Origin of the sequence: Tabrizicola sp. (assembly GCF_016792905.1) — a bacterium.
Classification (GTDB): Bacteria; Pseudomonadota; Alphaproteobacteria; order Rhodobacterales; family Rhodobacteraceae; genus Tabrizicola.
The window spans coordinates 1-41,833 of sequence record NZ_JAEULP010000018.1 but is presented as its reverse complement, the minus strand read 5'-3'; the positions used below and the strand labels follow the sequence as shown (position 1 = coordinate 41,833).

The following is a 41,833-nucleotide window of genomic DNA, read 5'->3' as shown; positions in this document are numbered from 1 at the left end:
CGCGGCTCGCCGGGATTCTCGGGGGCTGACCTGATGAACCTTGTCAACGAGGCGGCGCTGATGGCGGCGCGGGCGGGGCGGCGGTTCGTGACCATGATCGACTTCGAGTCCGCCAAGGACAAGGTGATGATGGGGGCGGAGCGGCGGTCGATGGTGCTGACGCAGGACCAGAAGGAGATGACCGCCTATCACGAAAGCGGCCATGCCATCGTCGGGATGGCGCTGCCGAAATGCGACCCGGTCTACAAGGCGACGATCATCCCGCGCGGCGGCGCGCTCGGCATGGTGATGAGCCTGCCGGAGATGGACCGGCTGAACTGGCACAAGGACCAGTGCGAGCAGCGCATTGCGATGACCATGGCCGGGAAGGCCGCGGAAGTCCTGAAATGGGGCGAGAACGCGGTGTCGAACGGGCCGTCGGGCGATATCCAGCAGGCGTCTGCGCTGGCCCGCGCGATGGTACTGCGCTGGGGCATGTCGGATGTGGTCGGCAACATCGACTATGCCGAGGCGGCGGACGGCTATTCCGGGAACACCGGGGGCTTCTCGGTTTCGGCGGAGACCAAGCGCCTGATCGAGCAGGAAGTGAAGCGCCTGATCGACGAGGGCTATGAGACGGCGCGGCGCATCCTGATCGAGAAGAACGAGGAATGGGAGAGGCTGGCCAAGGGCCTTCTGGAATACGAGACGCTGACCGGCGACGAGATCCGCAAGGTTATCGCCGGGGAACCCCTGGGCGGCGATGACAGTGCCGATGCGCCGCCGTCGGGCGGGGGCTCGGCTTCGGTCACGGCGATCCCGAAGACCAAGGGGCGGGCGAAGAAGCCCGGACCCGAGCCGGAACCGGCGCCGCTTTGAGCATCGAGAGGCCCCGCATCGCCGGGGCCTTTTGCTTTTCCGCCCCCGCCGCTAACCTGCCCGGACGGCGGCTTGGAGGCGGCAGATGATCACGGCATTCGCGACGCGGGCCGAGCGGCTGGAACGGCTGGACCTGTCCGACCGCCATTTGGGCGAGGCGACCTGGATCGACCTGAGCTGCCCGACCGAAGCCGAGGAAGACGCGGTCGAGGCGGCGCTGGGCATCGACATCCCGACCCGCGAGGACATGCAGGAGATCGAGGTTTCCTCGCGCATCTACCGCGAAAAGGGCGCGCTGTTCCTGACCGCTCAGGTCGTGGCCAGCCATGAGGCGCGCGACACGGAGATCGGGCCTGTCACCTTCGTGGTGCTGCCGAAGCGGCTGGTGACGGTGCACTATCATCATCCGGGGTCGATGAAGTATTTCGCCGACTGGGCCGCCCGGCATGACACGCCGCTCGCCTCGGGGCTGGCCATCCTGCTGGCGATGCTGGAGGCGGTGGTGGACCGGCTGGCCGATATCCTGGAGGGCGAGGCGCGGCGGCATGACGTGCTGTCGACGGCGATCTTCGCGGCGCATCGGCCCAGCGGCAAGGCCGAGACGCTGCCGGTGGTGTTGCAGCGGATCGGACGGGCGGAAGACCTGAACGGCAAGGTGAACGAGAGCCTGGGCACGCTCTTGCGGCTGGTGGGCTATCTGGTAGCGGCAAGCGATCCGTCGGGCAGCCCGGTTCTGGCGGCTGCGGAAAAGGCCACGGCGCATGTGCTGCTGGAAGACATCCGCAGCTTGCGCGAAGTTGCGGTTGTGCAGGCCGACAAGGTGCGGTTCCTGCTGGACGCGACGCTGGGGGTCATCAACATCCGGCAGTCGGACGTGATCAAGATCTTCTCGGTGGTGGCCTTCGTCTTCCTGCCGCCGACGCTGATCGCCAGCATCTACGGGATGAACTTCGTCCATATGCCGGAATTGCAGTGGGTTTGGGGCTATCCGCTGGCGCTTTTGGCGATGGTCGTCTCGGCAGTGGTGCCCTATCTCCTGTTCAAGTGGAAGAAATGGCTGTGAGTCCGCCGTCCCCGACGGACTGGGATCCTGCGCGCTATGGCGCTTTCCGCGACCTGCGGCTGCGTCCGGCGCTGGATTTGCTGGCGCAGGTGGGGGAGTTGCCCAAGGGCGACGTGATCGACCTTGGCTGTGGCGACGGGGCAGTGGGGCCTGCGCTGGCAGCGCGGTTCAGGCCGAAGCATGACCTGATCGGCGTCGATGCCTCGTCCGCGATGCTGGAGCAGGCGGCCGGGCGGATGACGCAATGGGAGAACCCGCTTTACGGCGGGCTGATCCAGGCCGACATCGCGCAATGGTCGCCGCCCGCTCCACCCGCGCTGATCTTCTCCAACGCCGCGCTGAACTGGTTGCAAGACCATGCGGCGCTGATGCCCCGGCTGGCGCGGATGCTGGCGGCAGGCGGGGTGCTGGCGGTGCAGATGCCGCGGCAGGAGGCGGCGCCGTCTCACCGGCTTCTGCGCGAGGTGGCGGAGCGGCTGTTTCCGGGGCGTTTCCCGGTTGCTCCGTCGCCGGTCTTGCAGGCGGGGGACTATGCCGAGATGCTGCTGCCTTTGGGCGAAGTGCGGGCCTGGACGACGGACTACATCCAGATGCTTGACCCCGTGGCGCAGGGGCATCCGGTCCGCGCCTTCACCGAAAGTACGGCGATGCGGCGCTTTGTGCAGGGTATGACCGGGGAGGAAGTGGCAGCCTATGTTGCCGCCTATGACTTGGCCTTGGCGCAGGCCTATCCCGCCCTGCCCGATGGCCGGGTGCTGTTTCCCTTCACCCGCGTGTTCTTCACCCTGGAGCGAGCCTGAATGCCGACCCTGATCCCGTCGTCCTACACCGCCCGCGTCACCTGGCTTGGCTACCAGCCGGTGCCGGTGGAAAAGCTGGTCATCACCTCGGCCCCCGTGAAGGAGATGCCACTGAGCTTTGCGGGCTTTGCGGGAGAGGTGCATGCGGGGGTGACGCGGCCCTCGTGCAGCCGGGTGACGATGCTGTACAAGCGCGACACGGAAATCCGCAATGTCCGCCAGTTGTGCGTGGTCAGCGCCGAGGAAATGGCTGAGGTCGCGGCGACCATGGGGCTCCCGGCGATGGACTATGCCTGGGTTGGGGCCTCGCTGGTGCTGGAAGGCATCCCCGACCTGACGCATCTGCCGCCCTCCAGCCGGTTGCAGGGGCCGGACGGGGTGACGCTGGTCGTCGATATGGAGAACCTGCCCTGCCAGGAGCCCGCGGTGACGATCGAGAAGGCGCGGCCGGGGCAGGGCAAGGGGTTCAAGCCTGCGGCGATGGGCAAGCGCGGCGTGACCGCCTGGGTGGAACGCGAGGGAGTGTTGCGGCTGGGCGACGAGGTGAAGCTGTTCGTCCCGGCGCAGCGGCCATGGGCGGCGGTGCGGGACAAGTTTATGGAATGAACGTTCCATATGGTGCGGATTTCGTATAAACGTTCCGCAGTTTCGTATCGGAAACGTCGCAGGGCGAATTTCGCGACTTTCAGGTCGGAAACCGCCTTCGATATGCGCGTCTGGCCCGGTATCACGTCGCAAACAGCACGAGTTTGCCCCCGGGAGACGCAAATGGCCTTCAAGACCGACATCGAGATTGCGCGCGAAGCGAAGAAGAAGCCGATCATGGAGATCGGCGCCAAGCTGGGCATCCCCTCGGAGCACCTGCTGCCCTACGGCCATGACAAGGCCAAGGTGGGCCAGGAGTTCATCAAGTCGCTGGCGGGCAAGCCCGACGGCAAGCTGGTGCTGGTGACGGCAATCAACCCGACGCCTGCGGGCGAGGGCAAGACCACGACGACCGTGGGCCTGGGCGACGGGCTGAACCGGATCGGCAAGAAGGCGGTGATCTGCATCCGCGAGGCCAGCCTTGGCCCGAACTTCGGGATGAAGGGCGGGGCGGCCGGCGGTGGCATGGCGCAGGTCGTGCCGATGGAGGAGATGAACCTTCACTTTACCGGCGACTTCCACGCGATCACCTCCGCCCACAACCTCCTGTCGGCGATGATCGACAACCACATCTACTGGGGCAACGAGCTGAAGATCGACGAGCGCCGGGTGGTGTGGCGCCGGGTCATGGACATGAACGACCGGGCGCTGCGCGACATCGTCGTCTCGCTGGGCGGCGTGTCGAACGGCTTCCCGCGGCAGACCGGGTTTGACATCACCGTGGCGTCCGAAGTCATGGCGATCCTGTGTCTCTCGAATGACCTGGAAGACTTGCAGAAGCGGCTGGGCGACATTGTGGTGGCCTATACCCGCGACAAGAAGGCGATCTACTGCCGCGACATCAAGGCCGACGGCGCGATGACGGTGCTCCTCAAGGACGCGATGCAGCCGAACCTGGTGCAGACGCTGGAGAACAACCCGGCCTTCGTGCATGGCGGCCCGTTCGCCAACATCGCCCATGGCTGCAACTCGGTCATCGCGACCAAGACCGCGCTGAAGCTGGGTGAATATGTGGTGACGGAAGCCGGTTTCGGGGCCGACCTCGGCGCCGAGAAGTTTTTCGACATCAAGTGCCGCAAGGCCGGGCTGAAGCCTGCCGCCGCCGTGATCGTCGCCACCGTGCGCGCGATGAAGATGAACGGCGGGGTGGCGAAGGCTGATCTGGGCGCCGAGAACGTGGAAGCGGTGAAGAAGGGCTGCCCGAACCTTGGCCGCCATATCGCCAACGTGAAGTCCTTCGGGGTGCCGGTGGTGGTGGCGATCAACCACTTCTATTCCGACACCGATGCCGAAGTGGCCGCCGTGAAAGCCTATGTCGCCGAACAGGGCGCCGAGGCGATCCTGTGCAAGCATTGGGCGAACGGCTCGGCCGGGATCGAGGATCTGGCGAAGAAGGTTGTCGCCCTGGCGGAAGGCGGCAGCGCCAATTTCGCACCGCTCTACCCCGATGAGATGCCGCTGTTCCAGAAGCTGCAGACCATCGCCAAGCGCATCTACCATGCCGATGACGTGATCGCCGACAAGGCGATCCGCGACCAGTTGAAGGCTTGGGAAGCGGCTGGCTACGGCAACCTGCCGATCTGCGTGGCGAAGACGCAGTACAGCTTCACCACCGACCCGACGGTGCGCGGTGCGCCGACGGGGCACACCGTTCCGGTGCGCGAAGTGCGGCTCAGCGCCGGTGCAGGCTTCATCGTCGCGATCTGCGGCGAGATCATGACCATGCCGGGCCTGCCCAAGGTGCCGAGCGCGGAAGTGATCCGTCTGAATGACGCGGGCCAGGTCGAAGGGCTGTTCTAAGCGGTCGCATTGCCCTTTCCGGGCTGTCCCCTTATCTCGGGGGCAGCCTGAAAGGGAGAGTTTCGATGCTGAAGCCCGCCGATTGCACGACGATGACCGAGATCCGGGCCGAGATTGACCGGCTGGACGAAGACCTTGTCCGCCTCTTCGCGGAACGGGCGGGGTTCATCGACCGGGCGGCCGAGATCAAGGCGGAGGTCGACCTGCCTGCAAGGATCGGGAGCCGCGTCGAGGAAGTGGTGACAAACGTCCGCCGCCATGCCGTGACCCACGGGCTGCCGCCCGATCTGGTGGAAAAGCTTTGGCGGCGGCTGATCGACTGGTCCATCGCGCGCGAGGAAAGCCGCCTGGGCCCTGACAGTTTGCGGAAGGGATGATCCGATGACGGCCAAGGTGATCGACGGCAAGGCCTTTGCGGCCAAGGTGCGGGCAGAGGTGGCAGAGCATGTGGCGCGGCTGCGCGAGGAGAACGGGTTGCAGCCGGGCCTCGCGGTCGTGCTGGTGGGCGAGGACCCGGCCTCCAAGGTCTATGTGAAGAACAAGCATGCCTCGACCGTCGAGGTCGGAATGGCCTCTTTCGAACATCGGTGGGATGCAACCATCAGCGAGGCGGACCTTCTGGCGCTGATCGACCAGCTGAACGCGGACCCGAAAGTCCACGGGATTCTCGTGCAACTTCCGCTGCCCGGCCATCTGAACTCGGAACTGGTCATCAACCGGATCGACCCGGCCAAGGACGTCGACGGATTTCACATTTCGAACGTCGGCTTGCTGGGCACGGGGCAGAAGTCGATGGTGCCCTGCACGCCCTTGGGGTGCCTGATGATGCTGCGGGATCACCATGGCAAGCTGGCGGGGTTGAACGCGGTTGTGGTGGGGCGGTCGAATATCGTCGGCAAGCCGATGGCGCAACTGCTGCTAGGCGACAGCTGCACGGTGACGATCGCGCATAGCCGCACGAAGGACCTGGCCGAGGTTTGCAAGCGGGCGGATATTCTGGTGGCGGCGGTAGGCCGCCCGGAGATGATCACCGGCGACATGGTGCGGCCGGGGGCGACGGTGATCGACGTCGGCATCAACCGGATCGAGCGCGACGGCAAGGCGAAGCTGGTCGGCGACGTGCATTACGAGAGCGCGGCGGCAGTGGCAGGCGCGATCACCCCGGTGCCGGGCGGGGTCGGGCCGATGACCATCGCCTGCCTGCTGGCGAACACGCTGACCGCCTGCTGCCGGGCGAACGGGCTGGCGGAGCCGGAGGGGCTGACGGCCTGAGGTGCGCTGTAGCGCACCCTACCGGGGCATGGGAATGGCAAGGACGCGCGGGCCGGTGAGAATGGCCAGCGCGTCCTTTGCCATCAGGGTGGTGAGCGTGGTGTCATGGCTGCGCAAGCCTCCGGTGTAGAGGCCGTAGGCGGGCAGGATCAGGCGCGCGGCATCGGCGAGGAAGCAGGGTTTCGACTGGCCCGCAAGGCTGGCTTTCGGGTGATAATGGCCTGAAATCTCGGCCCTGTCCTGCGGCTCGGCGATGTGGCGGAAGGTGAAGGGCCGGAGCTTCAACTCTGCCCGATGGGAGCCGCCGATTTCTATGGGACCGGGGTCGTGGTTGCCGGTGATCCAGGTCCAGTCCTTTCCGGCCATCAGACGGATCAGCCAGAGGCGGGCGGCTTCCTCGATCCCCTCGGCGGCGGCGAGGTCGTCGAAACTGTCGCCGAGGCAGATGACGGTTTCCGCGCCGGTGTGGTCCAGGTCTCGGTCGAGTTTTTCAAGGGTGGCCTGCGTCTCGTAGGGGGGGAGCAGCGTGCCGCCCCGGCGGGCGAGACGTTCGGATTTGCCGAGATGCAGGTCGGAGACGGCGAGGGTTTTCCGGGCGGGCCAGAAGAGGGCGCCGGAGGGCAGCAGGTGGAGCGTTTCGCCGTGGAAGAAGAGCGCGTGGTGCATGGGGTTCTCTGTGCCTGACGGCTGGACCGCTGGCAAGCGGTGGAGCCTCCGGCGGGGATATTTGGGCCAGTATGAAAGGGCTTAGGCGAGGCCGGCGGCTTCCATCAGGGCCTGGGCCTGCGTCGCGGCGAGGCGATCGCGGCCGGCGCCTTCGACGGGGATGCGGCCGGGTTCGAAGAAGAGGGGCGCGGCAAGGGGGGTGACGCGGTCGAGGCGGATGAGGTCGATGTTCGGGCCGACGCGGGCGAGGAGCTGTTCGATGCGGGAGAAGTCGATCAGGCCGCGCAGGGCTTCCTCGCGGGTGATCTTGAGGAGCAGATGGTCGGGGTCGTAGCGGCGGAGCGTGTCGTAGAGGATGTCGGAGGAGAAGGTGGCCTGCCGCCCGGTCTTGCGGCGGCCCTGGTGGCTGCGCTCGATGAGGCCGGAGATGATCGCGGTGTTGCGGAAGGTGCGCTTCATGACGGCGTTGCCGGAGAGCCAGGTTTCGAGCCCGTCGCGGAGGGTGGCGAGGTCGAAGAGGGGGGCGGGGTCGGTCACGGGGTCGAGGCCCCAGATCAGGGTGGCATAGTCGGTGGCGACGAAGCCGAGGGGGGCAAGGCCCTGGGATTCCATCTGTTTCGTGAGGAGGAGGCCGAGGGTCTGCTGGGCGTTCCGGCCTGCGAAGCCGTAGACGACAAGGTGTTCGCGGCCGTCGTGGGGGAAGGATTCGAGGAGGAGCGAGGCGGGGTCGGGGAGGCGGGAGACCTCGCGCTGTTTCGCGAGCCACCAGGCGGTGTGGGCGGGGAGGTCGGGCCAACGGTCCTGCTGGAAGATCTGCAGGATGCGGTCGGTGAGGAGGGTGGAGGTGGAGAACTTGGTGCCGGAGAAGACGGCGACCTTGGGGTCGCGGCCGGGGGTGCGGGAGACCTCGACGGTGAGTTCCCGCAGGGCTTCGTAGCGGACAACCTGACCGCCGATCAGGAAAGTGTCGCCGGGGGTGAGGGAGGCGGCGAAGTCTTCCTCGACCTCGCCGAGGGGGGCGCCCTGGTTGCGCAGGCGGACCTTCAGGAGATCGGTGTCGATGATCGTGCCGAGGTTCTGGCGGATGAGGGCGGCGGCGCGGGGGTCGCGGAGGTGCCATGTGCCGTTGGTGTGTTTCAGGCGCTGCCAGCGGTCGTAGGCTTTCAGCGCGTAGCCGCCGGTGGCGACGAAGTCGAGGCAGGCGTCGAATTCCTGTTTGGTGAGAAGGGCATAGGGTCCGGCTGTGGTGACTTCGGCGTAGAGCTGATCGGCGTCGAACGGCCCAGCGCAGGCGGTGGCGAGGAGGTGCTGGCAGAGGACATCCTTTGGCCCGGGGCCACGGGGTTCGCCGTCGAGGGTGTGGGCGCGGACGGCGTCGAGGGCGGCCTGGCATTCCACCACCTCGAAGCGGTTCGCGGGGACGAGAAGCGCCTTGGAGGGCGCGTTGTAGCGGTGGTTGGCGCGGCCGATGCGCTGGACGAGGCGTTTCACGTTCTTGGGCGCGCCGACCTGGATGACGAGATCGACATCGCCCCAGTCGATGCCGAGGTCGAGCGAGCCGGTGCAGACGACGGCGCGGAGGGCTCCGGCGGTCATCGCCTGCTCGACGCGCTCGCGTTGTTCGCGCGAGAGGGAGCCGTGGTGGATGCCGATGGGGAGGTCCCCGGTGTTGGCAAGCCAGAGGTCGTGGAAGAAGATTTCGCACTGGGCGCGGGTGTTGTGGAAGATGAGGGTGGTTTTGTGACGGGACACCTCGTTCAGGATCGCGGGGATGGCGTAGCGGCCGCCGCCGCCGGACCAGGGGGGCGGGGCCTCGGTTTCCAGCATGGAGATGTCGGGGTCGGGGCCGGGGTCGGCTTCGAGGATGGTTGTCTGGGGGGCGAGGAAACGGGCGAGGGCCGGGGGGTTCTCGACCGTGGCGGAGAGGCCGATGCGGCGGAGGTTTGGGTTCAGGCTTTGCAGGCGGGCGAGTTGCAGGGCGAGCTGGTCGCCACGTTTGGATTCGGCGAGGGCGTGGAGTTCGTCGACGATAACCCGTTGTAATCCCGCGAAGATGCGGGGGGCGTCTTCGTAACTGAGGAGGAGGGCGAGGCTTTCCGGGGTGGTCAGGAGGATATGCGGCGGGTCGGCGCGCTGGCGGCGGCGCTGGGTGTAGGAGGTGTCGCCGGTGCGGTCCTCGACCCGGATGGCGAGGCCCGCGCCTTCGATGGGGGTGCGCAGGTTGCGGCGGATGTCGGCGGTCAGGGCCTTGAGGGGGGAGACGTAAAGGGTGTGAAGGCCGGGGGGCGGGTTGGGGCCAAGCTCGGCGAGGGTGGGGAGGAACCCGGCAAGGGTCTTGCCGCCTCCGGTGGGGGCGATGAGGAGGGTGGCGGGGTCGTCGGCCTTGGCCAGCATGTCCTGCTGGTGGGGGTGCAGCGTCCAGCCCTTGGTGGCGAACCAGTCGGAAAGGGCGGGGGGGAGGGTGGTCATGAACGAAGGGATAACGCGGAGCGGCGGGTTGGGGAACGGGGCGGGGCGTTCCGGGAGTTAAGTTGCTGACTTGAATGGAAAATGAACGTCTTCTTTCCATCTTCCTTGCGTCTTCCTTCCGTCTCTACGCGCGGAAGACGTGGAAGGGGTTAACCATCGGGTACGAATCGCAACGTTGGCCGGGGGTTCAGCCGCAGTCCTTGAAGGCGGAGGCACGGCAGGCTTCGGCGCGGCGGAGCGCTTCCGCCCGGTCAGATTCGGACAAGGAGGCTTCAAGCTTTGCCCGATCGGCAAGGGTACGATCGTAGCCCTGATCGCTGGCGAGGATGTACCACATCAATCCGCTGACCTGATCTGCAGGTACGCCGTCGCCGAGTTCGAGCATCACGCCAAGGCTGTGCTGCGCGGGGGCAAAGTTCTGCTCGGCAGCAAGGCGGAACCACTTCAGGGATTGGTCGGGCTGTTTGGTCCAATCCCGGCCAGTGATGAAGATGAGGCCAAGGTTGTACTGTGCAGGAACATGTCCCTGTTCAGCGGCAAGGGTGTAGAACCGGATGGCCTGGTCCATGTCGCGCGCAACCCCGGTGCCGGTCCGATAGAGGTGGCCCAGATCATACTGAGCCCGTGCAAATCCCTGATCGGCGGAGAGCCGGAACCATTTGGCTGCCTCTTCGAAGCTTTGCGGCACGCCCGCTCCAAGCGCGTAGGAATCCCCAAGGTATTTCTGCGCTTCGGCATTGCCCTGATCGGCGGCCAGTCGATACCACCTTGCCGCCTCGGTCGCGTCCTTGGGAACCCCGTCGCCGTTTATGTAGAGCCTGCCCATGTAAAGCTGGGCTTCCGCGTCACCTTGTTCGGCCAGTGGACGCCACTCGGCGAGGGCAGCGGCATAGTCGCCTGACTGGGCGGCTTCGAGTCCCGCCTGGAAATCCTGCGCTTGAGCGGAAACGGAAAGGAGCAGGAGCGAGGCAGCGGCACTCTGGATCAGTCGCATTCGGGCCGCCCCGAGGTTGAATCGTGTGTTCCATCCAATTGTAGTGACGGCGGCAGGCAAAGCAATGAGAGAAGGTGCGCGAAGGAGGTGGAGAATTTCCGGACGGTTTCGCTCTTTCAGGACAGATTTCCCTGCGGGGCCAGCAGATGCAGGGAGCTTCGGCTTTTCGGAGAAATTTCTTCCCCTCCGGCCGCCAATCCCCTTGCCGGAATCCGGGCGCCCGCCTAATCGGGGCGCATGAGACTGCTATTTCTGGGCGATGTCGTGGGCCGGTCGGGCCGGACGGCAGTGATTGAGCGGCTGCCGGGGCTCCGGACAGCCTGGGGGTTGGATTTCGTCGTGGTCAACGGCGAGAACGCGAGCCAGGGGGCGGGGATCACCGGGGACCATGCCAGGGAGCTGCTGGCGGCGGGGGCGGATTGCCTGACGCTGGGGGATCATGCCTTCGACCAGAAGGACATGCTGAGCTTCATCGAGCAGGAGCCGCGGATCGTGCGGCCCCTGAACTTTTCCAAGGTCGCACCGGGCAAGGGGTTCCGGGTGTTCGAGGCGACGCAGGGGCGCCGCGTGCTGGTGACGCAGGCGCTGGGACAGGTGTTCATGAAGCGACCCTTTGACGATCCGTTCTCGGCGCTGGAGACGGTGTTGAAGGCGCATACGCTGGGGGGCGTGGTGCAGGCGGCGATCGTCGATTTCCATGCGGAAGCCACATCGGAGAAGATGGGGATGGGGCACTGGTGCGACGGGATGGCGTCGCTGGTGGTGGGGACGCATACGCATGTGCCGACCAGTGACACGATGATCCTGTCGAAGGGGACGGCCTTCCAGTCGGATGCCGGGATGTGCGGCGATTATGACAGCGTGATCGGGATGGAGAAGCTGGAACCCTTGCGCCGGTTCCTGACCGGAATGGCGAAGGGGCGGTTCGAGCCCGCGAATGGCGAGGCGACGCTCTCGGGGGTCTATGTCGAGACGGATGACAGGACCGGTTTGGCGCTGAAGGTGCGGATGATCCGGGTGGGCGGGCGGTTGCAGGAGGCGCTGCCGTGACGGTCGACACGGGGTTTGATGTGGCAGGCCCCCCACCCCCGGCCCCTTCCCACGAGGGGGAGGGGAGGCGCCTTGTGTCGGGCCTGCGCGAATCGGGCGTGGGAAGCGCCTGGAAGCCGGGGCGCTGGTTCCTTGTCGGCGTTTTGGTCTGGCTGGGCGTCGGCTGGGGCTCGACCCATCCCCTGGGCAAGATCGCCACGGAGACGGGGCACGGGCCTTTCGGGCTGATCTTCTGGCAGCAGGTGGTGATGGTCGTCGTGCTGGGCACAATTGCGCTGGTGCGGCGCAAGGGGATGCTCCTGACGCCTGCGGCGCTGCGGTTCTATGTCGTCGTCGCGGTGCTGGGCACGCTGATCCCGAACGGGACCTTCTATTACTCGGTCGCGCATCTGCCGGCCGGGATCATGTCGATCATCATCGCGACAGTGCCGATGCTGGCCTTCCCGATGGCGCTGGCCCTGGGGATGGACCGGTTCTCGGCCCTCCGGCTGGCCGGGCTGGCGCTGGGGCTGCTGGGCGTGGCGCTCTTGGCGGCACCGGGGGCGGCCCTGCCGGATGCGGCGATGGCGGCCTTCCTGCCGGTGGCGCTGGTCGGGCCGCTGTTCTATGCGATCGAGGCGACCTTCGTGGCGCACCGGGGCACCCAAGGCATGGACGCCTTGCAGGCGATGCTGGGGGCAAGCCTGACGGGCCTTGTCCTGTGCCTGCCGGTGATGCTGGCGCTGGGGGAGTCCTATTCGCCGCTGCCACTGGGCCGGGACGATGCGGCGCTGGCGCTGTCCTCGGCGCTGCATGCGCTCCTCTACGCCACCTATGTCTGGCTTGCGGCGACGGCGGGGTCGGTCTTTGCGGCGCAGTCGAGCTATCTGGTGACGGGTGCGGGCATGCTGTGGGCGATGGCGCTTCTGGGCGAGCGGCCCTCGCCCATGGTCTGGCTGGCGCTGGCGGTGATGCTGGCGGGAGTGGCGCTGGTGCAGCCGCGGGCGCGGCCGGGAAAGATGGTGGAGGCCTGATGTTCGGAATATCCATTCCCGCCGAGATCCAGCCCTGGGTCGCGTTTGCGATCCTGGCCGTGATGTTCGTGCTGTTCGTGCTGGAGCGGACCCCGGTCGAGGTGACGGCCATCGGCGGCGCTGCGGCGATGCTGGTTCTGGGGATCCTGCCGGTGAAGGCGGCGACGGAGGTTCTGGCGAACCCCGCGCCCTGGACCATCGCGATGATGTTCCTGGTGATGGGCGGCCTTGTGCGCACCGGAGCGATCGAGGCTGTCGTGGGCGTGGTGACGCGCCACGCGGGCGACAGGCCGCGGACGACCGTGGCGGTGTTGCTGGCTTCCATCGCCGTGGCCTCGGCCTTCATGAACAACACGCCGCTGGTCGCGGTGATGATTCCGGTGGTGATGCAGCTGGCGGTGAAGATCGGGATGGCCCCGTCGAAGCTGTTGATCCCGCTGAGCTACATGACGGTTCTGGGCGGGATGATCACGCTGATCGGGACCTCGACCAACATCCTGGTTGACGGGGTGGCGGTGAAGGAGGGGCTCCAGCATTTCAGCCTGTTCGAGATCGCGCCCCTGGGGATCGCGGTGACGCTGGCCGGGGGTGCGTTCCTGGCGCTGTTCGGCAACCAGCTGTTGCCCGACCGGCAGTCGATGGGGGTGCTGCTGAACGACCGGCGGAAGATGAAGTTCTTCACCGAGGTCGCGGTGCCCGAGGACAGCCAGCTGCTGGGCCAGCCGGTGCTGGACATCGACATCTTCAAGCGCGACGGGGTGCGGGTGATCGACGTGTTGCGCGGCGATGCGTCGCTGCGGCGGGACCTGAGCGCCGTGACGCTGGAAGCCGGGGACCGGGTGGTGCTGCGCACCGAGATGACCGAGCTGATGGGGCTGCATGCCCGCAAGGACGTGCATCTGGTGGACAAGCTGTCGTCGGTGAAGACCGAGACGGTCGAGGTGCTGATCGGCCCGGGCTGCCGGATGGAGGGCAACCGGCTGGGCGATCTGCGGCTGCGGCGGCGCTACGGGGTCTATGTGCTGGCGGCGCACCGGCACAACCAGAACATCGGGCGGCAGCTGGACGATCTGGTGGTGCGGGTGGGGGATACGCTCCTGCTGGAAGGCACGGTCGAGGATATCCAGCGGCTTGCGGCGGACATGAGCCTTCTGGACGTGAACCGGCCCAGGGTCATGGCCTTTCGCCGCGACAAGGCGCCGATCGCGCTGGCGGCGCTGGCATTGATCGTCACGCTGTCGGCGCTGGACCAGGCGCCGATCCTGGCGCTGGCGCTTCTGGCGGTGGCGGGGATTCTGGTCACGCATTGCGTGGACAGCGACGAGGCGTTCAGCTTTGTCGACGGGCGGCTGATGGCGATGATCTTCGCGATGCTCGCGGTGGGCGAGGGGCTGGACCAGTCCGGCGCGGTCGGGCTGATCGTGAACGGCGTTGCCCCCTGGCTGGAAAACCTCGGGCCCTTCGCGCTGATCCTGGCGGTCTATTTCATCGGGCTGGTCCTGACCGAGTTCCTGTCCAACAACGCGGTGGCGGTGATCTACACGCCCATCGCCATCGAGCTTGCGCACAGGCTTGGCTATGACCCGCGGCCCTTCGTGGTGGCGGTGATGTTCTCGGCCACGCTCGCCTTTGCGACGCCGGTGGGCTACCAGACCAACATGATGGTCTACGGGCCGGGGGGCTATCGCTTTTCGGACTTTACCAGGGTGGGCCTGCCCCTGAACATCATCGTGATGCTGGTCAGCTGCGCCTTGATCCCGCTGATCTGGCCGCTTTAGGGCAGCAGCGGGCGGGGTTGCTCTTCCGGCCTTGCCGGGTGTAGAGGACGCCATCACCGAAATGGGACCGAGGTAAGGCCATCATGGCAGGCCATTCTAAATGGGCGAACATCCAGCATCGCAAGGGCAAGCAGGACAAGCTGCGCTCGAAGGCATTTTCCAAGCTGTCGAAGGAAATCACCGTCGCGGCCAAGATGGGGATGCCCGACCCCGACATGAACCCGCGCCTGCGGCTGGCGATCAAGGCGGCCAAGGCCGTGTCGATGCCGAAGGACGTGATCGACCGGGCGATCAAGAAATCGCAGATGGGCGACGGGGCGGATTACACGGAAATCCGCTATGAAGGCTATGGGGTGAACGGGATCGCGATCATCGTCGAGGCGTTGACCGACAACCTGAACCGCACCGCGTCGAACGTGCGGTCGTACTTCACCAAATGCGGCGGGAACCTGGGGACGACGGGCTCGGTCGCGCATTCCTTTGACCGGGTGGGCGAGATTTCCTATCCCGCCAGCGCCGGGTCGGCGGATGACGTGATGATGGCGGCGCTGGACGCGGGAGCCGATGACGTCGAAAGCGACGAGGACGGCCACTGGGTGTATTGCCAGGTCGAGAACCTGTCCGAGGTCTCGGACGCGCTGGAAAAGGCGCTGGGGGAATCGACGGAATCGAAGCTGGTCTGGAAGCCCCAGACACTGACCGAAGTCGACCTGGAGACCGCGCAGAAGCTGACGCGGCTGGTCGACCTCTTGGAAGAGGACGACGATGTGCAGGCGGTGACGCACAACTTCGACGTCTCGGAAGAGGTTGCGGCGCAGCTTTGAGTGCCGGGAAACCGGGTGTCGGGGCCGCCTGCGGGCGGCCCTTTCCTTTTGCGGGCGCCCTGGTCGTCAAGCAGCCGGTCGATCAGCGGCGCGAGGATCGGCGCCAGAGTCTCGGGATCGGCGGCGGCAACAGGTGCAAGCGCCGGCATCTGCCGCATCATCCGGCACCCGGCGACAAGCGAGAGGAGGATCGCGGCCCGTTCCATGGCCTTGGCACGCCGATGGCCGCCGCCGTTTTCACGTTCCCGGCTCGATGGCATCGCGGCCAATCCGGGCGGCGACCTCGCTGCCGGTGGACCTGAGCAGGATCTGGAAGCCTTCGAGGACCGGGGTATCGGGATCGGTGAGGCCGAAAAGCCCGCGACCTGCCGGGCGACCGGCCCCGACCCACCGGCGATACGCTGGCAGCGTGCTTCGAGAAGAGCCCGACCTGATCGGGCGGTCTCAGATCAGTACGGCCTTGGCGGCCTGCCGGATCGCTTCGGTGACCGGACGCAGCGCCGGTGCCGCAAGGCGGGTGAACTGCCAGTAGAGTGCCACGTCAAGCGGCGTGCCGGGGACCATCTCGACCAGCCGGCCCGCGGCAAGATGCTCCCTGACCAGGGGTTCGGGGTTCATTGCCCAGCCAAGGCCGAGAAGGCAGCCGTCCACGAAAGCCTGCGACGCGGCCATCCGGTGCGTCGGAAGCGCCGGGCGCGGCAGTCCCCTGGCAATGGCCCAGCGGGTCTGCAACTGATCCTTGTCGGAATAGGTCAGAGCGGGGGCATGATGCAGCGCCTGTTCGGTGACGCCCTGCGGAAACCATGTCGCCAGATAGCCGGACGACGCGGTGGCAAGGTAGCGGAGGCGTCCGAGGGGGATCGTGTCGCAGCCTTGCAGCGGTCCTGGATGCGCAGTGATCGCGGCCATGACCTCGCCGCGGCGGAGCCAGTCCTGGCTGACGTCCTGATCGTCGATCACAAGGTCGAACAGGAAGCCTTCGGTAGCGGCCAGGGCCGAGATGACCCAGGTTGCAAGGCTGTCGGCGTTGACCGCGATGCGCAAGGTCGCGGCCTGTGACCGCAGACCGGGAAGATCGGCGGAAAGCGTGCGCTCCAGAAGCGCCACCTCGTCATGGTGGCGGATCAGGCGCAGGCCCGCCTCGGTGGCGATACAGGGCTCCCCACGCCGGATGAGGAGCGTGCCGGTCAATTCCTCCAGCGCCTTGATGCGCTGGGAGATGGCCGAGGGGGTGACGTGCAGCTCGACCGCCGCGAGGTCGAAGGCGCCGCGGCGGTGCACGGCGGCAAGGGCGGCGAGCCTGGCGGGATCAAACATTAGCAGAACTTAATTCGAGACAGGAAGATTAACTGGATTGTGATGGATGGGGCCGCTATCCGTCAATCCGGCAAATCCGGGGGCGGGATGTTCGAAGCGGCGGTGAATGGTTATCTGGTGGCGCTGAGCCTGATCCTGGCGATCGGGGCGCAGAATGCCTTCGTTTTGCGGCAGGGCCTGCGGAAGGAGCATGTGGGCGCGGTCGTGGCGGCCTGCGCGCTGTCGGACGCGGTGCTGATCGGGGCGGGGGTGGCGGGGTTCGGGGTGATCTCGGGCGCGGTGCCGTGGTTCGCCGACGCGATGCGCTGGCTGGGAGTCGCCTTCCTGCTGGTCTACGGGGCGCTGCGGTTCCGGGCGGCCGCGCAGGGAGGCGAGGCCCTGATGCCGTCGGAGGCGGGGTCGGCGCCGCTGGGAAAGGTGCTGGCGACCTGCCTGGTCCTCACCTGGGCCAACCCGCATGTCTATCTGGATACGGTGGTGCTGATCGGGTCGATCTCGGCCCAGCATGCGCCGCATCAGCTGATCTTCGGGATCGCGGCAGCCTGCGGGTCGTTGAGTTTCTTTACCGCGCTGGGCTTCGGTGCGCGGATGTTGGCGCCGATCTTTGCGCGGCCCGCAGCCTGGGTCTGGCTGGAGGTCGGCGTGGGCGTGACGATGTGGGCGATTGCCGCCGGGCTGGCCTTCGGAAGCTGAGGGGTGTCCACGCAGGACGGGGTCGGGGAGTGCGGGATTTCAATGGGTTGTTTGTGGGCGTCAGGGTGGTGTTAGGGGTGTTTGACCAGGCTGGTGCGTGAACTCACGCATCCTGCGAGGGGTAGCTTTCGAGCCTTGCCATTGCCGGGCGCTTCGGCTTCTGTCCGCCCATGCGTGCGACAGGCGACCTTGGGCGGCCCCTCGAAGGGGCGTTGTGGATGGCAGGGGCGGGGCTCTCGTTCGTGGGGGTCAACGGCATCGTCCGCTACCTCGGAACGGAACTGCCCGCGGCGCAGTCGGCCTTCATCCGGTTTGGCTTTGGGTTGATGTTCCTCCTGCCTGCCCTTTGGGCGATGCGGGGGATGCGCTTTTCGCCCGGCGTGGGGCGGATGTTTCTGGTCCGGGGCGGCTTGCATGTGGTGGCGGTGATCCTGTGGTTCTATGCCATGGCGCGGGTGCCGGTGGCGGAGATGGCGGCGATCGGCTTCCTGGGGCCGGTGATGGTCCTGGTGATCGGCGGCCTGATGCTGGGCGAGGGGCTGGGGGCTCGGCGGGTGGCGGCGGTGCTGGTGGCGGTCGCGGGCGGGCTGATCGTGCTGCGGCCGGGGGTGCGGGAGCTGTCGCTGGGGCATCTGTCGCAGCTTGGAGCGACCGTGTTCTTCTCGATGAGCTACATCATCGCCAAGCGGCTGAGCCGCGAGGCCCCGGCATCGGTCATCGTGGCGGTGCTGTCTGTCACGGTGACGCTGGGCCTCGCGCCGCTGGCGCTGGTGCAGTGGGAGCCGGTGCGGGTGGAGCAGGTGGGGTGGCTCGCCTGCGTGGCGGGGCTGGCGACGCTGGGGCATTATGCGATGGCGCGGGCGTTCCGGGCGGCTCCGTTGGCGGTGACGCAGCCGGTGACGTTCCTGCAGCTGCTCTGGGCGGCGATGCTGGGGGCGCTGGCGTTTGGCGAGCCGGTGGAGGTCTGGGTCATGGCGGGGGGCGGGCTGATCATCCTGGCGATCAGCGCGAACACCTGGGCCGAGGCGCGGCGCGACCGGGTGGGGCCGGTGGTGGTGGACGATCTTTGACAATGGGGCGGTGGGTTGGCACCCACCCTACGAACGGCACGCAATCGGGTGTTGCGTCGGGCGGTCGGGTTGCGCGGGGGGTGGAAGGGCGGTGTTGAGGAAGCGTGCCTAGGGTCTGCCACCAAGGCGATCCCCGGAGGTTTCTGATGCCCGACGATACGACGATCCTGTCGCTGCCCCTGATCCTTCCGGCGCAGGCGCAGAAGCATGTCACCCATAACGAGGCGCTGGTGAAGCTGGACCTGATGGTGCAGCTGGCGGTGATCAACCGGACGCTGACCACGGCCCCGGCTCTGCCGGTGATCGGCGACCGGCATATCGTGGCGGCGGGGGCGACGGGTCCCTGGGTCGGGCAGGCGGGCAGCATTGCGATGTACACGCAGGCGGGGTGGCAGTTCACGCAGGCCTTGCCGGGCTGGCAGGCCTATGTGATGGCGGAAAGCCAGATGGCGTTTTTCAACGGGCTGGGCTGGATCGCGCTGTCGGACGGGCCGTTCACGGTGGGGCGGCTGGGGGTCTCGGCGACGCCGGATGCAACGAACCGGCTGGCGGTGTCCTCGCCTGCGACGCTTCTGAATCATGCGGGATCGGGGCATCAGCTGAAGCTGAACAAGGCGGTGACGTCGGACACGGCAAGCCTGTTGTTCCAGACGGGCTTCGGCGGGCGGGCCGAGATGGGAACGTCGGGGTCCGACGATTTTGCGGTGAAGGTGAGTGCGGATGGCGCGACCTGGTCGGTGGCGCTGGAGGCCGATGCGGCGACGGGTGAGATGACGCTGCCGCAGCCGGTACATCTGGGCGGGCAGGCGGCGGACCCGGGGGCACCCGTGGATGGGACGCTCTGGCTGAACGCCACGACCGGCGAGGTGAAGGTGCGGAGCGCCGGGGTCACGCAGGTGATCGGCGGTGGCGGCGGCGTGACCGATGGCGACAAGGGCGACATCACGGTGTCGGGGGCGGGGACGAGCTGGACCATCGACGCGGGGGCGGTGAGCCTTGGCAAGCTGGCGGACATTGCGACGGACAGTTTCCTGGGCCGTGACACTGCCGGAACGGGAGCGCCCGAAGTGCTGACGGCAGCACAGGCGCGGGGCATCCTGAACGTGGCGGACGGGGCGACGGCGAACGCCCTGGACGCGGCGCTGCGCGACCGGGCGAGCCATACCGGGACGCAAGGCGCGGCGACGATCACCGGGCTGGCGGGGATCGCAACCAGCGGGTCGGCCAGCGACCTGGTGGCGGGGGTGCTGCCCGCGGCACGGTTCGACGACACGGCGCACGGGGCGCGGGCCGGGGGCGGGCTTCATGCGGTGGCCACTGGCGCGGCTGCGGGCTTCATGGCGGCTGCGGACAAGACCAAGCTGGATGCGATCAGCGGCACCAACACGGGCGACCAGACGATCACGCTGAGCGGCGATGTGACCGGCGCGGGGACGGGATCCTTCGCGGCAACGATTGCCGGAAATGCGGTGACGAATGCGAAGCTTGCCGACGTGGCATCCGGCACGATCAAGGGACGGGCCACGGCGGGCGCGGGCGACCCGGAGGACCTGACCGGGGTACAGGCGACGGCGCTGCTGGACGTGTTCGGGGCGGCGGCGAAGGGGTTGGCCCCGGCCTCGGGCGGGGGGACGGCGAATTTCCTGCGGGCGGACGGGACCTGGGCGGCGCCTTCGGGCGGGGGCGGCGCCCCGGGCGGGACGAACGGTGAGCTTCAGTACAACAACGGTGGCGTCCTTGCCGGGGCGCCGGATGTGGAAATCGAGGGTGGGCAGTTGCGGCTGCCGTCGATCTCCACCCCGACTACCCCTGCCTCGGGCGGGTTGAAGCTTTATGGTCAGGATGTGGCTGGCCGCATTCTGCCGGTAATCCTTGGTCCTTCGGGGCTGGAGATGGCGCTGCAGCCCCATCTTGGCGGCAACCGGGTCGCGCGCTGGACCCCTTCCAGCAACAGCACCACCGCCACGCTGGACGGCTTTCCTGCGGTGGCAGCGCAAGGGACGGCCACGGCATTCAGCTGGGCGGCCACCAGTCGCCGCACACGCATGGCGATGATCGAGTACCTGAACGGCACCGCCTCGACCACGGCCATCGCCGGGCTGCGGACCAGCGTGGCACGCTGGACGGTCGGGGCCGCAACGGCGGGGGATGGCGGGTTCCACCTTCTTTGCACCTGGGGCACCGCGACCGGGATCGCCGCCACATCGGCCACGCATCGCGGCTTCTGCGGTCTGCGCACCGGCACTCCGGCCGATGCAAACCCGTCGAGCCTTGCCAGCATCGTGGGCATGGGCTGGGACAGCGCGGATGCGAACCTGCAGTTCATGCACAACGACGGGTCGGGGACGGCCACGAAGATCGACCTCGGGACCGGCTTCCCGCGGCCGACCGCGGATCGTGGCGATGTCTACGAACTGGCGCTGTTTTCGCCGCCGGGGACCACGCAGATGGTGGGCTACCGGGTGCGCAACCTGATGACGGGCGCGGCGGCATCGGGGGTTGTCACCACCAACCTGCCGGCCGCAACGCTGGGCCTGGGCTGGGGATGTCATGTCAGCGCCGGGGGCACGTCCAGCATCATCGGCGCGGCGGTGATGGGTGTCTATGTGGAAACGGACTTCTGAGGGAGATGGCGATGTTGCACGTTCAGTTCACCAGGGATGGCATCCCCGCCTGGATCGGCGACCAGCCTCGCGACGGGAGCGAGGAGGTCGAGGGCCTGAGCGTCGAATTCCTGGCCGCGCACCGGCGGACGACGAAGGGTACCTGGGTCGCGCGGCCGCTGCCGGTTCCCGTGGTACCGACGGCGGAGGAGCTTGCTGCCGAAGCCGAGGCCGGGTTCCAGGCGGCTCTGGTCGCACGCGACGAGGCGCTGCGCACGGCGCTGGCGGCGGAGGCCGATCCGCAGTTCTTCCGCTGGCAGCGGGGCGAATGTGCGAAGGAGGATTGGCTTGCCGCCGTGGCCGAGGTGAAGGCGCGCCATCCGAAGCCATCGCGGCCCTGACCGGCGATGCGGCCTGCCCGGCGGGGCGGGCCGTTTGCCTGCGTGGCGTGGTTTCCCCGGCGCGCGCAAGGTTTGACAGCCCCTGTCGCCCTGCATAGACATGCGCCCGGGCTTCAGGGAAGGCGGCACGATGCGGATCGCGATGATCGGGACGGGGTATGTCGGGCTGGTCTCGGGGGCATGCTTTTCGGACTTCGGCCATGACGTGACCTGCGTCGACACGGATGCCGCCAAGATCGAGCGGCTGAACCGGGGCGAAGTGCCGATCTTCGAGCCGGGGCTGGAGGCGCTGATCATCAAGAACGCCGGCGCCGGGCGGCTGGCGTTCACGACCGATCTGGCGGGCGCGGTGGCAGGCGCGGAAGCGGTGTTCATCGCGGTCGGCACCCCCACGCGGCGCGGCGACGGTCACGCGGACCTGAGCTATGTGATGGCGGCAGCGGCGGAGATCGGACGGGCGTTGACCGGCTATGCCGTGGTGGTGACGAAATCGACCGTGCCGGTGGGGACCAACCGGAAGGTGGCCGAGGCGCTGCGGGCGGCAAGTCCGGCGGCCGAGTTCGATGTCGCCTCGAACCCGGAATTTCTGCGCGAGGGCGCGGCGATCGATGATTTCATGCATCCCGACCGGGTGGTGGTCGGGATCGAGTCGGCGAAGGCCCGCAAGGTGATGGCCGAGCTGTACCGACCCTTGTCCCTGCGCGAATTCCCGATGGTCTACACCGGGCTCGAAAGCGCCGAGATGATCAAGTATGCGGCCAATGCGTTCCTCGCGACCAAGATCACCTTCATCAACGAGGTTGCCGCCCTGTGCGAGAAGGTGGGCGCGGATGTGAAGACTGTGGCCCGCGGCATCGGGATGGACGGGCGGATCGGCGACAAGTTCCTGCATGCCGGTCCGGGTTATGGGGGAAGCTGTTTTCCCAAGGATACCAAGGCCCTGGCGCGGATCGGGCAGGACCATGCCGCGCCGATGCAGATCGTCGAGGCAGTGATCAAGGTCAACGAGGAGGTCAAGCGGCGGATGATCGACAAGATCGTCGATCTTTGCGGCGGCAGCCTGCGCGACAAGACCATCGCGGTACTGGGCGTGACCTTCAAGCCGAACACGGACGACATGCGCGAGGCGCCGTCGCTGACCATCGTGCCGGCGCTGGTGGGAGCAGGGGCGAAGGTTCGCATCAGCGATCCCCAGGGTCGCCATGAGGGCGAGGCGCTGCTGCCGGGCGTGAAGTGGATCGAGAACCCGTACCAGGCGGCGAACGATGCCGATCTGGTGGTGCTCTTGACCGAATGGAACGAGTTCCGGGGCCTTGATCTGGCCAAGCTGGCCCGCAAGATGGCAACCCCGCAGATGGCCGACCTGCGCAACATCTATGACCCGGCGGAAGTGCGCGAGGCGGGCTTCACCGCCTATGTCGGTGTCGGCCGCTAAGGCCCGGGTGGTCTGATCTTTCGGCAGGTTTAGCGAAAATCCCGGCCAATCGCCGCGATTGCGCCGCCTTTGCATCATCCGCCGCTGCCCGCCCCGGGCGCATCCTTCGCCTTGGGTAAATGGGTGTGACTGGGGCCGGAAGTGATCAGCTTTCAGGTGGTGGAGACGTTCACGGCGGCGCCGTTGAACATGGTGTCGGGCATTTCGGATCTTGAGCTTGTCGTTCAGGGCGGCAAGGTCCTTCTGTACACCGCGACGCGGGCCGGGGGCGGCGTGATGGCGCTGGATGTCGGCGGCGCCATGACGCTGGTCGACCAGGAGGCGATGGCTCCCGGCGCGGCGCTGTCGGCCGAGGCGGTGATCGAGCGGATCACGATCAACGGCACGCCGCACCTGATCGTCACCGGGGCGAACCAGGGCGGAGTGCAGGCCTGGGCGATGGATGCAGATGGCGCGCTGGCCAACCCGCTGCAACTGCCGGGCAGCCTTGCGGGTGCGATTGCCGCGCAAAGCGTGGTGCAGGTCGGCGGCGTGACCTATTTCTACGCCGCGCGGATGGGCGAAAGCACGATCCACGCCTATTCTGTCGCGGCCAACGGCACGATGACCTTGGTCGGCTCTCGCGTGCTGGACGGACCGCACACCGGGGTCGACATTTCGTCGCTGACCCCGGTCACGGTGGATGGCAAGAGCTTCCTGGTCAGCCTGTCGCTGGAGGCCGATGTGGTTCGCGCCTTTCCGGTGGCCGCCAACGGCACGCTGGGCATGCCGCAGATGATCGGTGCGCCGCAGGGGCTGGGGATCGCCGATCCCTCGGCCGTGCAGGTGGTGGAGATGGCTGGTGCCACCTATCTGCTTGTCGCTTCGGCCAATTCCTCGTCGATCAGCGTGATCGGGCTTTCCGCGAGCGGGGCGCTGAGCGTTGCCGACCATGTGATCGACACGCTGGACACCCGTTTTCAGGGGGTGCAGGCGCTGGCCACGGCGCAGGTGGGTGACCGGGTCTTCGTGATCGCGGGCGGGGGCGATGACGGGCTGACCGTGATGACGCTGACGCCGGAGGGGCGGCTTCTGGCCTGCGGGCAGATGTTGCAGGAGATGGGCCTGGCCTTGCACAACATCACCGCGCTGACGGCGCGGGTCACGGGCGGGATGATCGAGCTGTTCGTCTCGGGCGAGGGCAGCGGAATCACGCGGGTGCAGATCGACCCCGGCACGCTGACGCCGATCGAGACCGGCGGGTCCGATGCCGGAGTGTGGTGTGGGACGGATGCCGACGACATGATCCTCGGCGGAGATGGCGACGATGTGATTCAGGGTGCTGCGGGAAGCGACATCCTGGGCGACGGGGCAGGTTGCGACACGATCTTCGGCGGGGCAGATGCGGATCTTTTCGTCATGGATGCCGATGGCGCCCGTGACCGGATCGGCGACTTCCAGCCCGGGATCGACCGCATCGACCTGTCGGCCTGGGGGCCGATCCATTCGCTGGCGGCGCTGACGATCACGGCCACAGCGACCGGCGCACTGATCACCTGGGGCGACGAGACGCTGGAGCTGGTCACGCCGAACGGCTTGCCGATCCAGCCGGAAGCCCTGGGTCTGAGCGACGTGATCGGCCTGTGGCACGCGCTGCCGACCGCACCGGAGATGGAGAACCTGGTCTACGGCACCAACCAGGTCGATCTCTTGACCGGCAGCGCGGCGGACGAGATGTTCGTGGTCTCGCCCGGGGCGGACACGATCCAGGGTGGCGCCGGGTTCGACTGCATCGTGCTGACGGGTGCCACGGGGGCGGTTCGAGTCAATCTCGGCGCTCTTGCCCAGAACACCAACATCGCGGCAGGCCAGATCTATGTGTCGATCGAGGGGATCATCGGATCAAGCTATGCCGACTTTCTGACCGGCAATGCCGAGGCCAACCTCATCGAGGGCAGGGACGGCAATGACCTGCTGGGCGGCGCGGGGGGCAATGACAGCCTGTACGGGGGTAACGGCAATGACACTCTGCCGGGCGGCGCCGGCGCGGACGTGCTGGATGGCGGCCCCGGACGGGACCGGGCGAGCTATCGCGATGCGGCCACCGGGCTGGTCGTCGATCTTGCCGATCCGACCCGAAACACCGGCGACGCGGCGGGCGACAGCTATTTCGGCATCGAGGAACTTGAGGGGTCCAGCCGGAACGACATGCTGGGCGGCGCTACGCAGGCCGACATCATCTATGGTCTGGACGGCAATGACTGGATCGAGGGCAGGCAGGGCAACGACAGCCTCTATGGCGGTGAAGGCAGCGATACGCTGATCGGCGGCGAGGGCGTCGACCGGCTGGATGGCGGCAACGGCGTTGATTTCGTCAGCTATGAAACCGCGACGACCGCGCTGCGCATCGACCTGATGGCGCCATCGCTTGCCACCGGCGAGGCGGCGGGGGATCTTTTCATCGGGATCGAAGGGTTCATCCTCGGCAGCCTGAACGACAGCTTCGCGGGGACCGACCTTGCCGACCGTGCCTTCGGCGGGGGCGGCAATGACACGCTGACAGGGCGGGGTGGGGCGGACCTGCTGTCGGGCGGGGCAGGGAATGATGCGCTTTATGGCGGCGACGGCGACGACCGCTTGACTGGCGGGGCGGGGGGGGACCGGCTGGACGGGGGGCTGGGGCGGGACCTTGCGTCCTATGGCGATGCGGTTGCGGGGGTGCGGGCGGATCTCGCATCGGCAGGGGCGAACACTGGCGACGCGCGCGGCGATGTCTATGTCGGGGTCGAGGACCTTGAGGGTTCTGGCTACGGCGACACCCTCATGGGCGATGGGCAGGCAAACCTGGTCCTAGGGCTGGACGGAGCTGATCTGCTGTATGGCCGGGCGGGCAACGACACGCTGCAGGGCGGAGCGGGGGACGACGTGCTGTTCGGCGGTGCGGGAGCCGACCGGCTGGACGGCGGCACGGGGCTGGACCTGGCCTCTTACGCCGAGGCGCGGGCGCTGATGGTCGACCTGCAGGCGCCGGGACTGTCAACCGGAGACGCGCTTGGCGATGTCTTCGACGGGATCGAAGGGCTGGTGGGCGGAACCGGCGCCGACACGCTGTTGGGCGACGGGCAGGGGAACCTGCTGATCGGCGGCAGCGGGAACGACCGTCTGGACGGTCGGAGCGGGGATGACAGCCTGACGGGCGGCGAGGGCAACGATCTCCTTGTTGGCGCAGACGGGTCTGACGTCCTGGACGGTGGCACCGGCAATGACCGGCTGGACGGCGGGGCGGGCGACGACGTGCTTCTTGCCGGGGCGGGGAATGACCTGCTCAGCGGCGGCGCGGGTGCCGACACGATGGACGGCGGGGCGGGATATGACACGGCCAGCTATGCGGGCTGGCTTGAAGCGCTGGTTCTGGACCTTGGGAGGCAGGGCCTGAACGCGGGCGCTGCGGCAGGCGATGTGCTGACGGGGATCGAGGAGGTGATCGGGACTTCGCTTGACGACCGGATCGCGGGTGACGGGATGGCGAACCGGCTGCGCGGCGAGGCAGGTGCGGACTGGATGTCCGGCGGGGCAGGGAATGATGCGCTGATCGGTGGCGACGGCGACGACACGCTGATGGGAGGTGCGGGTGCGGACCGGCTGGACGGGGGCACCGGCCGGGACCTTGCGTCCTATGTCGACGCCGGTGCCGGCGTACGGGCGGACCTTGTCTCGGCCACGACGAACACCGGCGACGCGAAGGGCGACGTCTATCTCGGGATCGAGGGTCTGGAGGGATCGGGCTTCGGCGACACGCTGGCGGGGGACGGGGCGGCGAACCTGATCCTTGGGCTGCAGGGCAACGATCTGTTGCAGGGCAGGGCGGGCAACGATTGGCTTATCGGCGGCGGCGGCGACGATACGCTGGAGGGTGGCGCGGGGATGGATCGGCTGGAGGGGGGCGAGGGGTTCGACCTGGCCAGCTACGCCGGATCGCGGGCGCTGCGTGTCGATCTTGCGGCGCCGGAGCTGTCGACGGGCGATGCGCTGGGGGACCTCTTCGACGCGATCGAGGGGCTGGTGGGCGGCGCCGGGGCCGACACGCTTCTGGGCGACGGGCAGGGGAACCTGTTGATCGGCGGGGCAGGCAGCGACCAGCTGGACGGGCGGGCCGGGGACGACACGCTTGCGGGCGGTGAGGGCAACGACCTGCTGCTCGGCGGCACGGGCGCCGATGTTCTGGACGGTGCGAACGGCAACGACCGGCTGGATGGCGGTGACGACGCGGACACACTGTACGGGGGAACCGGGAATGACAGTCTGCAGGGCGGACAAGGCGACGACCTTCTGGAGGGAGGAACCGGCAACGACAGGCTGGAGGCTGGCGAAGGCGAGGATCGCCTGATCGGCGGCGACGGGGCGGACCAGCTTTTCGGCGGCGGCGGCGCCGATCGGCTTGACGGGGGCAGCGGCAATGACCGGCTGGACGGGGGGGCGGGGGACGACATCCTGACCGGCGGGCTGGGTGCCGACAGCTTCGTCTTCAACGCCGGAGCCGACTGCATTTCCGACTTCCAGGACCAGCAGGACAAGATCGTGCTCGATCGCGCGCTTTGGGGGGGCGTTGCGCCTGACGTGGCGAGCATCCTTGCGGGCGCCACCGTGACGGACACCGGGCTTCATCTGGACTTCGGAGGCGGGAATAGTCTGGACATCCCGGGGATTTTCGACGCACACCTCCTCGCGGGCGACATCCTGTTTCTGTAAGAGGCGCTGCGATCATGGCGGACAAGGTGCTGGTGACGGGCGGTGCGGGCTATATCGGCTCACATGCCTGCAAGGCGCTGGCGCGGGCCGGGTTTGTGCCCGTTGTGTTCGACAACCTGTCGACCGGCTGGGCGGGCGCGGTGAAATGGGGCCCCTTCGTCAAGGGCGACCTGATGGACCGGGGCAGCATTGACGCCGCGCTGGCCGAACATCGCCCGGTGGCGGTGATGCATTTCGCCGCCCTGTCGCTGGTGGGCGAGTCGATGAAGGACCCCGGGCTCTACTGGCGGGTCAATACCGGGGGGGCGCTGAACCTGCTGGAAGCCTGCGCGGCGGCGGGGGTGCAGAACTTCGTCTTCTCTTCGACCTGTGCCACCTACGGCGACCAGGACGGGGTGCTGCTGACGGAAGATACGCCGCAAAGGCCGATCAACGCCTATGGCGGGTCGAAGCTGGCAATTGAACAAATGCTGCAGGATTTCGGCGTTTCGGTCGGAATTTCCCATGTCATCTTTCGATATTTCAACGTGGCTGGCGCCGATCCCGAAGGGGAGACGGGCGAGCAGCATGTGCCGGAGACGCATCTGATCCCCCTGATGCTGGATGCGGTGGCGGGCAAGCGCCCGGCGCTGACGGTCTTCGGGACGGATTATCCGACCCGCGACGGCACCTGTGTGCGTGATTATGTCCATGTCAGCGACCTGGCCGATGCGCATGTGCTGGGCTTGCGGCGGCTTCTGGATGGCAAGGGGAATGGTGTCTTCTGCCTCGGCACCGGGCGGGGCTTTTCGGTCAGGGAAGTGATCGAGGCGAGCCGGATGGTGACGAACCGCGAGGTGCCGGTCGTGATCGGCGGGCGCCGTGCCGGCGATGCGGCCGCGCTGGTGTCATCCTCGACCCATGCGATCCAGGAGCTGGGCTGGGAACCGCAACGGTCGAGCCTGCGGCAGATGATCGGCGATGCCTGGGCCTGGGCGCAGAAGCCGGGCTTCTCCGAATAGCAGCGCACCGGGGCGGATCAGCTGTCCCAGTCGACGGCAGGCTTTCGCGCCGCGGGTGCTGCGGGGGTTGCGGTGCCCAGCCAGGCGCCGCGGATGGGCAGCTTGCGTTCGGCGCCCCAGTCGCCGGTGACGGTCAGCACATCGCCCTCGAGCATCACGCCCGCGACGGACTGGCCGGTGGGCCAGCGGATGGCGCCGAGGATGTGGCGCACCTCGACGGTTCCAAGCGGGTCGAGCGTCAGGAGCGCCGGTTGCCCGGCAGCGGTGAGCGGATCGGGCGTTTCGCGTGACGAGAGGCCGAGGACGGGCAGCGCGGCGCCTTCCTCGACCCCGAGACAGCCGGTGTGGCGGCCGTTCCAGGGGGCATAGTCGCGGCCGCCGTTCGAGTGCCAGAGCATGGTCATCGGCAGGGCTCGGGCGTTGCGGAGGGTCAGGATCAGGTCGCCTTCCGTGGGTCGGACCACGGCGGTCCAGCCCAGGCGCGAGGCGGGATCCTCGATCCCGGCGACGAAATCCTCATGCCGCTCGCCCCAGGGATAGCGATGCAGGTTCACGGTGCTGCCGTCCGCGGCGGGGAATTCGGCGGCGTCCTCGGCGCGGCGGGGATAGGCAAGGCAGGACCGGCCCCGGGTGGTTTCCAGCGGCTCGGGCAGGGTTTCCCACCAGCGCTTGCGCGAGAAGGACAGTTTGGCGCCGTTCGGCACCGAGATCATCGCGTGGTTGGCCACGGGCAAGGCCCCGGTTCCGCCGATGAACAGGTGGCGCTGGTAGACGACGGGGTGGTCGTCGGCGAGGGACAGTTCCTTGACCAGGGTCGCCCCGTTGACCGCGCCTTCCAGGACGGCGCGGAGCGTGCCGGAGGCGGCGGGAGTGATCGGCCAGAGTCCGTTGGCGGTCAGCCCGTGCAGCCCGTCCGGGCCGGGGCCGAAGGGGGCAGCGAGGAAATCGCCCGCAAGCCAGCGCTGGTGCCGAGGCGAGTCGGCGGGGACTTCGTCGGGGGACCAGGGGGCGTGGTGCAGCGGCGCGATGGTGGTGCCGTCGTCGGTGACGGTAAGGTCCTGCAGGACGCCGCCAAGGGGGGCGAAGTCGACGCTGATGCCACGGGCCAAGACGGTCTGGGTCAAGGGAGCCTCCGGTTCCATGGCGCGAGGCTACCTGCCCGACCCCGACGGGCGCAAGGCGGCAGGCGTTTCAGGTAGCCAGACCGGGCGCGGGGTCGTAGCGGGGTTTCAACGCCTCGGGTGCTGCGACGCGGAGGCGGGCGAGTTCCGCCAGGATCGCGGGACGGCCATGGCGCGCCAGCGCCTCGAATGGTCCGCGCGGGAAGTTGAGGCCAAGGCGCATCGCGGTGTCGATGCCTTCCGGCGTGGTGCCGCCTTCGGAGAGGAGCCAGTGGGCCTCGTTGACAAGGGTCGCCTCGATGCGGAGCGCAATGGCTGCGGCCTCGGATGGCGGAGGGGCGGGCGGGTCGGGGAAGACGAAACCTTTGCCCGTCTTGCGGCCAAGGTTGCCACTGGCGACCTGGGTTTTCAGGGCGGGAAAGGGCAGGTAGCGGGGGTGCTGGCCCATGGCGGAATGCATGCCTTCGGTCGCGGCAAGGTTGATGTCGGCGCCAATCAGGTCGATCAGGGCGAAGGGGCCGAGCTTGTACCCGGCGGCCACCATCGCGGCGTCGATCTCGGCTGCGGAGCGTCCTTCGGCCAGCATGGCCAGCGCCTCGCCGTAATAGGGCCGGGCGCAGCGGTTGACGATGAAGCCGGGGCGGTCTGGGCAGAGGATGACGGTCTTGCCTGCGGCCTCGGTCCAGGTTTGCGCGCGGGTGATGGCGATGGGGTCGGTGTCGGCGTGTGGGGCGAGTTCCACCAGCTTCATCGCCGGGGGCGGATTGAAGAAGTGGAGCGCGAGGACGCGGTCAGGGTGCCGCAGGCCTTGGGCGATGGCGTGGATCGGAAGCGAGGAGGTGTTGGTGGCAAGGATCGCGCCGGGGGCGATCAGCGGCTCCAGCGTGGTGAAGAGGGCCTGCTTGGCCTCCAGTTTCTCGACGATGGCTTCGATGATGAGCTGGCAGGGGGCAAGGGCGGCGACATCGTCCGCTACGGTCAGGCGGGAGAGCGTGGCATCGCGGTCGGGTTCGGTCAGCTTGCCAGCCGTGATGCGGGCGTTGAGCGTTTCCGCCATGCGGCTGTGGGCGGAGTCACGCGCTGGGGCGTGGGCGTCGGTGGCGACGACCGGGAACCCGGCCTGGGCGTAGACCTGCGCGATGCCGAGGCCCATGGTGCCAAGGCCGACGATGCCGATGGCGGGACGGTCGGTCATTGGCCGGTGAACCCCGGCTTGCGCTTCTCGCGGAAGGCGCGGATGCCTTCGGCCTTGTCGGCGCTGTCGAGCAAGGCCTCGAAACCGGCGCGTTCCTGATCGAGGGCGAGGGCACCTTCAGCCCCGGCGACGAGGGCGGCCTTGGCGGCCATCAAGGCAAGGGGCGCGCGGTCGGCGAGTTTCTTGGTCAGCGGGCGGGCGAGGTCTTCGGCCGGGCCGTCGGCAAGCCAGCCCGCGATGCCCCAGTCATAGGCAGTGGCGGCGGGCAGGATTTCGCCGGTCAGGACGAGCCGGGCCGCCCGGGCGCGACCGACCAGCGACAGCAGCCGTTGGGCGCCACCCGCGCCGGGGATCAGGCCCAGGTTGGTTTCGGGCAGGCCGAGTCTCGCGGTAATCCCGAGGATCAGGCAATCGGCCATCAGCGCCAGTTCGAACCCGCCGCCGAGCGCAAAGCCGTCGACGGCGGCGACCAGTGGTTTCGGGAAGGCGCGGATCGCGGCCCAATGCGCCTTGCGCGGGTCGATGGCTCCGTCTGATGACGACTTCCCCTCGATCTCGGCAATGTCGGCCCCGGCGGCGAAGTTGCCTTCGGCCCCGGTCAGGAGCACGGCGCGGCAGGTCGGATCCCGCGCCAGCCCGTCCAGCACCGCGGCCAATCGGGCCAGTAGCGCGGTGTTCAGGGCGTTCTTCGCCTGCGGGCGGTTCAGGACGAGCCGGGTCCAGGCCCCGTGGGGTTCGACGATCAGTTCCATGGACTCCATTCTGCACTGGGCCGGAAAAATTTCAAGCTAGAAATTTCAAGCTTGAAATTATTTTCGCCGGGTGGCAGGGTTCGGGCAATCAGGGACTCGAGGGAGGGTCAAGTGAAGGTTCTTTGCCTTGGGGGTGGTCCGGCGGGCCTGTATTTCGCGATCTCGATGAAGCTGCGCGATCCGTCGCATCAGGTGACGGTACTGGAGCGGAACCGCGCGGATGACACGTTCGGCTGGGGCGTCGTGCTGTCGGACGATGCCATGGCGCGGATGAAGAAGAACGATCCGCAGTCCTATGACGCGATCAAGGCGAATTTCGCCTATTGGGACGACATCGCGGTGGTGCATCGCGGCGAACGGATCGTGTCGGGCGGGCATGGCTTTGCCGGGATCGGGCGGATGAAGATGCTGCTCTTGTTGCAGGAGCGGGCGCGCGAGTTGGGCGTCGATCTTCAGTTCCAGACCGAGTTCAAGACGGCCGAGGATTACCGCAAGGACTATGATCTGGTGGTGGCGACGGACGGCATCAACTCGCTGGTCCGCCGGGAATATGCCGATGTCTTCAAGCCCGACATCGACCAGCGGCTGGTGAAATTCATCTGGCTGGGGACGCACCAGAAGTTCGACGACGCCTTCACCTTCATCTTCGAAGAGACGGAATGGGGCTGGTTCTGGGCGCATGTCTACCAGTTCGACAATGACACCGCTACCTTCATCGTCGATTGCATGCCCGAGACCTGGGACCGCGCCGGGTTCGCCGACATGTCGAAGGAAGAGACCGTCGCCACCTGCCAGCGGATTTTCGCGAAGCATCTGGGCGGGCACGACCTGATCTCGAACGCCAACCACCTGCGGGGGTCGGCGGTCTGGATGCAGTTCCCGCGCGTGCTGTGCGAACGCTGGTACAACGGCAATGTCGTGCTGATGGGCGATGCAGCGGCGACGGGGCACTATTCCATCGGCTCGGGCTCGCGGCTGGCGTTTGACTCGGCGATTGCGTTGGCGGATTACCTGCATTCCGAGCCGACGATGGAAGCGGCCTTCCAGCGCTATCAGGAAGAGCGGCGGGTCGAGGTGCTGCGCTTGCAATCGGCGGCGCGGAACAGCCTGGAATGGTTCGAACGGGTCGAACGCTATCTGGACATGGCGCCGATGCAGTTCGCCTATTCGCTCTTGACCCGCAGCCAGCGGATTTCACACGAGAATCTGCGGCTGCGCGACCCGGATTGGCTGAGGAAGGCCGAGGACTGGTTCCAGGTGCAGGCGGGGGGGCAGGCGGGTCGCCAGCCGATGTTCGCACCGTTCCAGTTGCGGGACATGCGGTTGGAGAACCGCGTCGTCGTGTCGCCCATGGCGCAATACAAGGCGGTGGACGGCTGTCCGACCGACTGGCATTTCGCGCACTATGCCGAGCGCGCCAAGGGGGGTGCGGGGCTGGTCTATGTCGAGATGACCTGCGTCTCGCCCGAGGGGCGGATCACGCCGGGTTGTCCGGGGCTGTATGCGCCGGAGCATGAGGTGGCGTGGAAGCGGCTGGTCGATTTCGTCCATGCCGAGACGAAGGCCAAGCTTTGCTGCCAGATCGGCCATTCGGGTCGGAAGGGCAGCACGCAGCTGGGCTGGGAGGAAGGCGATGCGCCATTGGCTTCCGGCAACTGGGAGACGATGAGCGCCAGCGCGATTGCATGGAGCAAGGGAAACGCCGTGCCGAAGGCGATGACGCGGGCCGATATGGATGTGGTGCGGGATCAGTTCGTGGCCTCGACCCGGATGGCGGCGCGCGCAGAGTTTGACATGATCGAACTTCATGCGGCGCATGGGTATCTGATTTCGTCGTTCATCAGCCCGAAATCGAACATCCGGACCGACGAGTATGGTGGCAGCCTGGAGAACCGGTTGCGCTGGCCGCTGGAGGTGTTCCGGGCGATGCGCGCGGCCTGGCCTGCGGAGAAGCCGATGTCGGCACGGATTTCGGCGAATGACTGGGTGGGCGAGGGCGGCGTGACCCCGGAAGAAGCCGTGGAGATCGCCAAGGCATTCTCGGCTGCTGGGGCTGACATCATCGACGTCAGCGCCGGGCAGACCAGCACCGATGCGAAGCCGATCTATGGCCGGATGTTCCAGACACCGTTCAGTGACCGCATCCGCAACGAGGCGGGGCTGGCGACGATGGCGGTTGGCAACATTACCGAGGCCGATCAGGTGAACGGTATCCTCTTGGCCGGGCGGGCCGATCTGGTGGCGCTGGCTCGGCCGCATCTGGCCGACCCATACTGGACGCTGCATGCGGCGGTGAAGGCGGGGGATGAGGGTGTGTTCTGGCCCGACCCCTATCTGAACGGTCGCGACCAGGCGCTGCGCTTGCAGGCCCGGGCGCAGGAGGTGATCCGGGTATGAGCTTCCGGGGCAAGCGCGTGCTGATCACGGGGGGCGGGTCCGGTGCCGGGGCCGACCTTGCGCGCGGCTTTGCCGGGGCGGGGGCGGAGGTGGTGATCTCGGGCCGCCGCGAGGCTGCGCTGCGGGCGGTGGCGGAGCCCTTGGGCGCGCGCTGGGTGCAGGCGGATGTGACGGATGAGGGCTCGGTCGCGGCGATGTTCCGCGAGGCGGGCCCTTGTGACATCGTCATCGCCAATGCCGGGGCGGCGGACAGCGCGGTGATGGCGAAGACGACGCTGGCGCAGTGGAACGCGATGATCGCTGTCAACCTGACCGGGGTGTTCCTGACCTTCCGCGAGGCGTTGGGTCAGTTCCGGGGTGACGGGCGGCTGATCGCCGTGGCCTCGACGGCGGGGCTGAAGGGCTATGCCAAGGTTGCCCCCTATGCGGCGGCGAAGCATGGGGTGGTCGGGCTGGTGCGGTCGCTCGCGCTGGAGGTTGCGCGGAAGGGGATCACGGTCAACGCGATCTGCCCGGGGTTCCTGGACACGCCGATGACGGCGCATTCGGTTGAGGTGATTGCCGGGAAGACCGGGAAGACGCTGTCCGAAGCCCGCGCGGCGTTGGAGGGGTTGAGCCCGCAGGGGCGGCTTTACCAGCCTGCGGAAGTGACGGCGGCGGCGCTGTACCTCGCCTCGGACGCGGCGCGGGGGGTGAACGGGGCCTGCCTTTCGATCTCGGGGGGTGAGGTATGAGCGAAGGATCGAAGCGTCGGCTGAAGATGTGGATACGGCTTCTGGGCGTAACCCGGGCCACGGAAAACGGGTTGCGCGAATACCTCCGGGTCAAGCATGACACCACGCTGCCCCGCTTCGACGTGATGGCCGCGCTTTATCGACGGCGCGACGGCGTGACGATGGGTGAGTTGAGCCGGATGCTCTTGGTGTCGAACGGCAATGCGACAGCGGTGGTGGACCGGCTGGAGGCGGAGGGGCTGGTGCTGCGAACGCCATCCGAGGCCGACCGTCGCACGGTGCATGTCGCGCTGACCGCCGCTGGCATGGCCGCCTTCGAGACGATGGCCGAGGGGCACGAGGCGGAGGTCGCGCGGCTGTTTGCGGGGCTGAGCGAGGAAGACCTCGACCAGTTGACGGTGATCCTGAAGAGGATGGGACGATGAGCAAGATGGCGGGGCTGAAGCCGCAGCATTTCCTTTGGTCGGTGGAAGATCGCGTCGCGGTGGTCCGGCTGAACCGGCCCGACCGGAAGAACCCGCTGACCTTCGACAGCTATGCCGAGCTGCGCGACACCTTCCGGGCGCTGGTCTATGCGGAGGACGTGGACCTGGTGGTCTTCGCCTCGAACGGGGGGAATTTCTGCTCCGGCGGCGATGTGCATGACATCATCGGCCCCTTGATCGGACTGCCGATGAAGGACCTCCTGGCGTTCACCCGGATGACGGGCGACCTGGTCAAGGCGATGATTTCCTGCGGGAAGCCGATCATCGCGGCGGTGGACGGGGTGGCGGTGGGGGCGGGGGCGATCATCGCCATGGCCTCGGACCTGCGGCTGGCTACGCCCGCGGCCAAGTGCGCGTTCCTCTTCACCCGCGTGGGCCTGGCGGGCTGCGACATGGGCGCCTGCGCGATGCTGCCCCGGATCATCGGGCAGGGGCGGGCGGCGGAATTGCTGTATACCGGGCGGGTGATGGGAGCTGAGGAAGGCTACGCTTGGGGCTTCTGGAACGCGCTTCACCCGGCAGAGGCGATGGAAGCCGAGGCGATGGCGCTTGCGCGGCGGTTGGCCTCGGGGCCGGTCTTTGCACATGGCATCACCAAGACCCAACTGAACCAGGAATGGAACATGGGGCTGGAGCAGGCGATCGAGGCCGAGGCCCAGGCCCAGGCGATCTGCATGCAGACGAAGGACTTCGAGCGGGCCTATCGGGCGTTCGTGGGCAAAGAGAAACCCGTCTTCCAGGGTGACTGAGCCCCGGGGCGCCGCCCCCCGCGTCCACGGTTTCTCGAACCGGTGGCGCAACCGTGGACGCACCCGGGATATTTGCGGACAGATGAAATGAGCGACACGACCTTCCTTGACTGGCCCTTCTTCGAACCCCGCCACCGCGCGTTGGTGGTGGCGCTGGAAGAATGGTGTGCGGTGAACCTGCCGGTGGCGCACGGGGATGTGGACGCGGCCTGCAAGGGGCTGGTTGCGGCGCTCGGGGCAGGCGGGTGGCTGAGGCACTCGGGCGCGGCGGAGGGGGAGCGGCTGGATGTGCGGTTGCTTTGTCTCATCCGCGAGACGCTGGCGCGGCATGACGGGCTGGCAGATTTCGCCTTTGCGATGCAGGGGCTGGGGATGGGCGCGGTATCGCTGTTCGGCACGGCGGCGCAGCGGGAGTGGCTGGCCAAGACGCGGGCGGGGCAAGCGATTTCCGGCTTTGCCCTGACCGAGCCGGGGTCGGGCTCGGACGTGGCGGCGACGGCGACCACTGCGGAGAAGGTTGCGGGCGGCTGGCGGCTGAACGGCGAGAAGACCTACATCTCGAACGGCGGGATTGCCGATGTCTATGTCATCTTCGCCCGGACGGGCGAGGCGCCCGGGGCGCGAGGGCTTTCGGCCTTCCTGCTTCCTGCGGATGCACCGGGGTTGGAGGTGGTTGACCGGATCGAGGTGATGGCCCCGCATCCGCTGGCGCATCTTCGGCTGACCGATGTGGTACTGCCCGAAGCTGCGCTGATCGGCAAGGCGGGCGACGGGTTCAAGATCGCCATGTCGGTGCTGGACGTGTTCCGCTCGACCGTCGGGGCGGCGGCGCTTGGGTTTGCCCGCAGGGCGCTGGACGAGGCGCTGGCGCGCACGCAGGGGCGCCGGATTCAGGGCCAGGCCTTGAGCGAATTGCAGCTGGTGCAGGGGCACCTGGCCGACATGGCGCTGGAGATCGACGCCTCGGCCCTGCTGGTCTATCGGGCGGCCTGGACCAAGGACATGGGGGCAGCGCGGGTCAGCCGGGAGGCGGCGATGGCGAAGCTGTATTCCACCGAGGCCGCGCAGCGGATCATCGACATGGCGGTACAGTTGCACGGCGGCGACGGAGTGCGGCACGGATTCGCCGTGGAGAGCCTCTACCGCGAAATCCGGGCGCTGCGCATCTACGAGGGTGCGAGCGACGTGCAGCGCATCGTCATTGCGCGGAGCATACTCGGATGACCTACGAGCGCCTGATCCAGATCGAGTTCAACCATTGCGACCCGGCGGGGATCGTTTTCTATCCCCGCTATTTCGAGATGGTGAACTCGGTCATCGAGAACTTCTTCGCCGATGTGGTCGGGCGGTCTTTCGCGTCGATGCACAACGGCGGGGCGGTGAACGGCGTGCCCACCGTGGCGATGGAGGCGATGTTCCAGCGGCCCTCGCGGCTGGGCGACAAGGTGCGCTTCACGCTGCGGGTGGAGCGGGTCGGCGGATCGTCGGTGAAGCTGTGGGTCGAGGGGCAGGGGCCGGACGGGCTGCGGCTCAGGGTCGGCATGACGCTGGCCTGGATCCACGGGATGAAGGCCGCGCCCTGGCCTGCGGACATGCGGGCGGCGCTGGAGAGATACAAGGAGACGCAGGATGCATGAGATCCTTCACCCGAAGCACTGGAAGCCCGCGAAGGGGTATTCGAACGGTGTCGCTGCCGAGGGGCGGCTGGTCTTCACCGGCGGGATCATCGGCTGGAACGCGGAGCAGGTCTTCGAGACCGACGACTTCGTGGGCCAGGTGGAACAGGCGCTGAAGTCCATCGTCGAGATCCTGGCCGAGGCCGGGGCCGGGCCGGAGCATCTGGTGCGGCTGACCTGGTATGTGACCGACAAGCGCGAATACCTCGACCGGCTCAAGGACCTGGGGGCGGTCTACAAGGCCGTCATTGGCCGAAATTACCCGGCCATGGCGCTGGTGCAGGTGGTGGCGCTGGTCGAGGACCGCGCAAAGGTGGAGATCGAGGCAACCGCCGTCATTCCGAAGGCATGACAGGACAAGGTTTGGGAGGACCGGGAATGCTTGGACCGACAGGACACACGGACACGTTCACCCGCGACCGGCTGCCCGCGCCGCAGGACTGGCCGGAGATCAGGTTGCGAGGCTTCGACTATCCAGACTGGCTGAACGCCGGGGTGGAATTGACCGATGCGATGGTGGCAAAGGGCTTCGGCGACCATACCGCACTGATCGGCAATGGCCGCAGCCGGACCTACAAGGAACTGGCCGACTGGACCAACCGCCTCGCCCATGCGCTGGTCGAGGATTACGGGGTCAAGCCCGGCAACCGCGTGTTGATCCGGTCCGCCAACAATCCGGCGATGGTGGCCTGCTGGCTGGCCGCCACCAAGGCCGGGGCGGTGGTGGTGAACACCATGCCGATGCTGCGGGCCGGGGAACTCGGGCAGATCGTCGACAAGGCCGAGATTGCGCTGGCCCTGTGCGATACGAGGCTGCTGGAGGAACTGGTGGCCTGCGCCAAGGCCTCCAAGCACCTGCGGACGGTGATCGGTTTCGACGGCACCGCCAATCATGATGCCGAGCTTGACCGGATCGCCCTGTCGAAGTCGGTGAAGTTCGAGGCGGTGAAGACGGGCCGGGACGACGTGGCCCTGCTGGGGTTCACCAGCGGAACGACCGGCGAACCGAAGGCCACCATGCATTTCCACCGCGATCTTCTGATCATCGCTGACGGCTATGCCAAGGAAGTGCTGGCGGTCACGCCCGAGGATGTCTTCGTCGGCTCGCCGCCGCTGGCGTTCACCTTTGGCCTTGGCGGACTGGCAGTGTTCCCGCTGCGCTTCGGTGCGGCGGCGGCGCTCCTGGAGCAGGCCTCGCCGCCGAACATGATCGACATCATCCAGAAGCACCGGGCAACGGTCTGTTTCACTGCGCCAACAGCCTACCGGGTGATGCTGAAGGCGATGGCCGAGGGTGCCGATCTTTCCTCGCTCCGGGCGGCGGTCAGTGCGGGGGAAACCCTGCCGGGCCCGGTTTACGAGGAATGGATGGAAAAGACCGGCAAGCCGATGCTGGACGGGATCGGCGCGACCGAGATGCTGCACATCTTCATCACCAACCGCTTCACCGACCACCACCCCGCCTGCACCGGGCGCCCGGTCACGGGCTACGAGGCGCGGATCGTGGGCGAGGACATGGCCGAACTTCCCCGCGGGGAAGTCGGTCGGCTCGCGGTGCGCGGGCCGACGGGCTGCCGCTACATGGCCGACAAGCGTCAGAAGACCTATGTCCGGGGCGGGTGGAACCTGACCGGCGACAGTTTCTGGCAGGACGAGGAGGGCCGCTTCCACTTTGCTGCCCGGTCCGACGACATGATCATCAGCGCGGGCTACAACATCGCCGGGCCGGAGGTGGAGGCGGCCCTTCTGTCGCACCCGGCGGTGCTGGAATGCGCGGTGATCGGCGCGGCGGACGAGGAGCGTGGCCAGGTCGTCGAGGCGCATGTCGTGCTGGCGCCGGGCCATGCGCCGGACGCCCTGCTGGTGAAGATCCTGCAGGATCATGTGAAGCGCACCATCGCGCCCTACAAGTATCCCCGCCGGGTCATCTTTACCGATGCGCTGCCGAAGACGCAGACCGGGAAGATCCAGCGCTTCCGGTTGCGGACATGAGAGAGTCCAGAATCCGCTTGTAAACCGCCCCTTTCGCGGGCATATCGCCCGGCGGAAGCCTGCGGCAATCCCCGCGGGCCCATCTGCAATGGAGAGACCATGGCCAAGGAAGACATTCTCGAATTCCCCGGTGTCGTGAAGGAACTCCTGCCGAATGCGACATTCAGGGTCGAACTCGAGAACGGCCATGAACTGATCGCGACCATGGCAGGCAAGATGCGCAAGAACCGCATCCGGGTTCTGGCCGGCGACAAGGTGCAGGTCGAGATGACCCCTTACGACCTGTCGAAGGGCCGCATCAACTATCGCTTCAAGTAAGTTGCGTCTTATCCTGGGATCGGGCAGCCCGCGCCGGAAGGAGCTTCTGGCGCAGATTGGACTCGTGCCCGACCTGATCCTGCCTCCCGACATCGATGAAGACCCCCGCAAGGGCGAGCTGCCGCGCCCCTATGCCCTGCGTCTGGCGCAGGAGAAGGCCATGGCCGTGCCTGCGGGGCCGGAGGACGTGGTGTTGTGCGCCGACACCACCGTCGCGCTCGGCCGCCGCATCCTGGGCAAGCCTGCTGACGCTGGCGAGGCCGCGGCTTTCCTGACCGCGCTCGGTGGGCGACGGCACCAGGTGATCACCGCGATTGCCGTGCGCAAGGGCGCCAGGTTGCTGTCGCGCGAAAGCCTGAGCGTGGTGAAGATGAAGCGGCTTTCGGATGTCGAGCTGAATGCCTACCTCGCCTCGGGCGAGTGGCAGGGCAAGGCCGGCGGCTACGGCATCCAGGGCCTTGCGGGGGCGTTGATCCCGTGGATTTCCGGGTCGTTCACCGGCATCATGGGGCTGCCCGTGGCGGAAACGGCGGCACTGCTCGCTGCCGTCGGCTACCCGGTCTGGAGGCAGGAATGAAGGGCCGCGTTCTGGTTCTGGACGAGATTGGCGGTCGCCAGGCGGCGGCGTTGATGGTGGATGGGCGGCTGGAAGATCTGGTGATCGACCCGGTGGGCGACGTAGCGATCCCCGGCGCGATCTACCGTGCGGTGGCCGACCGGCCGGTCAAGGGGCAGGGCGGCATCTTCGTCAAGCTCCCCGTGGGATCGGGCTTCCTGCGGCAAATTTCGGGTGTGGCGCCGGGCCAGCGGTTGCTGGTTCAGGTCACGGGCCCCGCCGAACCGGGCAAGGCGGTCCCGGTCACGACCCGGCTTCTGTTCAAGTCGAGGTTCGCGATCATTACACCCGATGCCCCGGGCCTGAACATCTCGCGCAAGATCAAGGACGAGGAGCGCCGGGTGGAATTGTCCGCGATCGCAGAAGCCGGCATGGCGGGCGCAAGCGACCGGCTTGGCCTGATCCTGCGATCCGGCTGTGCCGAGGCCGAGGCAGCCACCGTGGCCGAGGATATCGCCGCCATGCGCGGCCTGACAGAGGCGGTTCTGGCCGATCTCACGGGACCACCGGAACTGCTGGTCGACGGCGCCTCGGCGCATGACCTCGCCTTCCGCGACTGGCTGGACCCGGCGGTCGACGATGCCGATACCGATCCGGCAAGCTTCGAGCGGCAGGGCGTGACCGAGGCGCTTGAGGCGCTGACCGGCCCCCGCGTGGCGCTGGAGACGGGTGCGCACATGATGATCGAGCCGACCCGGGCGCTGGTTGCGGTCGATGTGAACACCGGCCCCGACACCTCGCCCGCCGCGGCGCTCAAGGCCAACATCGCGGCCGCCCGCGACCTGCCGCGCCAGCTGCGCCTGCGGGGCCTGGGCGGGCAGGTGGTGGTCGACTTCGCCCCGATGCCGAAGCGAGAGCGGCATATCCTGGACCAGGTGCTGAAGGCCGCCTTCAAGAGCGACGGCGAGACCAACCTTGCGGGCTGGACGGTGCTCGGCCTTTACGAGCTGACCCGCAAGCGCGACCGCCTGCCCCTGGCGGAGCTTCTGCCCCGAGCCCTGCCATGAGCTGCCCGATCTGCGGCAAGCCCGCCGCCCACGACTACCGCCCCTTCTGCTCGCGCCGCTGCGCCGACGTCGACCTTGGCCGCTGGCTGACCGAGGGCTACCGCGTCCCTGCCGAGAGCGAGGACGAGGCCGAGGATCAGCCCCCAAACGAGGCGCTGCCGAAGCCGCACTAGGGGCGTTTTCCCTCTGGACAGCCCCCCGCGCCTTGGGTATCACCCGCCCACCCAACGGTGCCCAGATAGCTCAGTTGGTAGAGCAGCGGATTGAAAATCCGCGTGTCGCTGGTTCGATTCCGGCTCTGGGCACCACTT

General features: G+C 67.5%; 36 protein-coding genes, 1 tRNA gene and 2 pseudogenes. 31 read left to right on the top strand and 8 right to left on the bottom strand.

The genetic code is table 11. The annotated features are described in order from the left end of the window. The 7 genes and pseudogenes from JNL31_RS03260 to folD form a co-directional block, all read left to right on the top strand. Positions 1 to 858 (top strand): annotated as a pseudogene (locus JNL31_RS03260) (cell division protein FtsH); the annotation flags it as partial. A gap of 85 nt (positions 859 to 943) precedes the next feature. After that, positions 944 to 1,921 carry a magnesium transporter CorA family protein gene (locus JNL31_RS03255; protein WP_294969901.1) on the top strand — a complete coding sequence of 326 codons (978 nt, stop codon included), beginning with the start codon at positions 944 to 946 and terminating at the stop codon, positions 1,919 to 1,921. Continuing rightward, on the top strand, positions 1,912 to 2,721 hold the full coding sequence (locus JNL31_RS03250; protein WP_294969898.1) for a methyltransferase domain-containing protein: 810 nt from the start codon (positions 1,912 to 1,914) through the stop codon (positions 2,719 to 2,721). The genes JNL31_RS03255 and JNL31_RS03250 overlap by 10 nt, the downstream gene beginning before the upstream one ends. Then, positions 2,722 to 3,327, top strand: a complete 606-nt coding sequence (locus JNL31_RS03245; RefSeq protein ID WP_294969894.1) for an MOSC domain-containing protein — start codon at positions 2,722 to 2,724, stop codon at positions 3,325 to 3,327. It begins immediately after the preceding gene. A 162-nt stretch (positions 3,328 to 3,489) separates the two neighbouring features. Next, the gene (locus JNL31_RS03240; protein WP_294969891.1) at positions 3,490 to 5,166 is read left to right on the top strand and encodes a formate--tetrahydrofolate ligase; all 1,677 of its coding nucleotides are present in this window, start codon (positions 3,490 to 3,492) and stop codon (positions 5,164 to 5,166) included. A 65-nt stretch (positions 5,167 to 5,231) separates the two neighbouring features. Beyond that, entirely contained in the window at positions 5,232 to 5,543 is a 312-nt protein-coding gene (locus tag JNL31_RS03235; protein ID WP_294969888.1) for a chorismate mutase, read from the top strand. 4 nt (positions 5,544 to 5,547) lie between these two features. Next, positions 5,548 to 6,438 carry a bifunctional methylenetetrahydrofolate dehydrogenase/methenyltetrahydrofolate cyclohydrolase FolD gene (gene folD, locus JNL31_RS03230; RefSeq protein ID WP_294969885.1) on the top strand — a complete coding sequence of 297 codons (891 nt, stop codon included), beginning with the start codon at positions 5,548 to 5,550 and terminating at the stop codon, positions 6,436 to 6,438. An 18-nt stretch (positions 6,439 to 6,456) separates the two neighbouring features. Here folD and pdeM read toward each other — a convergent pair whose 3' ends face one another. The 3 genes from pdeM to JNL31_RS03215 form a co-directional block, all read right to left on the bottom strand. Next, positions 6,457 to 7,104: a ligase-associated DNA damage response endonuclease PdeM gene (pdeM, locus tag JNL31_RS03225; protein ID WP_294969882.1), complete on the bottom strand. Its 648-nt coding sequence runs from the start codon at positions 7,102 to 7,104 to the stop codon at positions 6,457 to 6,459. A gap of 81 nt (positions 7,105 to 7,185) precedes the next feature. Continuing rightward, positions 7,186 to 9,573 carry a ligase-associated DNA damage response DEXH box helicase gene (locus JNL31_RS03220; RefSeq protein WP_294969879.1) on the bottom strand — a complete coding sequence of 796 codons (2,388 nt, stop codon included), beginning with the start codon at positions 9,571 to 9,573 and terminating at the stop codon, positions 7,186 to 7,188. A gap of 187 nt (positions 9,574 to 9,760) precedes the next feature. After that, positions 9,761 to 10,567, bottom strand: a complete 807-nt coding sequence (locus tag JNL31_RS03215) for a tetratricopeptide repeat protein (RefSeq protein ID WP_294969876.1) — start codon at positions 10,565 to 10,567, stop codon at positions 9,761 to 9,763. 237 nt (positions 10,568 to 10,804) lie between these two features. Here JNL31_RS03215 and JNL31_RS03210 point away from each other — a divergent pair, with 237 nt between their 5' ends. The 4 genes from JNL31_RS03210 (at position 10,805) to JNL31_RS03195 (ending at position 15,232) form a co-directional block, all read left to right on the top strand. Beyond that, positions 10,805 to 11,617 carry a TIGR00282 family metallophosphoesterase gene (locus JNL31_RS03210; protein ID WP_294969874.1) on the top strand — a complete coding sequence of 271 codons (813 nt, stop codon included), beginning with the start codon at positions 10,805 to 10,807 and terminating at the stop codon, positions 11,615 to 11,617. A 74-nt stretch (positions 11,618 to 11,691) separates the two neighbouring features. Continuing rightward, a complete protein-coding gene (locus tag JNL31_RS03205) occupies positions 11,692 to 12,630 on the top strand; it encodes a DMT family transporter (protein ID WP_294969872.1) in 939 nt (312 codons plus the stop codon). Continuing rightward, entirely contained in the window at positions 12,630 to 14,408 is a 1,779-nt protein-coding gene (locus JNL31_RS03200; protein WP_294969870.1) for an SLC13 family permease, read from the top strand. The genes JNL31_RS03205 and JNL31_RS03200 overlap by 1 nt, the downstream gene beginning before the upstream one ends. A gap of 83 nt (positions 14,409 to 14,491) precedes the next feature. Beyond that, entirely contained in the window at positions 14,492 to 15,232 is a 741-nt protein-coding gene (locus JNL31_RS03195) for a YebC/PmpR family DNA-binding transcriptional regulator (RefSeq protein WP_294969867.1), read from the top strand. Positions 15,233 to 15,312: 80 nt separating this feature from the next. On the opposite strand, the pseudogene JNL31_RS19115 reads toward JNL31_RS03195, so the two are convergent. Continuing rightward, positions 15,313 to 15,438 (bottom strand): annotated as a pseudogene (locus JNL31_RS19115) (hypothetical protein); the annotation flags it as partial. A gap of 238 nt (positions 15,439 to 15,676) precedes the next feature. After that, the gene (locus tag JNL31_RS03190; protein ID WP_294969864.1) at positions 15,677 to 16,549 is read right to left on the bottom strand and encodes a LysR family transcriptional regulator ArgP; all 873 of its coding nucleotides are present in this window, start codon (positions 16,547 to 16,549) and stop codon (positions 15,677 to 15,679) included. An 87-nt stretch (positions 16,550 to 16,636) separates the two neighbouring features. Between JNL31_RS03190 and JNL31_RS03185 the strand changes: the two genes are divergently transcribed. From JNL31_RS03185 to galE, 7 genes are all read left to right on the top strand, one after another. Beyond that, complete coding sequence (locus JNL31_RS03185) at positions 16,637 to 17,242, top strand: LysE/ArgO family amino acid transporter (RefSeq protein WP_294969906.1); 606 nt, start codon at positions 16,637 to 16,639, stop codon at positions 17,240 to 17,242. Positions 17,243 to 17,412: 170 nt separating this feature from the next. Then, complete coding sequence (locus JNL31_RS03180) at positions 17,413 to 18,312, top strand: DMT family transporter (protein ID WP_294969861.1); 900 nt, start codon at positions 17,413 to 17,415, stop codon at positions 18,310 to 18,312. A 146-nt stretch (positions 18,313 to 18,458) separates the two neighbouring features. Further along, the gene (locus JNL31_RS03175; RefSeq protein WP_294969858.1) at positions 18,459 to 20,936 is read left to right on the top strand and encodes a DUF2793 domain-containing protein; all 2,478 of its coding nucleotides are present in this window, start codon (positions 18,459 to 18,461) and stop codon (positions 20,934 to 20,936) included. Between the two features lie 11 nt (positions 20,937 to 20,947). Then, the gene (locus JNL31_RS03170; RefSeq protein ID WP_294969856.1) at positions 20,948 to 21,316 is read left to right on the top strand and encodes a hypothetical protein; all 369 of its coding nucleotides are present in this window, start codon (positions 20,948 to 20,950) and stop codon (positions 21,314 to 21,316) included. 130 nt (positions 21,317 to 21,446) lie between these two features. Then, complete coding sequence (locus tag JNL31_RS03165; protein ID WP_294969904.1) at positions 21,447 to 22,751, top strand: UDP-glucose/GDP-mannose dehydrogenase family protein; 1,305 nt, start codon at positions 21,447 to 21,449, stop codon at positions 22,749 to 22,751. A 141-nt stretch (positions 22,752 to 22,892) separates the two neighbouring features. Next, a complete protein-coding gene (locus JNL31_RS03160; protein ID WP_294969853.1) occupies positions 22,893 to 27,479 on the top strand; it encodes a calcium-binding protein in 4,587 nt (1,528 codons plus the stop codon). A gap of 14 nt (positions 27,480 to 27,493) precedes the next feature. Further along, positions 27,494 to 28,480, top strand: a complete 987-nt coding sequence (gene galE / locus JNL31_RS03155) for a UDP-glucose 4-epimerase GalE (protein ID WP_294969849.1) — start codon at positions 27,494 to 27,496, stop codon at positions 28,478 to 28,480. 17 nt (positions 28,481 to 28,497) lie between these two features. On the opposite strand, the gene JNL31_RS03150 is transcribed toward galE, so the two are convergent. From JNL31_RS03150 to JNL31_RS03140, 3 genes are all read right to left on the bottom strand, one after another. Continuing rightward, on the bottom strand, positions 28,498 to 29,604 hold the full coding sequence (locus tag JNL31_RS03150) for a hypothetical protein (RefSeq protein WP_294969846.1): 1,107 nt from the start codon (positions 29,602 to 29,604) through the stop codon (positions 28,498 to 28,500). A 67-nt stretch (positions 29,605 to 29,671) separates the two neighbouring features. Continuing rightward, entirely contained in the window at positions 29,672 to 30,796 is a 1,125-nt protein-coding gene (locus JNL31_RS03145) for a 3-hydroxyacyl-CoA dehydrogenase NAD-binding domain-containing protein (RefSeq protein WP_294969843.1), read from the bottom strand. Next, the gene (locus JNL31_RS03140) at positions 30,793 to 31,548 is read right to left on the bottom strand and encodes an enoyl-CoA hydratase-related protein (RefSeq protein ID WP_294969841.1); all 756 of its coding nucleotides are present in this window, start codon (positions 31,546 to 31,548) and stop codon (positions 30,793 to 30,795) included. The genes JNL31_RS03145 and JNL31_RS03140 overlap by 4 nt, the downstream gene beginning before the upstream one ends. 111 nt (positions 31,549 to 31,659) lie before the next feature. Between JNL31_RS03140 and JNL31_RS03135 the strand changes: the two genes are divergently transcribed. The 13 genes from JNL31_RS03135 (at position 31,660) to JNL31_RS03075 (ending at position 41,830) form a co-directional block, all read left to right on the top strand. Further along, complete coding sequence (locus JNL31_RS03135; protein WP_294969837.1) at positions 31,660 to 33,945, top strand: bifunctional salicylyl-CoA 5-hydroxylase/oxidoreductase; 2,286 nt, start codon at positions 31,660 to 31,662, stop codon at positions 33,943 to 33,945. After that, positions 33,942 to 34,679, top strand: coding sequence for an SDR family NAD(P)-dependent oxidoreductase (locus JNL31_RS03130; protein ID WP_294969835.1), 738 nt, complete (start codon positions 33,942 to 33,944; stop codon positions 34,677 to 34,679). Before JNL31_RS03135 ends, JNL31_RS03130 begins: the two co-directional genes overlap by 4 nt. Next, positions 34,676 to 35,104 carry a MarR family transcriptional regulator gene (locus JNL31_RS03125; protein WP_294969832.1) on the top strand — a complete coding sequence of 143 codons (429 nt, stop codon included), beginning with the start codon at positions 34,676 to 34,678 and terminating at the stop codon, positions 35,102 to 35,104. The genes JNL31_RS03130 and JNL31_RS03125 overlap by 4 nt, the downstream gene beginning before the upstream one ends. Continuing rightward, complete coding sequence (locus JNL31_RS03120; protein WP_294969829.1) at positions 35,101 to 35,913, top strand: enoyl-CoA hydratase family protein; 813 nt, start codon at positions 35,101 to 35,103, stop codon at positions 35,911 to 35,913. The genes JNL31_RS03125 and JNL31_RS03120 overlap by 4 nt, the downstream gene beginning before the upstream one ends. Before the next feature lie 87 nt (positions 35,914 to 36,000). After that, complete coding sequence (locus JNL31_RS03115) at positions 36,001 to 37,137, top strand: acyl-CoA dehydrogenase (protein ID WP_294969826.1); 1,137 nt, start codon at positions 36,001 to 36,003, stop codon at positions 37,135 to 37,137. Continuing rightward, the gene (locus tag JNL31_RS03110; protein WP_294969823.1) at positions 37,134 to 37,550 is read left to right on the top strand and encodes a thioesterase family protein; all 417 of its coding nucleotides are present in this window, start codon (positions 37,134 to 37,136) and stop codon (positions 37,548 to 37,550) included. The genes JNL31_RS03115 and JNL31_RS03110 overlap by 4 nt, the downstream gene beginning before the upstream one ends. Continuing rightward, the gene (locus JNL31_RS03105; protein WP_294969820.1) at positions 37,543 to 37,941 is read left to right on the top strand and encodes a RidA family protein; all 399 of its coding nucleotides are present in this window, start codon (positions 37,543 to 37,545) and stop codon (positions 37,939 to 37,941) included. The genes JNL31_RS03110 and JNL31_RS03105 overlap by 8 nt, the downstream gene beginning before the upstream one ends. A gap of 26 nt (positions 37,942 to 37,967) precedes the next feature. Continuing rightward, entirely contained in the window at positions 37,968 to 39,581 is a 1,614-nt protein-coding gene (locus JNL31_RS03100; RefSeq protein WP_294969817.1) for an AMP-binding protein, read from the top strand. A gap of 99 nt (positions 39,582 to 39,680) precedes the next feature. Then, positions 39,681 to 39,899: a translation initiation factor IF-1 gene (gene infA, locus JNL31_RS03095; RefSeq protein ID WP_135450909.1), complete on the top strand. Its 219-nt coding sequence runs from the start codon at positions 39,681 to 39,683 to the stop codon at positions 39,897 to 39,899. 1 nt (position 39,900) lies between these two features. Then, entirely contained in the window at positions 39,901 to 40,476 is a 576-nt protein-coding gene (locus JNL31_RS03090; RefSeq protein ID WP_294969812.1) for a nucleoside triphosphate pyrophosphatase, read from the top strand. Further along, positions 40,473 to 41,522: a ribonuclease E/G gene (locus JNL31_RS03085; protein ID WP_294969809.1), complete on the top strand. Its 1,050-nt coding sequence runs from the start codon at positions 40,473 to 40,475 to the stop codon at positions 41,520 to 41,522. Before JNL31_RS03090 ends, JNL31_RS03085 begins: the two co-directional genes overlap by 4 nt. Next, positions 41,519 to 41,695 carry a DNA gyrase inhibitor YacG gene (gene yacG / locus JNL31_RS03080; protein ID WP_294969806.1) on the top strand — a complete coding sequence of 59 codons (177 nt, stop codon included), beginning with the start codon at positions 41,519 to 41,521 and terminating at the stop codon, positions 41,693 to 41,695. Before JNL31_RS03085 ends, yacG begins: the two co-directional genes overlap by 4 nt. Positions 41,696 to 41,754: 59 nt before the next feature. Continuing rightward, positions 41,755 to 41,830, top strand: a tRNA-Phe gene (locus JNL31_RS03075). The last annotated feature ends 3 nt before the right edge of the window (positions 41,831 to 41,833 follow it).

Coding starts and splice junctions, on each gene's coding strand:
- JNL31_RS03240 (WP_294969891.1), top strand. CDS start 3,490: ATGGCCTTCAAGACCGACATCGAGATTGCGCGCGAAGCGAAGAAGAAG.
- infA (WP_135450909.1), top strand. CDS start 39,681: ATGGCCAAGGAAGACATTCTCGAATTCCCCGGTGTCGTGAAGGAACTC.
- pdeM (WP_294969882.1), bottom strand. CDS start 7,104: ATGCACCACGCGCTCTTCTTCCACGGCGAAACGCTCCACCTGCTGCCC.
- folD (WP_294969885.1), top strand. CDS start 5,548: ATGACGGCCAAGGTGATCGACGGCAAGGCCTTTGCGGCCAAGGTGCGG.
- JNL31_RS03245 (WP_294969894.1), top strand. CDS start 2,722: ATGCCGACCCTGATCCCGTCGTCCTACACCGCCCGCGTCACCTGGCTT.
- JNL31_RS03110 (WP_294969823.1), top strand. CDS start 37,134: ATGACCTACGAGCGCCTGATCCAGATCGAGTTCAACCATTGCGACCCG.
- JNL31_RS03145 (WP_294969843.1), bottom strand. CDS start 30,796: ATGACCGACCGTCCCGCCATCGGCATCGTCGGCCTTGGCACCATGGGC.
- JNL31_RS03190 (WP_294969864.1), bottom strand. CDS start 16,549: ATGTTTGATCCCGCCAGGCTCGCCGCCCTTGCCGCCGTGCACCGCCGC.
- JNL31_RS03085 (WP_294969809.1), top strand. CDS start 40,473: ATGAAGGGCCGCGTTCTGGTTCTGGACGAGATTGGCGGTCGCCAGGCG.
- JNL31_RS03195 (WP_294969867.1), top strand. CDS start 14,492: ATGGCAGGCCATTCTAAATGGGCGAACATCCAGCATCGCAAGGGCAAG.
- JNL31_RS03170 (WP_294969856.1), top strand. CDS start 20,948: ATGTTGCACGTTCAGTTCACCAGGGATGGCATCCCCGCCTGGATCGGC.
- yacG (WP_294969806.1), top strand. CDS start 41,519: ATGAGCTGCCCGATCTGCGGCAAGCCCGCCGCCCACGACTACCGCCCC.
- JNL31_RS03115 (WP_294969826.1), top strand. CDS start 36,001: ATGAGCGACACGACCTTCCTTGACTGGCCCTTCTTCGAACCCCGCCAC.
- JNL31_RS03175 (WP_294969858.1), top strand. CDS start 18,459: ATGCCCGACGATACGACGATCCTGTCGCTGCCCCTGATCCTTCCGGCG.
- JNL31_RS03180 (WP_294969861.1), top strand. CDS start 17,413: ATGCGTGCGACAGGCGACCTTGGGCGGCCCCTCGAAGGGGCGTTGTGG.
- JNL31_RS03130 (WP_294969835.1), top strand. CDS start 33,942: ATGAGCTTCCGGGGCAAGCGCGTGCTGATCACGGGGGGCGGGTCCGGT.
- JNL31_RS03120 (WP_294969829.1), top strand. CDS start 35,101: ATGAGCAAGATGGCGGGGCTGAAGCCGCAGCATTTCCTTTGGTCGGTG.
- JNL31_RS03235 (WP_294969888.1), top strand. CDS start 5,232: ATGCTGAAGCCCGCCGATTGCACGACGATGACCGAGATCCGGGCCGAG.
- JNL31_RS03185 (WP_294969906.1), top strand. CDS start 16,637: ATGTTCGAAGCGGCGGTGAATGGTTATCTGGTGGCGCTGAGCCTGATC.
- JNL31_RS03100 (WP_294969817.1), top strand. CDS start 37,968: ATGCTTGGACCGACAGGACACACGGACACGTTCACCCGCGACCGGCTG.
- JNL31_RS03105 (WP_294969820.1), top strand. CDS start 37,543: ATGCATGAGATCCTTCACCCGAAGCACTGGAAGCCCGCGAAGGGGTAT.
- JNL31_RS03250 (WP_294969898.1), top strand. CDS start 1,912: ATGGCTGTGAGTCCGCCGTCCCCGACGGACTGGGATCCTGCGCGCTAT.
- JNL31_RS03125 (WP_294969832.1), top strand. CDS start 34,676: ATGAGCGAAGGATCGAAGCGTCGGCTGAAGATGTGGATACGGCTTCTG.
- JNL31_RS03200 (WP_294969870.1), top strand. CDS start 12,630: ATGTTCGGAATATCCATTCCCGCCGAGATCCAGCCCTGGGTCGCGTTT.
- JNL31_RS03215 (WP_294969876.1), bottom strand. CDS start 10,567: ATGCGACTGATCCAGAGTGCCGCTGCCTCGCTCCTGCTCCTTTCCGTT.
- JNL31_RS03140 (WP_294969841.1), bottom strand. CDS start 31,548: ATGGAACTGATCGTCGAACCCCACGGGGCCTGGACCCGGCTCGTCCTG.
- JNL31_RS03255 (WP_294969901.1), top strand. CDS start 944: ATGATCACGGCATTCGCGACGCGGGCCGAGCGGCTGGAACGGCTGGAC.
- JNL31_RS03210 (WP_294969874.1), top strand. CDS start 10,805: ATGAGACTGCTATTTCTGGGCGATGTCGTGGGCCGGTCGGGCCGGACG.
- galE (WP_294969849.1), top strand. CDS start 27,494: ATGGCGGACAAGGTGCTGGTGACGGGCGGTGCGGGCTATATCGGCTCA.
- JNL31_RS03220 (WP_294969879.1), bottom strand. CDS start 9,573: ATGACCACCCTCCCCCCCGCCCTTTCCGACTGGTTCGCCACCAAGGGC.
- JNL31_RS03165 (WP_294969904.1), top strand. CDS start 21,447: ATGCGGATCGCGATGATCGGGACGGGGTATGTCGGGCTGGTCTCGGGG.